The following is a 57671-nucleotide window of genomic DNA, read 5'->3' as shown; positions in this document are numbered from 1 at the left end:
AATTATATTTGCAACGTACTTTAAAAATGTATTACTTAAAGACATAAATCGTATATTGGGGATTATTCGATTATGAAATTATCAAAGCGGCTTTTTTTAAGCCGCTTTTTTTATTTTCTAAATTTTCTAAAACGCTTTAAGTTTTATTTTAAAAACACAAAATAAGAAAGCTCCTAATAATCACTACGGCAGCTATTTTTTAATTTTTAATATACTGATTTACAGTTTTTTATAAACTTAAAAAAATTGAGTTAAATTTAAAAAAAGCATCAAATTGTTAAAAACTCATAGGGGTTTGTGAATAAGTAGGTCTTTATTTTTGACTCATTTTTTACAATCTTTGTAGTTCCCCACAGATGTAAAAAAAAGCAAAAAAAAACATTAAAAAATGGCTACTATAGAACCTATTTTACAAGAAAACAAGGATAGATTTGTAATATTTCCGATTCAACATAATGATTTATGGGAATGGTATAAAAAACAACAAGCATGTTTTTGGACCGCAGAAGAAATTGATTTGCATCAAGACCTGAATGATTGGAATACAAAATTAACAGATGACGAACGCTATTTTATAAAGCATGTTTTAGCATTTTTTGCAGCATCAGACGGAATAGTAAATGAAAATTTAGCAGAGAATTTTGTAAACGAAGTTCAATATTCAGAAGCAAAATTCTTTTACGGTTTTCAAATTATGATGGAGAATATTCATTCTGAAACGTATTCATTATTAATTGATACGTATATTAAAAATGAAGAAGAAAAAAACCGTTTATTTAAAGCTATTGAAGTTTTTCCAGCCATAAAAAAGAAAGCAGATTGGGCATTGAAATGGATTGATTCTGACTCATTTGCAGAAAGACTAATTGCATTTGCTGCTGTTGAAGGAATTTTCTTTTCAGGGTCATTTTGCTCTATATTTTGGTTAAAGAAAAGAGGTTTATTACCAGGGCTAACATTTTCAAATGAATTAATTTCTAGAGATGAAGGAATGCATTGCGATTTTGCAGTTCATTTACACAATAACCACTTAGTAAATAAAGTTCCAAAAGAAAGAATTACAGAAATCATTATTTCTGCTTTAGATATTGAAAGAGAGTTTATTACAGAATCATTACCCGTAAGTTTAATAGGAATGAATGCTAAGTTAATGACTCAATATTTAGAGTTTGTAACCGATCGTTTATTAACAGAGTTTGGTTGTAATAAAGTATACAACGCAACCAATCCGTTTGATTTTATGGAGATGATTTCTTTAGAAGGAAAAACAAATTTCTTTGAAAAAAGAGTGTCTGAATACCAAAAAGCAGGAGTAAAATCTGGAGGAACCGGAGATATTAGCTTTGATGCAGATTTCTAAAAAAAAATTAACTTCCGTTTCTAGGGGAACAAAAAAAGAAGCGGATATTCTATTAATATAAAACCAATTAAATATGTATGTAGTAAAAAGAGACGGCAGAAAAGAGCCTGTGATGTTTGATAAGATCACAGCAAGAGTAAAAAAAATGTGTTATGGTTTAAACACAATAGTTGATCCTGTAAAAGTTGCAATGCGTGTTATTGAAGGGTTATATGACGGAGTAACTACTTCTGAGTTAGATAATCTTGCAGCAGAAGTTGCAGCCACAATGACTACTGCGCACCCAGACTATGCAAAGCTAGCAGCAAGAATTGCCGTATCTAATCTACATAAAAACACTAAAAAATCGTTTTCAGAAACGATGACCGATCTGTATAAATATGTAAATCCGCGTACAGGCAAAAATTCATCATTAATTGCAGATGATGTGTATAAAATCATTATAGATAATGCAGAAAAATTAGACTCTACCATTATTTACAGCCGCGATTTTAACTATGATTATTTTGGTTTTAAAACATTAGAACGTTCTTATTTATTAAAAATAAACGGAAACATTGTTGAGCGTCCACAACAAATGTTAATGCGTGTTTCTATTGGTATTCACAAAGAAGATATTGATGAAGCAATTGCTACATACGAGTTAATGAGTAAAAAGTTTTTTACTCATGCAACCCCAACACTTTTTAACGCAGGTACACCAAAGCCACAAATGTCATCTTGTTTTCTATTACAAATGCAAGATGATAGTATTGATGGTATTTATGATACATTAAAACAAACCGCTAAAATTTCACAATCGGCAGGAGGAATAGGGTTATCTCTTCATAATATTCGTGCTACAGGAAGTTACATTGCTGGTACCAACGGAACAAGTAACGGAATTGTACCTATGTTACGTGTATTTAATGACACGGCTCGTTATGTAGATCAAGGAGGAGGAAAACGTAAAGGTTCTTTTGCAATGTATTTAGAGCCTTGGCATGCTGATATTTTTGATTTCTTAGACTTAAAGAAAAATCATGGGAAAGAAGAAATGCGTGCGCGTGATTTATTCTATGCGATGTGGATTTCTGATTTATTTATGAAACGTGTACAGGAAGATGGTGAATGGACGTTGATGTGTCCTAATGAATGTCCGCATTTATTTGATACCTACGGTGAAGAGTTTGAGCGTTTATACACAGGGTATGAACAAGCAGGTAAAGGAAGAAAAACCATTAAAGCACGTGATTTATGGGAAAAGATCTTAGAATCGCAAATTGAAACCGGTACTCCTTACATGTTATATAAAGATGCAGTTAACCGTAAAACCAATCAGCAAAACTTAGGAGTTATTCGTTCTTCAAACTTATGTACCGAGATCATGGAATATACTGCAGAAGATGAAGTGGCAGTATGTAATTTAGCATCTATTGCAATACCTATGTTTGTTGCAGAAGACGAAAACGGAAACAAATTCTTTGATCATAAAAAATTATTCCAAGTAACTAAAAAAGTAACCAGAAACTTAGATACGGTTATTGATCGTAACTATTATCCGGTTAAAGAAGCAGAAAACTCTAACTTCCGTCACCGTCCGGTAGGATTAGGAATTCAAGGGTTAGCAGATGCATTCATCATGTTACGTTTACCGTTTACATCTGAAGAAGCAAAAAAACTAAACCAAGAAATTTTTGAAACCTTATATTTTGCAGCAGTAACGTCATCTATGGAAATAGCTAAAGCAAAAGAACCATATTCAACCTTTCAAGGTTCACCAATGTCAAAAGGAGAATTCCAATTTAACATGTGGGGTGTTTCAGAAGACGAATTAAGCGGAAGATGGGATTGGGCAAAATTGCGTAAAAATGTAATGAAACATGGAGTTCGTAACTCGTTATTAGTAGCGCCAATGCCAACAGCATCAACCTCACAAATTTTAGGAAACAACGAAGCGTTTGAACCATATACGTCAAACATTTATACTCGTAGAGTATTATCAGGTGAGTTTATTGTGGTAAACAAACATTTATTAGAAGATTTAGTAGAGCTAGGTTTGTGGGATAACAATATGAAAGAAGAAATTATGCGTGCAAACGGATCTATTCAACATATTGAAACAATTCCGCAAGACTTAAAAGAATTATACAAAACGGTTTGGGAAATGAGTATGAAAGATATTATTGATATGGCTCGCCATAGAGGATATTTTATTGATCAATCTCAATCATTAAACCTATTTATGAAAGATCCTGACTATGCCAAATTAACCTCTATGCATTTTTATGCTTGGAAAAGCGGCTTAAAAACAGGTATGTACTATTTACGTACAAAGTCTGCAGTTAACGCAAAACAATTTACGTTAGATGTAGAAAAGAAAGATCAAGACAAACCGATGAGTCCGGAAGAATTTAAAGCAATGGTTGATGCCTCTAAAAATGCTGGACCGGACGATTGTTTAATGTGTGGATCTTAAAAATGTTATTATCAATATTCTTGTATTGAAGGCAAGAAACCAAATTAAAAGTGCAAAAGAGAAGCTGAAAGGCTTCTCTTTTTAAAGAGAAACTTATTAAAAACCTATGCTGAGGTAGAAAAAAGACATAAAAAAAGGGACATTTGAAATATCCCTCTTGATTTTTTAATATTTGGTTTGGAACGCCTAAATATCTTAAAAAAACAGAAAGTTGAGATTACCTCAACTCTGTTTTGTTCTTCAAAAATACAAAACAAAAATCTTTCGGTCAAGTTAAATATTTCTTGAATTATTTTAAGTAGCTATTTTCCCTTTAAAAATAACTAGGGAGCTGCATTAATTTTTTATTAACAGAAATAATAAACTGTTGATAACCTTAAATAAGAAATACAAATGAATAGAATTTTGTTTTTAAAAGCTATTAATAATAAATTGATAGTCAAAGTTACTTTTAACTCTACAAATAAAGGAATTCTAACAAGAAATTGTATTCCTTTTGATCTTGGTCCAAGTAGAAGGTTTAAAGATAAAGCTCAGAGATATCATTTTCTTGTATTAGATGGAATAGAAGGTAGACATAATTTGTCAATTTTACCATCTCAATTATTAAATATAGAGTTAACAGATAAAGAATTCAACCCTGCTAATTTTGTTAAATGGAAACCGAAATGGTTTTTTAAAAGAAATTGGGGTATATATTCTTAATTTATCATTATAAGAGAAGCAGAAATGCTTCTCTTTTTATTAATTTCGCTTATCAAGTTGAACTAATCTCAACTTTTCATGAGTAAGAATATACACTGAAAAATTTTGATAAAATGAACTGGGAACAATTACTTTCTTTAAAACGATTTGGTGATACTACAAAACGTGAACGCGCACAACAAGACGAAACACGTTTAGGTTTTGAAGTAGATTTTGATAGAATTATTTTTTCTTCTGCTTTTAGAAGTTTACAAGATAAAACTCAGGTAATTCCACTATCAAAAACCGACTTTGTGCATACGCGTTTAACCCATAGTTTAGAAGTATCTGTAGTAGGTAGAACTTTAGGAAGAAAAGTAGGAAAAGTTCTTTTAGAACGTCATCCCAAACTTCAAGAATTAGGGTATACGTTTAACGATTTTGGCGCTATTGTTGCCGCAGCATCGGTAATGCATGATATAGGAAATCCGCCTTTTGGTCATTCTGGAGAAAAAGCTATTGGAGAGTATTTTAAAACAGGTAATGGACTTCAATATAAATCTGACTTAACCGAAAAAGAGTACCAAGATCTCACTGACTTTGAAGGAAATGCTAACGGATTTAAAATTGTTACTGAAAATAAAGCAGGAGCAGAAGGAGGTTTGCGTTTAAGTTATGCAACTTTGGGTGCGTTTATGAAGTATCCGAAAGAGAGTTTACCTAAAAAACCAACCAAGCATATTGTTGATAAAAAATACGGGTTCTTTCAAAGTGAAAAAGGTGCTTTTTTAGATGTTGCAGAAGATTTAGGACTGTTACAAAAAGAGTCTAACGGAATTTCATTTTACCGTCATCCACTAGCTTATTTAGTGGAGGCAGCAGATGATATTTGCTACACAATCATTGATTTTGAAGATGGCATTAATCTTGGATTAATAGAAGAAGATTATGCATTGGAATACATGATCAAATTGGTAAAAAATACAATTGATAGTAAAAAATACCATTCCCTTCAATATAAAAAAGACAGAGTGAGTTATTTACGAGCTTTGGCAATTGGAGTGCTAATTAACGAAGCAGTTGACATATTCTTAGCAAATGAAGAAGCTATTTTGAAAGGAGAATTTGATAAATCATTATTAGATAAGTGCAAGTATGAAGCACAAATGAATGATATTATAAACATTAGTGTAGATAAAATTTATAAAAGTAAAGAAGTAATAGAAAAAGAGGTTGCGGGCTATAAAATTATTGCTGATTTGTTAGATGTTTTTGTAACAGCCCTTAATAATAAGTTTAATGCTAAACAGTCTAATTATGACAAATTGGTTTTAAATTTATTACCTAGAGAATATCAACAAGAAAAAGAAAGTTTATACAGTAGAATTATGCAAATATGTAACTACGTTGCTGGTCTTTCTGACGGGTATGCAATTAGACTACATAAAAAATTAACAGGAAATATTATTTAAATACTCGTCAAAATTGTTAGATTTGCAGAATTTAACACATCTTCTTTAACTATTATGAATAAAAAATTACTTTTTTTTGCATTATTTTTATCAGTTGCTATAGCTGGTTATAAATTTTCATTCCAAGAAAATGAAATAAAAAACATAAGAGCTAAGCATGCTAATTATTTAAATAATCATCCATATAATAATGTGATGAAACTTTCAAAAAAAGAGAGAAAGGCTAATGGATTACCTCCGAATAAATTTTTTGAACAACAATATTTAAATGAATTAAGTCCACTAACAGGAAAAACCTATCCAGAAAATGTTCAAAATTTACAAAAGGAATTAATTAGGAATAAATCCATAAGTAGAACACCTGGTGATGGAACTGATAACGAGTGGATTGAAAGAGGGCCAAACAATGTTGGAGGAAGGGTAAGAGCAGCAATGTTTGATCCTAATGACGAAACAAATGAAACAGTATTTGCGGGAGGTGTAAGTGGCGGTTTGTGGAGAAACTCAAAAATATCTAATCCTAATCAAGTATGGGAAAAAGTTAATATCCCAGATAATTTAGCTGTTTCAAGTATTACTTACGATCCTAATAATACTCAGGTTTTTTATATAGGTACTGGAGAATCTTATGTAGGTCATACAACAGGGTCAGCAATAGGTGACGGAGTATGGAAAACCGAGGATGGAGGAACAACATGGAATAGAGTCTTTGGAGGGAGCTCTGGAATTTCTTTTTTTCAAGAAGCATCTAATATTACAATTAATTCTCCAGGATCAATTGCAGGAAATTATTCGTCAGTACCCACTACAAATTTTGGAACCGAAATAACATCAACTATTACTGCAGATATAGTATTAATGGATGATGGTACTTCAACTCCGACTGAAGGATGTAGTCCAGCGATTAATGCAGGAGAATTAAATGGAAAAATAGCTTTGATAAGAAGAGGAAATTGCAACTTCACTGATAAAGTTAAAAATGCGCAAGATGCGGGAGCAGTAGGAGTTATTATGATGAACAATATAGATGGTGATCCAATACCTATGGGAGGTGAAGACGCTACAGTTATTATTCCTGCAGTAATGATAACTAAAGCAGATGGAGACTTAATTGAAGAAGCATTATCATCTGGAGCAGTAAATGGTTCTTTAAACCCAGCAGAAGGAGATTTTTCTGGTGTAGTTGTTCCAGGTCCACAACACATAAATGATGTTAAAACAAGAAATAATGCAGGTGTAACTGAAATCTATGCAGCTGTTTCAGATGCTATTTATGGTTCATCTAATGCAACAACATTAGTAGGTTCTTTTTCTTTTGGATTAGTTAAATCTGTTGATGGTGGAAATACTTGGACAGAAGTTAACTTACCACAACCACTAGGAATTGATAATAAATTAAACCCTAATGATATAGAAGTTGGTGCTGACGGTAAAGTATGGGTTTCTACAACAGATAGTTTTACTTATGGTAATGGAGGAGGTTTAGTTTTTTCTTCAGTTGATGGTAATATTTTTACTCAGCAACATGAAGTTGAAAATGCTTCTAGAACACAAATAGCAGCTTCATCAACTACAGCAGATAAAATTTTTATTCTAGCAGAAGTACCAACAGGAGTTTCAATTATTAAAACAGAAGATGGGTTTTCAACAACAACAGTCTTACCTCTTCCTAACGATGCAGATACTGGTATCTCTGCAGAAGATTTTACAAGGGGTCAAGCATTTTACGATTTGATGTTAGAAGTTGATCCTGCTAATGATAACAATATATATGTTGGAGGAATAGACTTATTTAAATCATTAGATGGAGGAACTACTTGGACTCAATTTTCACATTGGTATGGAGGTTTTGGTTTTCAAGAGGTTCATGCAGACCAACATATAGCTGCTTTTGCTCATAATAATTCAGATAAAATAATTTTTGGTAATGATGGGGGTATCTACTACACAACTAATGCAGGAGAGATAACAGAATCAAGAAATAAGGGATTAAATATTACACAGTTTTATTCTGTTGGTGTTGCTCCTACTTCAGCATTCACTGGTGATTATTTTGTTGCTGGTGCACAAGACAATGGAACACAACTTTTTGAGAATTCAAATTCAGGAGTTGGTGGGTCTGTAGAAACACAAGGAGGTGATGGAGCTTATAGTTTTTTTGATCAGGATGGAACAGATAAATATTACATAGCTAATTATGTTTATAATGACAATATAAATTTGTATAATATTGAACAAGGCACAACAAAAAACATTAATAGTGAAGATTCTCAAAATGGAGATTTTATCAATCAAGAAGAATTAGACTCTAACCTTAATATTCTTTACTCTAACTATTCTAATAGTACTGATGGGGCAAGAATTAGAAGGTACTCTAATTTAACTGGTTTTGTTTTCAAAACAGTTATAACAGATGATTTACTTACTTCTGCACCATCAGCAATGAAAGTATCTCCATATACAACTTCGTCTACTACACTTCTAGTAGGAACAAAGTTAGGTGATTTATTCAAATTAGAAAATGCTAATGCAACTCCAACTTGGTCAGAAATTACAGGACCTAGTTTTGTGGGGTCAATTTCAGATATAGAATATGGACAAAGTGAAAATGAAATATTTGTTACCATGCATAATTATAACGTTGTTAATATTTGGTATACAAATGATGGAGGAGCAAATTGGCAAAATATTGAAGGTAATTTACCAGATATACCTGTAAAATGTATTTTGCAAAACCCATTATTACCTAGCGAAGTTATTATTGGAACTGAATTAGGTGTGTGGAAAACCGATGATTTAAATACAGAGAATGAAATAGAATGGATACATTCCTACAATGGAATGTCTAATGTAAAAGTATTAGATTTGGATTTACGTGATGATAATACTGTTTTTGCGGCGACTCATGGTAGAGGAATTTTCTCTGGACAATTTACTGCTGCAACAGCTTCCGTAGAAGATGTTGCTAAAGGAATTAAAGCTTTTTCAGTATACCCAACAGTATCAAACGGAACGTTTAATATTTTTGCTAAAAACACATTAGGCAGAACAACTATGGCTATTTATAATATTAATGGACAAGAAATATACAATACTTCACTAAACTTTAGTGATAAAGAAAAGCACGAAGTTAATATTAATGCTAGTCCTGGTATGTATGTTGTTAATATAATTGACGAGAATAACAAAAGAAGTTCTCAAAAAATTATAATTAAATAATAAAAAAAGCTCCACATTTGTGGAGCTTTTTTGTTTTATATGTCCCGTCCTAAAATAAGTTGACACAAAACAGACTTATTTTATGAAAGAGTCTATTGAAACCTATAATAACATAAGATCACATTTAGCTCTTAATATGAAAACACCTAACTTTTTACATAACAAAAAACCTGTGAAGTTAACTTCACAGGTTTAAATTTATTTTTATTAAAATCTGTCAACCTATTTCAGGACGACTCAGTTAATTATTTTTTTCAGCCACTTTTTCCAGTTCAGCATACCAATGTTGTCCAAATTTTCTAATAAGGGCTTCTTTTACAAATTTATATATGGGTACTTGAAGCTCTTTACCTAAAGTACACGCATCATCACAAATTTCCCATTTGTGATAGTTAACAGAGGCAAATTCAGAAAAATCTTTTACTCTAACAGGGTATAAATGACATGAAACAGGTTTTTTCCAGTCAACAATTCCTTTGTTGTATGCTTCTTCAATAGCACATAAAGCGGTGCCTTTTTTATCAAAAATAACATAAGCACATTCAGCATCATTAATCAAAGGTGTTTCTAATTCGCCAAAATCACTTTTAATCCAAGTTCCTTGCTGTTCTATTGCTTTGATTCCTTCAGGCCTTAAAAAAGGCTTTACCTTAGAATAAATATCATCTAAAATCTTAGCTTCATTTTCTTCAAGAGGTGCACCTGCATCACCCTCAATACAACAAGCACCTTTGCATGCAGATAAGTTGCAAACAAATTCTTTTTCAATAATATCTTCTGAAACTATGGTTTTTCCTAACTGAAACATGTTGCAAAAATAGTGCTATTTTTACTACTTTTAAACATTAGTTAATCATACTTATACTTTATTAAGTACTTTTGCCCAAAAATTAGATTATGAACTTTAATTTAAATGAAATTTTAACCGCTTTTATGGTGTTATTTGCAGTAATTGATATTGTAGGAAATATTCCTATAGTTATTGATCTACGTAAGAAATTTGGACATATTCAGTCTGAAAAAGCAGCAATTATTGCAGGGTTTATTATGATCTTATTTCTGTTTGTAGGTCAAAGGTTATTAAATTTAATTGGTATAGATGTTCATTCTTTTGCTGTAGCAGGATCTTTTATTTTGTTTTTTATAGCCTTAGAAATGATTTTAGGAATAACATTGTACAAAGAAGAAGAAGCTACATTAAATGCTACTGTCTTTCCTTTAGCATTTCCTTTAATTGCGGGTCCTGGTAGTTTAACAACTCTTCTTTCTTTAAGAGCTGAGTTTTTCTTGCAAAATATTATTGTCGCGGTTTTATTAAACGTAATAGTCATTTATATTGTTTTAAAAACATCTCCAAGAATTGGAAAATTAATAGGAAAAAATGGAATCGCTATTATCAGAAAAATATTTGGAGTTATATTATTGGCTATAGCTGTTAAATTATTTGCTGCAAATATTAAACTGCTCTTAGCCTAATGATTTTTGATGTATTAATAATTGGAGGAGGCGTATCTGGAATGCAATGTGCATTAGTTTTAGGTTCTGCAAAAAATAAACCTTATGCTATTGATAAAAAAATTGGAATCATTCTTCATCAAAGAGCATCACACCTACAAAATGCCCTTTTCAATAACGTTTTGGGATTAACACCTGGAACCCTAGGTAAAGATGTTTTAGAAGAAGGAAAAAAACATTTGTCAGAATTTTATCCAGAAGTTTATCAAATAGAAAAAGAAAAAGTATTAGCCGTTCTAGATGATATTGATGGATATAAAATAGTTACAAATAAAAATGAATATAAATCAAAGGTAGTAGTATTAGCATTAAACTATGCTAAACCTTTTGATATTTCAGGATTAGAGCAATATATAGAGCGTCATACAAGTGCGAATCCAATGAAGGATAGAATACAACTAAGAAATTATAATCATTTAATTAAAGAAAGATTATATGTTTGTGGCACATTAGCAGGTCACAGAAGTCAGTTTGCAATTGCTGCCGGAAGTGGTGCAGCTGTGGCAACAGATATTTTAACTGTCTGGAATGATAACATAGGAGCACAAGTACACGATAAAAAATAACATTAAAGTTTAAATATATAATTAAATTATAAAAATGAAGCATTTATTAACATTAGCATCAGTAGCAATATTATGTATAAGTTGTGGAGGAAGTGAAGATGTAATTAAAGAACCAGTAGACAATGTTGAAGCCAAAAACGATATATACCAAGTAGAAAAAAATAAAACACTTGAAGTTTCTAATTTTTTATCTAATGATATATACACCACAGGAAGTGTACAAGTTAGCGTTCAACAAACCTCTTCAAATAATGCAACAATTACTAAAAGTGGAGATAAGTACACATACACACCTGCCATTGATTTTGTAGGAACAGATACTTTTGAATATACTTTATGCAGTACTATTGCAACCAATAGTTGCTCAACAGCTGTTATAACAATAGAAGTATATGAACCAAGTTCAAATACTTCTAATTATAACATACCTGCTGAACTTTTAGAGTATTACAATGGGGTTAATTTTGAGTTGACCTCAACATCATTAAAAGATGAATTAGCAGCTAAAATTATTGCAACTCACACCACTAACTTATCGTATACTCCTGGTGTTTGGGATGTTTTAAAGCAATCAGATTTAGATCCAACAGACAATAATAAAGTTGTATTAATTTATGGATATAATGATTCAGATGGGAACTACGTAACAGATAGAACCAGAAGTAAAAATGCTAATGGAGGAAATGCAGGAACTGATTGGAATAGAGAACATACATACCCTAAAGCTTTAGGGAATCCTAATTTAGGAACTTCTGGACCAGGTGCTGATGCTCATCATTTAAGACCTTCCGATGTTACATTTAATTCTCAAAGAAGTAATAAAAAGTTTGCTCAAGGTTCTGGTAATGCAGGAGATTCTTCTGGTGGTTGGTATCCAGGAGATGAATGGAAAGGAGATGTAGCAAGAATGATGATGTATATGTATTTACGTTATGGTAATCAATGTTTACCTAAAAATGTAGCCATAGGAACTACTGTTAATTCTGATGATAATATGATTGCTTTATTATTAGAGTGGAATATAGAAGATCCTGTTTCAGAATTTGAAATGACACGAAATACTATTGTTGAAAATGCACAAGGAAATAGAAACCCTTTTATTGACAACCCATATTTAGCTACTGTAATTTGGGGAGGTAATGATGCAGAAAACACATGGGAATAATTAATAAGTATTAACATATATAAAAAGGCGCTCAATTGAGCGCCTTTTTATATATAGAAAAGAATATATTTTTATCCTTTTAAACTTGCTTTTAAGTATTCAGAATTCATACGTGCAATGTTTTCTAATGAAATTCCTTTAGGGCATTCAACTTCACAAGCACCAGTATTGGTACAGTTACCAAAACCTTCTAAATCCATTTGAGCTACCATGTTTAAAACACGGTCTGTAGCTTCAACTTGCCCTTGAGGTAATAAAGCGTATTGAGATACTTTAGCTCCTACAAATAACATTGCAGATGAGTTTTTACACGTAGCTACACAAGCACCACACCCAATACAAGTTGCTGCATCAAACGCCTTATCAGCATTCTCTTTGTTTACGGGAATTGCGTTAGCATCTTGAGTGTTTCCTGAAGTATTTACAGAAACAAACCCTCCAGCTTGTTGAATTCTATCAAAGGCACTTCTATCTACAACTAAATCTTTAATAACAGGGAAAGCTTTAGCTCTAAAAGGTTCAATAAAAATGGTATCACCATCGTTAAACATACGCATGTGTAACTGACAGGTAGTAACACCTCTATCAGGTCCGTGAGCTTCACCATTAATATATAATGAACACATACCACAAATACCCTCACGACAATCGTGATCAAAAGCAACAGGTTCTTCACCTTTAGCTACTAATTGTTCATTTAATACGTCCAACATTTCTAAGAAGGACATATGTTCAGAAATATCGGTCACTTTATATTCGACCATTTTTCCTTTATCACTTGCGTTTTTTTGACGCCAAATTTTAAGTGTTAAATTCATAATCCTTTTTATTTGTATGAACGTTGTTTTAATTCAATATCGTTAAATTCTAATTCTTCTTTATGTAAAACAGCTTCTGAAGGTTCTCCTTTATATTCCCAAGCAGAAACATAGGTAAAGTTAACATCATCACGTTTCGCTTCTCCTTTTTGTGGGCCGTCTAATTCAACAGACTCTTCTCTAAAGTGGCCTCCACAAGATTCTGTTCTGTCAAGTGCATCACGCGCAAATAATTCTCCTAATTCTAAGAAATCTGCTACACGACCTGCTTTTTCTAGCTCAGGATTCATTTCATTTGCCTCACCAGGAACAGTAACATTCTTCCAAAAATCTTCACGCAACTCTTTAATTTCAGCCATAGCTTCTTTTAAACCTTGTTCATTACGAGCCATTCCGCACTTATCCCACATAATTTTACCTAATTTTTTGTGGTAATAATCTACAGAATGATTTCCTTTATTATTGATGAAGAAATCTATACGATCTTTTACTGATTTTTCAGCTTGCTCAAACTCAGGAGAATCTGTAGAGATTTTTCCTGTTCTAATATCATCTGCTAAATAATCTCCAATGGTATAAGGTAAAACAAAATATCCGTCTGCTAAACCTTGCATTAAAGCAGAAGCTCCTAAACGGTTAGCTCCGTGATCAGAGAAATTTGCTTCTCCAATAGCATAACAACCAGGAATGGTAGTCATCAAGTTATAATCCACCCAAATACCACCCATAGTATAGTGAGTTGCTGGGTAAATCATCATTGGTGTTTTGTATGGGTTTTGATCTACGATCTTCTCATACATTTGAAATAAGTTTCCGTATTTATTTTCAACTACTTTTTCACCTTCTGCAATGATTTGTGCATGTGTAGGATTTTCATTTCCGTGTAATTTACACTGTTCTTTTCCATAACGCTCAATAGCCGATTTAAAATCTAAATAAACAGCTTCACCAGTAGCGTTTACACCATAACCAGCATCACAACGCTCTTTAGCAGCACGAGAAGCCACATCACGAGGCACTAAGTTACCGAATGCAGGATACCTTCTTTCTAAGTAGTAATCTCTATCTTCTTCAGCAATTTCAGTAGGTTGTAACTTTCCTTCTCTAATTGCTAAAACATCTTCCATTTTTTTAGGAACCCAAATACGACCATCGTTACGTAAAGACTCAGACATTAATGTTAATTTAGACTGATAGTCTCCCGAACGCGGAATACATGTTGGATGAATTTGTGTAAAACAAGGGTTTGCAAAGAAAGCTCCTTTTTTATGAATTTTCCATGCTGCGGTTGCGTTTGAACCCATTGCATTGGTTGATAAGAAATATACGTTTCCGTATCCACCAGAAGCAATTACAACTGCGTGAGCAGAATGACGCTCAATTTCACCAGTTACTAAATTACGAGCAATAATACCACGAGCTTTACCATCAACAATAACTACATCTAACATTTCATGGCGATTGAACATTTCAATTTTACCACGAGCAATTTGACGGTTCATTGCAGAGTAAGCACCTAATAATAATTGCTGCCCTGTTTGACCTTTAGCGTAGAAAGTACGAGATACTAATACTCCACCAAACGAACGGTTATCTAGTAATCCACCATAATCACGAGCAAAAGGAACACCTTGAGCCACACATTGGTCAATAATATTTGCTGAAACTTCTGCTAAACGATACACGTTAGCTTCACGAGAACGGTAATCTCCTCCTTTTACAGTATCGTAAAATAAACGGTAGGTAGAATCACCATCACCTTGGTAATTTTTTGCTGCATTAATACCTCCTTGTGCCGCAATTGAGTGTGCACGACGTGGAGAATCTTGGTATGCAAATGCTTTTACATTATATCCTAACTCAGCTAAAGTAGCAGCGGCAGAACCTCCTGCTAAACCAGTACCTACTACAATTACGTCAATTAAACGCTTGTTAGCAGGATTCACTAAGTTAATTTTATCTTTATAGGTTGTCCATTTATCTTTTAATGGACCTTTTGGAACTTTTGAATCTAAAATTGCCATAATACTTTGGTATTAGTGTTGATTGAAATAGTGAAATAATGCAATAATGATGAAGCCTACAGGCACTCCAATGGCATAAATTTTACTAAAAGTTTCCAATCCTTTAGTATACTTATTGTTTGCTCCAACCGATTGAAAAGCTGAACTGAATCCGTGTAATAAGTGCAGTGCTAAAAATATAAAAGCAATAACATAAACTGCAACACGAATTGGGTTGGTAAACATTTCTTTTACGTGATGTAAGTAGTCTTTTCCTAGTTGACTGTTACCGTCTACAAACTTGTCTACAATTTCTGGAACCCAAAAATCGTTAAAATGAAAAACCATAAAAGCTAAAATAGCTATACCTGTGTAAATCATATTACGGCTCATCCAAGTTGAGTTGGCAGCACCGTTGTTTTTTGCATAACTTACAACGCGTGCGTTTCTGTTTCTTAGTTCTAATACAAAGCCCATTACAAAGTGAAAAATTACACCGAACAATAAAACAGGTTGTAATAAGTATTGTACTAAAGGATTTGTACCCATAAAGTATGACAAGCTGTTGAAAGTTTCACCGTTGTCTGGGAAAATAGAAGCTAAGTTAATTACAAGGTGTTGAAGTAAGAAAAACATTAGGAAGAATGCCGAAAGTGCCATGGCAAACTTTCTTCCAATAGAAGATTTTAATAATCCGCTCATTATTTTGGTTATTTATTAAATAATAACCACAAATTTAAGCTCTAGGCACAACTTGCACAAACTTTACGAATTGTTTTATTTAATATTTAGAATGGGTTTAAATAGAGGGTTTGTTTGAAAAAGTTGAACTTTCATTTTTATGTATGGAAAGTGGTTTGATTTAAGCAATAAATTATACATGGTTCTGTACCATGTTTATTTCATTTTTGATGTAAATATATTTTTAATTGTATCTAATTCCTTTTTGTATTTTAAATCTGTTCTTGATGCAAAATATAAGGTGTTTTCGGTTTTTACTTTTCCCTCCCAAACTAAATTTATTTCATGTCTTAAAATTTGTTCTTGACATAAGAAATCTGGAACTAACGCAAGCCCGTTTCCATTGTTTAAACATCTAATAATTGAAGTAATATTCGGTAAAATATAGTTTGGTTTAAAAGCAGGTTTCTTATTAAAATTTTCAAACCAAAAACGTCTAAAATGTTCCATTTCGTTTGAAGAACTATACCAAATATTTTGAAGTAGTTCGTCTTCTAACTTATTTAAGTTTTTAGATTTAATGTGTTTTTGTATTCTAGTTATATTCGTTTTATTTCCTGCTATTAAAACGATTCTTTCTTTTGAAAAAGGAATATACTCAACTAATGATTTTTTTTCATTCTGTTTTTTGGGTGTTATTACTAAATCTAAAATTCCATTGTTCAGATCTTTTATTAAATCTGTATGTGCTCCAAATCTAGCTACTAAGTCAAAGTCTAATGTTGGAATTTCTGGTTCAATAATCAGTTGAAACATTTCTGAACACATTCCAATATTTAGCGAAGGATTTTTTTCTTGAGTTGTTTTTTTAAAATGCTGCTCTGCTATTTCTAGTTTTTTTAAAGATTCAATAATATATTCATATAAAAATTTTCCATCTTCTGTTGGAATCATTTTTCTGGAAGTTCGTTCAAATAGTTTTTTTCCAACATAAGCTTCTAATGCATTTAAATGTACACTAACTCCAGGTTGTGAGGCATATAATGCAATAGAAGCTTTTGTTAAAGTTCCGTTTTCATATATTTCTTTAAATGTTCTATACCATTCTAGGTTCACCATAATTATTATAATATTAATACAAAGGTATAATTTGTATTATTTTTACAATAATAAATGTTGCTTTAATTTTGTCTCAAATAGAATAAGATAGAAATGAAAAATATATTTATAATTAATGGAAGTCATCCATTTGCTCATTCTGGTGGAAGATTTAATGAAACACTTTTTAATACCACTATTTCATTTTTTGAAACATTAGAAAATTTTGAAGTAAAATTTACCCAGGTAGGTGATAATTATGATGTAAAGCAAGAAGTTGAAAAATTTAAGTGGGCAGATATAGTGATTTATCATACTCCTATTTGGTGGTTTCAAATTCCTTTCGGATTTAAAAAATATATAGATGAAGTTTTTACAGAAGGTCATCAAAATGGAATTTATGCAAGTGATGGAAGAAGTAGAAAAAATCCAAACATCAATTACGGAACGGGTGGTTTAATGCACGGAAAAAAATATATACTTACTACAAGTTGGAATGCACCTAAAACTGCATTTACTTTAGAAAATGAGTTTTTTGATCAAAAAAGTGTGGATGATGGCGTAATGTTTGGTTTCCATAAAATGAATGCTTTTACAGGAATGGAAATGCTAGCTACACATCATTTTCATGATATGGAAAAAAATGCAGATGTTCCTTTTGAGTTAAATAACTACAATACTTTTTTAAATGATTTAGTGATTAATTTGTAATTGTGCAGTTTTGTTTGTAAGTACAACCATGTTAAAATAAATATCCATTATTTTAATGATAGATAATGGATTATACTGAAACAAATTCAACACTTATAGTAGAGATACTAGCTTAAAGCTTAAGAATCAAACTAAGTTTTACTGCTTTTGATAATTAGACTCTACCAAACATTTAGTATTAATCCATTTTCCTTTTAAAGAATCTTTAGGTATAATGTTTCCTTCACAGGTCACAAAACGTTTGTTTGTGTCTTTTTTTATTACGCGCATTTTTCCTGCTTTTATAGCGTTTATAACTCGGTAAATAAGGCTATTTTTAGGAGTTTTTTCTCCTCTGTGAATTAAATTAAGTCCAACGTCATTATTAAACAAATCCATATCTGAAGATATCTTATCAGGAACTATACCTTCCTCTAATTTACGCTCTTTATACATTAAAAAGTTTTCTTTTTCATGAGCTTTTCCTAAAGAACGTGCAGCAGATTTACCTATTCCTTGACGTAAACAAGCCATCCAAAAAGCATGACGAAATGCATCTACCTGTCCACCTGAAGCATCACCATCTAACAGATTTGTTTTACGTATGCTATCAGATATTTTAGTAACTTCTTTAGAAATTTTTAGTGCTTTTCTTGCTTTAAAAGGATGCCATATTACCCACCATTTTTTGGGCGAAGAAAGATTTTTAAAATTTTCCCAGTTAGATTGAGAATAGCTTTTAGTGGTCAAATTAGCAAACAGTAAAAAAAAGATAAGCTTCTTCATCATGAATTTTTCTTTTTCCTTTTTTGCTTGTAAAATTCCTTAGTAGCGATGTACATTGTTTTTTCTAACTCACAAAATACAGTTTGATTATCATCTGTAATTTGAAGGTTTTTAATCCAATCTAATTCCCCTTTTTGGGTTACTTTTTGTTTTATGTGTTCAATTTCATCCGAAGAAAAAATAAAACTGGCAAAAGCATCCTTTTTTGCAGGGCGACGGTATTTTATTTCTGCCGATTTATCCCATACCACATAATTATCGCCTAAAATATTTAGTAGTTGAATCATGTAAATAGGGTCGGTTGCAGAAAACAAACTTCCACCAAAAATACTACCTACATAATTTTTGTTTTTGTAGCTAATAGGAATTTTAATTTTTACCGTTAATAAATCATTAGAAACAGAAATAACCTTACCAGTAGATCTTCTATACATGGGAGAAAGGTTGAATCCGTATTTAAAAATTTGTGATTTATTAAATATTTTTTCGGCTAATTTTGATAATGTTTTATACATAATTCAAATGTATAAAAAGTATTATTGATTAAGATTTAAATCAAATACATATAGGTTTTACAAATAGACCAAAAAGGTAGCTATACGATCTAATGTGTTCATTAACAGTAAAAAAGAAAATAGTATTAAAATATGGTTAAGCTTCTGATTTTTAATAGCTCTGTTGTTTTTTACCTAATATTAAATCAACGTTAAGTTAATAGGTGTTGTATGGTTTTTACTATTTTATGGTTACTTTTGGGAAGCATTATTTAAAAGAAGCATATGAATACTAATGACATCAAAATTTTACTGGTTGATGATGAGCCCGATATCTTAGAAATAGTAGGTTATAATCTTCGCTCAGAAGGATATCAAGTTTTTACAGCCAACAATGGTGCAGAAGGTGTTAAAGAGGCAAAAAAAGTAAATCCGCATTTAATTTTGTTAGATATTATGATGCCTGAAATGGATGGTATTGAAGCGTGTGAAAAAATTAGAAATATTAAATCTTTAGAGAATGTAATCATTTCATTTTTAACCGCAAGAGGAGAAGATTACTCTCAGGTAGCAGGTTTTGATGCCGGAGCAGATGATTACATAACTAAACCCATTAAACCAAAAGTTTTAGTAAGTAAAGTAAAATCTTTATTACGTAGATTAAAGACAGAAGATTCTGTGGAGGCCACAACAAATATTGGAGATATTGTTATTAATAGAGATGAGTATGTTGTTTTTAAAGCTGGTGAAAGAATTGTTTTACCTAGAAAAGAATTTGAATTATTTTCACTATTAACTTCCAAACCAGGAAAGGTGTTTAAAAGAGAAACCATACTTGATAGTGTTTGGGGAAATGAAGTAGTTGTAGGAGGTAGAACTATAGATGTACATATTAGAAAGCTTAGAGAAAAGTTAGGAGATAAACACTTTAAAACAGTTAAAGGTGTGGGATATAAGTTTGTTTTAGAACAAGCAGAAAAATAAAAAAAATAAATATTATTATTTTTGTGTAGATTGCTCTTTGGGCAATCTACTTTTGTTTACACATGAAAAAAGTAAAAAAAACATATCGATATGCAATGGCATCAGCCTTGTATCTTACACTCTTATCAGTAATAATTGCCTCACTATCTTACCTGTTTTTTTATGATACATTAGGTTTAGTAACTATTATTGTATTTGGTATACTATTATTTACAGTATCATTTTTTATTATTCAATATAGAGCAGAACATTTCATTTATCAAAGAATAAAAAAATTATACGAAGATATTTCAATTCTAGATGTTAGTGACCTTACAAAAGATAATGTTTCTACAGATGTTGAGTCCTTAACAAAAACAGTACAGGAATATGTTGAAGACAAGAAAGAAGAAATTGCTAATTTAACAGAAAGAGACTCTTTTAGGAGGGATTTTTTAGGAAATGTAGCTCACGAGTTAAAAACACCCTTGTTTACTGTACAAGGATATATTTTAACATTACTAGAAGGAGCCGCAAATGATAAAACCATACGAGAAAAATATTTAGAAAGAGCAAGCAAAGGCGTTGAAAGATTGACTTCTATTGTAAAAGATTTAGACATGATTGCTAAATTAGAAACAGAAGGAATGAAAATGAACGTTGAAGTTTTCAACATATTAGAACTCATTCAAAATGTTTTTGATTTGTTTGAAATGAAAGCAAAAAAACGAAGAATTACTCTAAAATTTGATAAACTTTATGAGTTTCCGTTATTAGTTAAAGGGGATGTTGAGAGAATAGAACAAGTATTAATTAATTTAGTTGTAAATTCTATTAAGTATGGTAAAGTAGGAGGTGTAACCACTGTTAGCGTAGAAAATTACAATCAAAATAAATTTATTGTAAAAATTGCTGATAATGGAGAGGGAATAAAACAAGAGCATATTCCTCGGTTGTTTGAGCGTTTTTACCGTGTAGATCAAAGTAGATCCAGAGAACAAGGAGGTTCTGGTTTGGGCTTATCGATTGTAAAGCATATTATTGAAGCTCACAACGAAACAATACTATTAAAAAGTACTTTTGGTGAAGGATCTGAGTTTTCTTTCACCTTAGAAAAGGCCAAATAAAAAAGCGGAGGAAACTCCGCTTTTTGTTTATTTTAAATCGAAACCAATATCTCTTCGATAATTCATTTTATCAAATGATATCTTATCAATGTTTTTATAAGATGTAGCCAAAGCTTCTTCAATTGAATCTCCGAAGGAAGTAATAGCCATTACCCGTCCGCCGCTCGTTACAACCTTATTGTTTTCCAGTTTCGTTCCTGCGTGAAAAACAAGAGAACCTTCAACATTTTCTAATCCAGAAATTTCTTTACCTTTTTCATAAGCTTCAGGATAGCCACCAGAAACCAGCATAACAGTAGTCGTAGTTTTATTAGTTACGTTAAAAGATTTTTCAGCTAAATTTTGATGAGCAACACCTTCAAATAAATCTAATAAATCTGATTCTATTCTAGGTAAAACCACTTCTGTTTCCGGGTCACCCATACGGACATTGTACTCAATCACAAAAGGATTTCCATTTACATTCATTAAACCAATAAAGATGAATCCACGGTAATCAATTCCGTCTTTTTGTAAACCATCAACTGTTGGTTTTACAATACGCTCTTCAACTTTGCTCAAAAAGTCGTTATTAGCAAATGGAACAGGAGAGATAGCCCCCATTCCACCAGTATTTAAGCCTGTATCACCTTCGCCAATTCGTTTGTAATCTTTTGCTGAAGGAAGAATTTTATAGCTTTTACCGTCTGTTAATACAAAAACTGAAAGCTCAATTCCGTCTAAAAACTCTTCTATAACTACGGTAGATGATGCATCACCAAACTTTTGATTGGTAAGCATTTCTTTCAACTCTTTTTTAGCTTCCTCCAAAGAATTTAAAATCAATACGCCTTTACCAGCAGCTAAACCATCTGCTTTTAAAACATAAGGAGCATTAAGTGTTTCTAAAAATTTGAACCCTTCTGTTAAATTATCTTTAGTAAACGATTTATAACGAGCCGTTGGAATATTGTGTTTTTCCATAAACTGCTTCGAAAAATCTTTACTTCCTTCCAATAAAGCACCATCTTTTTTTGGTCCGATTACCGGAATTGATTTCAGTTCTTCATCTGCTAAAAAGAAATCATGAACACCTTCTACCAAAGGAGCTTCAGGACCTACTACAACCATGTCAATTTCATTGGTCAAAACAACATTTTTGACGTCGTTAAAGTTTGTCGGGTTGATATTGATATTAGTAGCGATTTTATCAGTCCCTGCATTGCCAGGAGCCACAAAAAGTTGGTTAATCTTTTTACTTTGAGAAAGTTTATAAGCAAACGCATGTTCGCGCCCACCTGAACCTAAAATAAGAATATTCATTAGTTATGTTGTTGTGTTGTGAGTGCAAATATAGAGCAACAAAACGGGATTTTTAAGAAAATCCCCACTTCAAAAAATATTTTATAGCTGAAGAAAGATGATAGAATAATAATTTGATTTTTTTTGCTGATCCTTTTCTTTTTACATGTTGTACTTTTACCAAAGGATAGTAAAGTTTCTTTTTTTCGAGCTCATCTATTTTTTTACAAATATCTACATCTTCCATGTATAAAAAATAACGCTTATCAAATCCTTTTAGTTGAACAAAATCTTTGGTGTTGAATAACATGAAACATCCATGAATGAAATCAGGATAAAAAGGTTTTGACAAATCTTGTAATTGGTATTCTTGTTCCTTTTTTCTTTTGGAAAAGAAAGGAGTTCTCCTAATTATTAAATCAAAAAAACTCGGATATTTTCTAGCTGTATATTGATGTGACCCATCAAGATAGGTGGCTTTTGGGGCTATCATAGCCAGATCTTTTTCTTTTTCTAACTTAGAGACAAGCTTACTAATGATTTCTGGATTGAAAACAACATCAGGATTTAAAACTAAATGGTATTTTGAGTAACCATCTATTTTTTCAATTATTTGATTATTTGCTTTAGCAAAACCAATATTTTTTGAATTAAAAATATATTCTATATCAGGATGATTGAAGTTTTTATTGTTTTTTGAAGAGTTGTCTACTAAAAATAGCTTTTTCGAAAGAGGGATATTGAGAAATGAATTTATTGTTTTCTCAAGTTCTTGAATTGGTTCGTTGTAAAGAACGATACATGCAGATATTTCTACTTTATAATCCATTAGTAAGCATTTTCGTCCCCTTTAAAAACATTCAATACTGTTTTAATAATAATTTTTATATCTAATAAAAAAGACCAGTTTTCAATATAAAAAATATCTAACCTTACACGGTTTTTAATATCAGACTTCTTTTTTATTTCTCCTCTATAACCACTTACTTGTGCTAATCCAGTTATACCAGGTTTTACAGCGTGACGTTCTATATAATTATCAACATCCTTTTGATATTCAGTAGATAAACTTTCCATATGAGGTCTTGGGCCTACTACACTCATATCTCCTAACAAAACATTTAAAAACTGAGGTAATTCATCAATACTAGTTTTACGAATAAACGCCCCAATCTTTGTTATTCTATAATCATTTTTAGTTGCGTGAATTTCATGAGCTTCTTTGTTTAGTTTCATTGAACGAAATTTATAACACGTGAATTTTTTTCCGTTTAACCCCTCTCTTTTTTGTTTAAAAAATAAAGGGCCTTTAGATTCTAATTTTACTAAAATCCATAGAACAGGAATAAGCCAAGACAAAACAAATAACATTACAAAAAGAGAAAAAACGATATCAAAAATTCTTTTAATAATTCTGTTTTCAACAAAATCAAAAGGTAACTTTTTTACGGATAAAACTTTTAAAGTATCATCGTAAAACTCTTCTTCCAGCTTTTTACTATAAAACTCTTTAGAGTTAGGAATTAATTTTAATTGAATATTATGAAAGCTTGTAAATTTTGTAAGTTTTTTAATTTGATTTTTTGTTAACTGAGATTGTGCAGCGTAAACTTCATCTATATCATTCGAAGTAATGTACTCATACAAATCTTTTTCATCACCTAAGTAGGTATTAGAATTGGAATTTAAGTTAGAAAAATAACCTAAAAAAATATACCCAAGTCCTTTTTTGTTGGTAAATAAAGAGATCATTTTTTTTGAACCAGTATCTTTTTCGAAAAAAACAACTCTTCTATAATTGTTTCCTCTTGCTCTATAAATTTTCAGCGCATAAAAAGAAAATATTTTTCTAGCAGATAAAAACAACGATAGAAATATTATTGTTTTAAATTGTGTATTAACAATAATACCTTCCTTAAAAACACCGAAAAAGGCAAAGAAGCCGAGAGAGAAAACAACAATTTGTAATAGTAATAGCCCTAAAACTCTAAATAAACTTGAATACCTATATACCTTATAATACTCAGTAAAATACGTTGAAATAAACCAAAAAACTGAAAGAAAAACAAAGAAATAAATGCTTTGATGTTGTTTTTCAAACACAAAAAAAACAACAGCGTTGATTAAAAATAAATCAACAATTAATAATAGAGGGTAAATATATTTTGAATACCTATTTTTCAATTTTTGCGTGTGATTTATATGTTTTTTCTATGTACTTAATATTACTTTCTATATGAAACTCACTTTTAAACTTTTGATAAGAAGCCTCACCCATAATATCAATTTTTTTAGGGCTTTTATAAAGATGAATTATTCTTTCGGCAATAACATTAGGCTCGCTTTTAGTCAAAAATCCGTTAACTGTATCATTAACCAAATCCTTATTACCATCTACATTAGTCATAACACAAGGTTTTTTTAACATCAACGCTTCAATTCCTGCATAAGGTAATCCTTCATACCTTGAAGTTGATACAAAAAACTGACTTTTTTGAAGAACAGACAAGCATTCTTCTCTGTTTATAAAATCGATTAATGTTATATTATCAGTTAAGTCGAGTTCTTTAATCAGTAATTTAATTTGCTCTAAAAAAGGAGAATAATAACCAACACCTAATATTACTAAATGAATTGAAGTAATATGCTTTTTTACTTCATAGATAGATTTTATAAGTAATTCTGTATTTTTTTGATAAGAAGGTCTTCCTATTGTGCATATATATTGTTGAGGTAAAGAATCAATTTCAGCATACCGTTTTTTAGGAGAAAACTCCTCAATTGAATTTTTCCAAACCAGTACTTTATTTTTTTCAAACCCTAAATCATTAACAGTTCTGTTGTATTCTGATATCGAACAAGCCAAGGTTTTTGAAGGGAAAAATCTAAAGGTTTTTTCAATGAACTTATAAATGAATTTCTTAAAAGTATTTTCTGCACTTAAATAAGAATAGGCATGAGGTGTATAAAAAACAGGAATATTCAATACTGCACCTGCTATTCTTCCTAAAATACCTGCTTTTGCACTATGGCAGTGTATAATATTTGGTTCAATTTTTTTTAAATGATTAATAATTTTGAACAAACTTTTAAAATCATTAATCAGATTAATTTCTCTTTGAAGGTTAACATGAAACGATTCAATTTGATTGCCATTTTGATCAATCAAGTCTAAATTCTGATCAGAATTATTTAATAGAACGGTATTTTTAAACTCTTTTGAATTTAAATTTTTTGTTAATAATTGTATATAAACTCCAACACCGCCTATAGGTTTTGCTATGTGAACAATTCTAATCATTTAACACTTTTTTATTTACAAACAACAACGAAAAAAAAGTGAAAATCAATATTCCTTTTCCTCTCACTAATACAGATTCTGTTAGCATTACAATTAAGAAAAAAACTAAAAATAATAGGTTGTAATTAGGTGTTTTGGCAAGTTCAATAAGTAAATATAAAAAGTAAATAAATCCAATTATCCCCATTCCTATAAAAAAATGAAGATATTGATTATGGGTATTTATTGGAAAAAAATGAACATATCCATCATCAATAATTTTATTAGAAACATAAGATTTAACATTTTGCATACCTATACCTAATTGCCAATTTTTTTGGATCTCTTGAACGGTATATTTTAGATTTAGATAACGAAGAGGCATGTTTTTCCATGACTCTTCAATTAATGCTTCTTTATCATTAGAAGCCACAATTTCGTAAAGGTATTTAAACTCATCAAAACCTTGTTGAAATCGTGGTGTTTTTGATAGGAATAATACTGTAAAAAAGACTAAAAAGCTAAGAAACCCTAATTTATATATAGGTTTTAGATTTAATTTTTTATAAGTAAAAATAATAAGAGTTATAAAAAAAGCAATCATGGACATTCTTGCACCTATATAGACTAATAAAATAGAATTAAATATGATAATTAAAATATCAATATAAAGATTAATAAAAGTCTCTTTTTTTAAGTAAAAACTAAGAACAATAATATTACAAACACCTATAAAAAGGCCAAAATAAACATGAGTTAAACCTAGTTTGTTAGAAAACAACGGGTTTGTTTTAGAGAATAATGTTGCTTCAAAAAAGTTAATAATAATTAGTAATATAGAAGCAATTAAACAAGAAATAACAAAAGTTTTAAGAGCTTTATGGTAATTGATTTTGAAATAGTTCATTTTTATTCCTGCAAAAAGAAGAGGAATTAACAGAAAATAGATGAAAATTTCTAAACCTTTTAAAATAGGATAAAATATTATAAGGTTAAAAGTTATTAATAAAAATAAGTAAGCAAAAAGCTTTTCATACTTAAAATTATCATTCGTTTTTAATTTATTAATATTCTTTGTTTTGTATTGGCAAAACAAAAATAATAGCAAAATAATTAGAACTACTTTAAAAACTTCACCAAAAAAAACCGATGAAAATATTAGCAAATAAAAATGTATGTTAAAAAACGAGGTTGGAGTTATTTTATTTTTAATAACGTTCCAAAATAAAAAAAGACTAATACCTATAATTCCGGTTAAATTAAAAATAAACCAATCTTCAAAAGAAAATACAACTAAAAAAAATAACAGTATAATTAATAAATGATGATTTTTAACTTCTTTCAATATGTTTAGTTTGTTATTAAAGCTCATTCTTCTTTTTAAATGTATCGTAGTATAAAGCGTAATAAATAATCGGAAATATCCCCATTTTATGTCTAATTGCTGAGCCTAAATCGGGTTCAAAAACACCCTGAACAATAAAAAATGAAAAGAGAATATAAAAAATCCATATTTCAGAATTATCTATTATGCCTTCTTTAAAACATCGTTCATATCGAATAAACAATATAATAAACAAAAGCAATTGCCAAAAAACAAAAGCAATTATTTGAGGAGATAAAATATGCTTAAAGCCATTTATAGGTAGGTTTATTGAAAAGAATCCATAAACAATTCCGAATGACTCACCATACCATGAATCTGTTTTTATTGGTGATGTAATAGCAGAATTATTTGCAACACCATTTTTTCTTGATTCGTTATAGCTTTCACGTGTTTTTTGAGAGATAAACTCTCCTTTTACAACACCATAACTTAACGATACTGAGATAGCAACAAGTAATCCATAAAAGATGGTTGCTATATTTTTATTTTTAATATTGGTTTTACTGATAAGGTAAAAGACTACACTTAAGAAAGCAATTAGTAAGTAGTATTCTCTAAAAAAATATCCGAAAAAAATTAATAAAAGTAATGTAGTTATAACAGTTCTTGATAGGTTGTGTTTGTTTTTTTTAAAGAGTAAAACAATTGTAGCTATATAGACAATATTAATAAACTCTTTTGTAGGCATGCATAAAAAGATGCCTATTAGTATAAAGCTAAGATAACTGATGAGGTTTTTAGCTGTTGTTTTATGGAAGTTTTTAGGAATACCTATTTTAAAAATTAAATAAATAGCAATACTAAATTGAATAAGACCAATTATCGAAAAAGACAAGTGTTTTAGACCTGTTAAATGGTAAAACATAATAGCAAAAGGATAGCTTCCTCTCCATCCAATTTCATTGTATCTGTCAAATAATATGGTAGGAGTATCGAAAAAAAAACGTTCTGGTAAAAAAAACACGCCCAAAATTGCAATTACTAAACCTAAAAAGGAAAAGAATAAAAAAGTCAAAGTGCTTTTATGTGCTTTTAGGCTCATTGTTTTTTATTATTGTTTCTATATTTTTTGCTGTGTTTTTCCATGATAAAACAGCTTTTTTTTGGTGTAGCAATTTAGCTATTTCAAAGTTTTTTTCAGTACTTGAAAACACTTCTTTTATTGAAGCTGATAATTCTTCTTTATTGGGATTACACCAATACCCCTCATTTTTATTAAGTTGTTCAGAGAACCCGCCAACTTTAGTGCAAATCATAGGTAATTCAGCAAAAACCCCCAAAGTAATTACTCCAGATTGAGTTGCTTCGGTATATGGGAGCACCAATGCATTAGCCCAAGACAATAAATCTCCAATTTCTTCGTCAGAAAGATGTTTATCTATAAGTTCTATTTTATAATGATTTTTAATTTTTAACGGATAAAGAGTTTTTCCTGCAATTATCAATTTATCGAAATATGCTTCAGAAGCTATAGCGCTTTCTAATAATAATTCTATTCCTTTATATTTATCAATACGTCCTAAAAAAAGTAAGTTTTTACTCTTCGGATTTCTCTTTTTTAAATCGACATACTCATTTTCAATTATTGGATGTGGAACGATGCTGTTTTTTTTAAAAATTTTTAAGGTGTTGAAAACCTTTTCTTTTACATGTTGAGTTAAGAAAATTAATTCCGTTGCCTTTTTAATTCTGATGTTTGAAAGCGACTGAGTTATAAAATTTCGTTCTCCAATATGTAATATTCCATCGTGTACCGTAAAAATGATTTTTTTATTCATCAATTTAAATAGAAGAATAAAAGGAATATCCCAAAAGTGTTTGTAAGGTAGATACAGTACTGTATAATGATTAACTATTTTTGGTAAAAACTTCAGTAAAAGAAATGGTAAAACAAAGACTGTATTAAAGAGAAAAGAAAACTTGTTATGATAGGTAGTTACTTCGATGCTATTTTTCACTTCTTTTTTTACATTTCTATTTTTAGAAATTAGAATATCAAAATTAACACTTAGGTTTTTTGAAATATTTTCAGCATAGGTTGGTAAGGAACCTGTTCGCCCTAAAGAGAGAATTAACACTTTTTCCATAATTAATGAACTAGCATTATAATCTTGTCTTTTATGTAAACAACAAGTGCAGAAACAACATTCCAAAATAACAGACTACAACTAAAAGCAATTGCAGCACCAGTCATACCATATGGTGGAATCAAATACCAATTCAACAACAAGTTGATAATTACAGCTATAATCAATATATTTTGAAAATATTTTTGCTTACCCGTCATGTTTAAATATACAGCTAAAGACCCAAATAAAGTGCAACCTCCTTGAGTAACGACCATAATAATTAGTGCGTTACTTGAAGTAACATATTCATTACCAAACAAATTAAGTAAGTATTTGTTAAAAAGGATAATAATTAAGGTTATAGGAATTGATGCTAAAACCATTAATCGAGAACTTTGTTTTAAAAGATTTGATAATTCTTTCTTTTTATTAGCGCTATATAATTCGGCAATTTTTGAAGATACATTGATGTTGATAGTATTTATTATTAAAGCAAGAATTAGAACAAATTTTAATGCAACACTATAAAAAGCAACAGTTTCGTTTCCTTTAAACTTTTTTAATAAGACAATATCAAAACTTTGTAATAAAAAAAAAGCCATTCCGCTGATGGCCATGGGGTATGATATTTTAATTACATTTTTTAAGGAATATGTTTTGTTGGTTCTTGAAGTAGAGGTTAATTTTTTAAATTTTAAGAACAAAATTGTGGTAGATATTATAGCTATTAAAACGAACCCCAATAAAAAGACTTTTATAAGTAAATCATGTTGGTTAGTTATATTTAAAATAACAGCTCCAAATAGTAAGGGTAAATACTTTACAATGTTTCTGAAAACTTCTGAAAGTGAAACTAATTTAATAGCTCTTAAAACTTCTGTATTAAGAATAGATATGCTATAAAAAAAGAGAATAGCAGATGAAGATAATAATGTGGAGTAAACATTATCTTCAAAAAAAGTATTGATACTATTTTTTTTGATAATCAAAAAAAATAACAGGACAACTATTGCACCTACAAATAAAATAGAAATCATTTTTTTATAAACTATTTTAATTTCCGACAAATTATTTTCACTTATTAATATACCTGAAAAAAAAAGAATAGAATGTTCAGTTCCGAGTAATGCTAAACTACCAAAAACTAATAAAAAAGTTCTAACAAAATCATATTTACCAACAATATCTACTGAAAAATTATTGGTTATATAAAGTGTAGTGACAAATAACAGCCCTATTCCTAAAAAACGTAATATGAAAACAATCAGTGTTTTTTGAGTAAGATTATTGTCAAGTGAAGGAATATTTTTTTTAAAAAAACTCAAGAGTTACAGATTTAAAAATGGAAGCTTTTTATCTTTTTCAGAAAGCTGAATTTCATCTTCAGTAAGCAACCAATCAATATTTAGGTTAGGGTCATTGTATATAATTCCTCCTTCTGATTCCGGATGATAATAATTGTCACATTTATAGGCAAAAATAGTATTATCCTCCAAAACAGCATATCCATGAGCAAATCCTCTTGGAATAAAGAATTGTTTTTTATTTTCCCCTGAAAGTTCAATGGAGAAATATTTTCCATAGGTCTCAGAATTTGGTCGTATATCTACAGCGACATCTAAAACTTTACCTTTAACTACTCTCACCAACTTTGCTTGTGCAAATTTATCTTTTTGAAAATGTAAACCTCTTAAAACACCTCTGTTAGAAAAAGCCTCGTTATCTTGAACAAAAGAAACATCTAAGCCTGTTCTTTCTTTGAAAGTATTTGCATTAAACGTTTCATAGAAATATCCTCTATGATCTCCAAAAACTTTGGGTTCAATTACAAAGCATCCTTTTAAATATGTTTCTTCAACAATCATTCACAAAAAGAAATTAGCTTTTATAACTTTCTAAGTACTTATTAAGCTTTCGTAAAAGTAAAAACAAAACCATTCCAAGAGCTCCTAAAACAGCCAGCTGAAATGTATAATTTCTTTGAATTTCTTTAATTTGATGACCAACGGGTTGGAAATTTGAAATCACATTTATTATTTCTGATTTTTCAGATAAATCTTCACTAATATCTTTTAAATCCTCACTTAAAGTGGCATTAGTTTTAAAAAGTTCAAGTTCTCGGCTTATCCCTTTTTGACTTCCCATATCAATTTGGGTTCCTGAAGAGGTCTTTTTAGCCTCTTCTAGTAGTACTTTTTTATAAATATTATGTAAGGAATCTGCTTGAGTCAAGTTTTTCAAAAGCAAAGAATTTGTTCTTTCTAAGTTTTCTTGATTTAATTTTTTTAAGTTTTTGAAATATGAATTTTCTGTTATGGAAGAAATTATAGTTTTACTGAGTTTTTGAAAAACATTATTTTGAGTGGCTACAACCCTTATATCATGTACATTATAATCATAATTTGTAAATGAACTTTTAAACTGATCAAAAGAAAAACTTTTTACAGTTAGAGTATCTATAGATAGAATTAATTCATCATAAGCTGTAACAATATCATTATTATTTATTATTGGGTTAATTTCAAACTTTTTTAAAGATCGGGCATCAACTATAGAGATATCAAATGTTTCTACTAATAAAACAGTATCTTTTTGTTTAACCAGATCGTTATAATAGTTAATGTTGTTGTATAGCTGTCTTGAGCTTTTAAAATTGGGTTTAACTAATAAATGAGCTTCATATTTAGCTTCAGAATTAAAGTGGACAAACAAGCCTATTATTCCACCAATTAATGCAGAAGCACCAATTTTTAAGAGATTTGATTTTAAAAATAATAAGACTTGAATGAAGAAATTGAAAATTCCTTTAAAAATTTGACCAATAAAATGAAATAATTTTGAAAAACCTTTACCTATTAAAATAAATAAAGAACCTAAATCTACTTCTTCGTTGTCTTTCTTTTCGTTTGACATTGTTGATGTGAATTATTTCAGATTAAAAAATTTGCTCTAATATTTTTTGTGTAATTGCATAAGTTGGGGTTACACCGCTCATTCCTAGACCTCCTGAAGCTAATGTTGCTCCTGTTTCTAAAGGATTATCTGAAGCATAATAAGCATAACGAACTTTTACATTTTCGTTAATATTACCTCTAATTCGTGAAGCTGATTGTATTGCTTTTTGGTAATGGGCACCTTCCATTTCTAATCCAATTACATTCCAAGTTGAATCATGGAAGAATTTTAATAGATCTTTATTTTGTAATGAAGTTCCTAATACGGTAACCATGGCACCATCAAATACTCTTACGCCAAAGCCTTCTAAATCTTGTTTTGAAAGTTCATTTTTAAAAGGATAATTATCAGCAGTTCCTTCAAAAATATGAGAAGTAGGAATCATAATATCTCCTTTACCGCCTTCTAAAATTCCTGCTTTACCCATAATAGAAACAGACTCTACATTTAAATGAATAGTTTCATCATCTGTTTTGTAAGGTTTGAGCAATTCATCCATGGTTTCATAGGCTTGCTCACCAAAAGCATAATCCATTACAATAATTACAGGCTTTTTATCAGAAGAATTTACTTTTTTAAATTCGGTTTTATCTAAATCAATTTTATCAGTATCAATTACTTGAACATTAATGTTTGTTCCTGATCGATCTTTTATATATACCAATCCGTTTTCTGAAGCATGTTTTTTAACAGCCCCTTGCAAACTCTCACTATTAGGGTTACTTAAAAGCTCAAATAATTTAAACCCACCGTTTTTACCAGCTTCATTTGGTAACGCATTTTTAGCATAAATGGTGTTCATTACGCTATGCATGTTGGCGCTAATAATATGAATTGGACGATTAATTAAATCGTTATCATACAATACTTTTTTGATATCGTTAGCCCAAATTTCACCATAAAAGTGACGGCCAATATCATCAATTAGTACAGAACTGAAATTTATTGATCTTTTTTTGTCTTCAATTTCTTCATTAATGGCTAATTTCCCTAACCAATAAATTAAATGAAAGAATCTATCCGGATTTTTCTGTGTTGAAAAAGTATTGTAAGAATGATACACCTCGTCATATGTTCTTCCTAAAATACTTCCTAAATGGACTACTAAAACATCACGTTCATTATCCGTAAGCTTTTTGTTATAAATTACGGTTTCTTCCAGATTTTTCCATTCTCTTGTGGTGTCTTTCCCGTCATTTATTAATACTCTATCTTTAATTTTATGAGATTCAATAAACAAAAAAGTTAAGTGTGTAAGAATATCATAGATTTCCGATCTACCACGCGTAATTTCAATAATCATTTGATCTTTATCAATACGGTAGCAGTTTCTTCTACGTTTAGGCGGAATAATAGGGGTGAAATTAGCATTTCTATATCCTTCATCAGCAGTTAAGGTAATGAACTGACATTCTTCAATACCTTCTGGCAAACGCTCAATAACATAAGTAAGTCCGTTTAGCTCAGTTTTGTTTTCAGCAATAGAACCATAAATTTCTGGACGTAATAATAATAAAGATTTGCGCAAAGTTTCTCCAGAAACACCCATAGGTTTATAGAAACCACGGGTAAATAAATGGCGCATTGAAATGTATAGTTTTTCAATGGCGTTGGTTGATTCTTGTGCGCGAGTACGTTCTTTTTGAATTGGTCTTGACATAAATATTTTTAAAGGTCAAAGATACAAATTATGACGTTGTCTTTACCTGCCTAAAATTTTATTGTATTGTGAAGAATTATTAAGCAAATCCACAGCTTTTTTTATTGTTGCATCGTTTTTTAAATGGTGTTGAAAAACTCCTTTTTCATAAAAATATTGTTCTAAAATTTCATCTTGGATTTTTGAAATTAAAACATCTTCATTTTTTGAAATTTCAGCTACTTTTTCTGTTCTTAATTTTGTTAAGATTTGATTGTACTCTGATGAAATTTGATTGTTTTTTTCTACCGATTTATATGCATCATGGAATAACTTTTCTTGTTTGGTTACAAAAGAGGTATCCTTGTGTATCAAGAAATTTTTAAACTCATTAAAGTCTGTTGGAGTGAAAGAATAAGCATCAATATTTGTAGTGGGATAATTTCTTACATATTCTGTAGCAAAGTAAAAAATAGCTTTTGAAGAAAGTAGCTCTTCTGTTTCTTCGGTTTTTTCAGAAAAAGGAATTTTTACATCAGGGGTAACTCCACCTCCATCGTAAACTGTTCTTCCATTGGCTGTTTTAAATGAATTAATTACTCCGTCAGAAAATTTAGGAACTTTACCAGTTTTAGCATCTCTGTTTGCATAGTCTAATTCCTGAATACAACGTCCGCTTGGAGTATAATACTTAGAAATAGTAGCTTTCATTTGAGTACCATAATTTAACTCAAAATAACGTTGTACTAATCCTTTTCCAAAAGAACGTTCACCCATAATTACAGCTCTGTCATAATCCTGTAATGCTCCTGAAACAATTTCTGAAGCCGAAGCAGAACGTCCGTCAATCAATACAACAATAGGAATGTCTAAATCTAAACCTTCTTTATTAGTATTGTATGTTCTTGAATTGGCTTGGGTTTTACCACGAGTATCCACCACTTTTTTTCCTTTAGGAATAAAAATATTGGTAATATTTATTGCATCAAATAAAGAACCACCAGGGTTGCTTCTTAAGTCAAAAATTAACTTTTTCATGCCTTTTTCTTTTAAAGAAAAAAAAGCATTTTTAACATCTTCGGTAGATTTACCACTAGTAAATTGGGTCAATACAATATAACCAGTATCTTCATTAACCATGTCAAAAAACGGAACCGGATTCACAATTACCTTGTCTAATTTCAGATTAAAGTCCATTTTTTTTCCAGCTCTATTGATTTGCATGGAAATAGGAGTGTTTGGAATTCCTTTTAATACTTGTGACAGTAAGTCTTTTTCCAGTCCACCTAAATTTTGATTATTTACTTGCGTAATAATGTCTCCTGCCTTTAAACCAGCTTTATCGGCAGTAAAACCTTCCTTAATGGTTGCAATAACAATTCCGTCTTTAGAATAAAATGAAGAAATACCAATACCTCCATATTCACCTTCACGTCTTATACGAGCATCTTCCATTTGTTGCTCATTGTAAAAACGAGTGTAAGGATCAAGGTTTTCTAATGTATTGTTAATTGCTTTTTTGGTAATATCACCAGGATTGATTTCATCAATATAATTCATGTTCAAGGTCTTGAACAGATTGTTATAGATTTCAATTTGTTTGGCTATTTCAAAAAAACGCGATTGAAACGAAAACGAAATTGCAATTAATCCTAGGAAGCCTAAAAGGATAAGTTTATTCTTGTTCATCTTTCAAAATTTCTTCAACAAAAAGGGATAGTAATTTACTCATTTTCTTTTCAATATCAGCATATTTCCATTCCTCTTTTGCAAGATAAGAAATCATGAACACATAAGGTTTGTTTACCGAGTCATAAACGGTAAACTTTTGTTTACGATAAGCCTCACGTAACAAGCGTTTAATACGGTTTCTATCTACCGCTCGTTTAAAATTTCTTTTGGGTACAGAAACGCCTACTTGAGCAGGAAAATCAGAGGTGTGTTCGGTTTGTAAATACACCATCCTTAAAGGAAAAACTTTTACGGTTTTTCCCTCGGTATATAATCTTCCTATAAGCTTTCTGCTTTTTAAACGTTCTTCTTTCCCTAAGGTAAATTTCATCACTACAAACATACGCAAACAGATGGGAAAAACGCTTTTTTTGGCTATTTTTGAGGAAAATCAATTTTAATGAAAACCGACTTATTTCAAGCACCAGATTACTATAATATTGATGATTTATTAACGGATGAACATAAATTAGTACGTAACAGTGCGCGTGATTGGGTGAAGAAAAACCTATCGCCAATTATTGAAGAATATGCTCAACGATCAGAGTTTCCGAAAGTTTTAGTAAATGGTTTGGCAGAAGTTGGAGCTTTTGGAGCATATATTCCTACGGAATATGGTGGAGCAGGATTAGATCAAATTTCCTACGGATTGATCATGCAGGAGTTGGAAAGAGGCGATAGCGGAATCCGATCGACAGCATCGGTACAATCGTCTTTGGTAATGGGGCCAATTTATAACTACGGAAGCGAAGCACAGCGTAAAAAATACTTACCCAAATTAGCTTCAGGAGAATGGATTGGCAGCTTTGGATTGACAGAACCGAACCACGGAAGCAACCCTGGCAGTATGGAAACCAAGTTTAAAGATATGGGTGACCATTATTTGCTAAACGGAGCAAAAATGTGGATTTCTAACTCACCAATTTGTGATGTAGCTGTGGTTTGGGCAAAAAATGAAGAAGGGCGTATTCATGGTTTACTTGTTGAAAGAGGAATGGAAGGTTTTTCTACTCCAGAAACCAAAAATAAATGGTCGTTGCGAGCATCCATTACAGGAGAGTTGATTTTTAATAATGTTAAAGTTCCGAAAGAGAATTTATTACCTGGTAAATCGGGGTTAGGTGCACCATTATTGTGTTTAGATTCTGCGCGCTACGGAATTGCTTGGGGAGCCATTGGAGCTGCTATGGATTGTTACGATACGGCACTTCGTTATGCAAAAGAACGAATACAATTTGGTAAACCGATTGGACAGTTTCAGTTGCAACAGAAAAAACTAGCTGAAATGATCACCGAAATCACTAAAGCACAATTATTAGCATGGAGATTAGGAACATTGAAAAACGAAGGTAAGGCGACCTCAGCACAAATTTCTATGGCGAAAAGAAACAATGTAGCAATGGCTTTGAACACCGCTAGAGAAGCACGTCAAATATTAGGCGCTATGGGAATTTCTGGTGAATATTCTATTATGCGACATGCTATGAACCTTGAAAGTGTAATTACTTATGAAGGAACACATGATGTTCACTTACTAATTACAGGTTTGGATATTACAGGATTGAATGCGTTTAAGTAAACATTATTTTGTTTTAAGTTTTTCTATTTCATACCACTTTTGTAAAAGCTGAGTTTTTTTTAGACGTTTGCTTTTTAATTCATTTGAATATTCAAACTCTCTATTTTTGGAATTAATATTTATTTTATGAATATCAATTAATAGGAAGTCTAAAATTTTTTCTTCTAAGATATCAGCAATTTCTTTTAAATCAGCTTTGATAATCTTACCTAATTCTTTGCAGTTTTCATCAGGAATATCATTTATCCTTTTCTTAACATTCTGAAGATAATCTTGTGCAAAAAAAGCTTCTTTTCTAAGATCTTTTTCAAACCAATGCGAGCGAAAATTCGTTGAGTCATAAAACTTTAATAAAAAATTTTCAAATGTTTCTTTTGAATTTAAAATTAAAGGGTAAGTGATAAAGTAATTATTCTCATCAGTTTCTTGGCTAGAAGTTGTTGTTCTCAAAAGCTTAGGAATTTCGAGAAACTCCTCATGTGCTTTTAATCGTTTATCAAAAATTTTCTCTAAAATTTTTAACCTACTTTCTTTAGACTTTAATTTCCAACTAACAAAATTTGAAATAACAACACCAATAAGAACACCTAAAAGCCCTATAATTGGTGTTATTAGATTATTTAATAATTCTATTCTTTCACTGGATATTGACATAAACATTTGTTAATTTTTAATATTTGTTTCTAACCCATCAATACTGGTTTGGTTTTTATCTTTCCAATATTGTTTAATTCCATTTTTTTCCTTTTTTAGTGCCCATTCGTTGAGGTCTTCTCGTTCTCCTTTGTATTCGTAAAACGGTATAGACATTCCGCAGGAAGTTTGCGCGCTTTCTACCGTTACATCAAAAATTTGTCTAGCTCCGGGAATTTCAGGCAATAACGAAGCTAATTCTTCCCAGTTTTTATCGTTTGGTTTTATTTCTCTAGCTTTTCCGTAAATACGCAAAATATTAGGTGCGCCTTCAAAAGCACACATCATTATGGTTATTCTTTCATTTTGATGTACATGAGCAGCAGTTTCATTTCCACTTCCGGTAACATTTAACCAAATAATTCTATTTTCTTCAATAACACGTAAACTATCCATTCCTTTGGGGGAAAGGTTTATTCTCCCTTCAACAGGAGCAGTTGCTACAAAAAATATTTTTTGAGCTTCAATGAACTTTTGAATTCTAGGGGTTATTTTATTGTAGAATTTAGCCATAGTTTTTAAATTTAATTGTTGTCACATCGAGTGAATTTTACAGTTGCAAACGTAAAATTTGTGTTGAGATGTTTAGTTATGGATACTTTTTCTTCATTCTTAGAAAACACTCGAACTGACAAATGTTTAATCAATCCAATTTTTAGTTCTTTCCACTGCTTTTTGCCATTTTTTATACAAACGTTCTCTTTTTTCAGTAGAAAAAGTAGGACTAAATACCTTATCAATAGCTCTGTCTGTAACAATATCTTCCTGTTTCCATAAACCGACACAAATGCCCGCTAAAAAAGAGGCTCCCATAACGGTGGTTTCTACCACTTTTGGTCGCTCTACATTGGTATTTAAAATATCTGCCTGAAACTGCATTAATAGATTATTAGCACAAGCACCTCCATCAACTTTTAACGAAGTTAATTGTACTTCACTATCTTTTTGCATTACGTCTAACACGTCTTTGGTTTGGTAGGCTAAAGAATCTAATGTGGCTTTTATCAAATGGTTTTTACCGGTGTCACGCGTTAAGCCAAAAATAGCACCACGCGCATACATATCCCAATAAGGAGCGCCTAAACCTGCAAAAGCAGGAACCACATATACTGGGTTTTCTCCTTCTACCATTTTTGCAAACACCTCACTTTCTTTTGAATTGTTGATTATCTGCAATCCATCTCGCAACCACTGAATAGCAGCACCCGCCACAAAAACGCTTCCTTCAAGTGCATAATATACTTTGTTGTTAATCCCCCAAGCAATGGTAGTAAGCAAACCGTTTTTTGAATATTCTAAATTTTCACCGGTATTCATCAGCATAAAACAACCCGTTCCGTAGGTGTTTTTAGCTTCTCCTTTTTTAAAACAAGCTTGCCCGAATAACGCAGCTTGTTGATCACCTGCAATTCCTGCAATCGGAATTTTAATTCCATCCAATTCATAGTCTCCAAAATGATGAGAAGAAGGTTTTACTTCGGGTAACATAGCTTTAGGAATGTTGAGCTCTGCTAACAGTTTTTCATCCCAACATAAATTTTTAATATCAAACAACATAGTACGCGAAGCGTTGCTATAATCAGTAGCATGCACTTTTCCGTTAGTTAAGTTCCAAAGCAACCAAGTATCGATAGTTCCGAAAAGCAAATTTCCTTTTTCAGCTTCCTCTTTAGCCCCATCCACATTGTTTAAAATCCAGTTGATTTTGGTGGCAGAAAAGTACGAGTCAATCACCAGTCCGGTTGTAGTTCTTACATGATCTTCAAGCCCTTTTTGTTTTAAAGATTCACAAATATTTGCGGTACGTTTGTCTTGCCAAACAATAGCGTTATAAATAGGTTTTCCTGTGTTTTTGTTCCACACAACGGTAGTTTCTCGTTGGTTGGTAATTCCGATTCCTGCAATTTGTTGAGGTGTGATGTTTGCTTTGGCAATAACTTCTTTTAAAGTTGCTAACTGGGTTTTTAAAATTTCTGAAGGATTATGTTCTACCCAACCTGAATGTGGAAAAATTTGTTCAAATTCTTGTTGTGCCATAGCAACAATTTCTCCTTTTTCATTAACTATTACTGAACGAGAACTGGTTGTTCCTTGGTCTAAGGCTAGAATATATGTACTCATGTAACCAAATTAAAGAAGACAAGTTACTAAAGTTACGGAAATAAAAAAACCTTCCTGAGAATTTCTCAGGAAGGTTTTACCCCTTGATTGTTTTTGCTAGTGCTTTATAGCATAACCTGCTGCCTTACCACACTCGGTAAGCACAGAAATTAAACCATTTAAAGCAGTGCTAGTTTTTTTAATTAAAATCCCCATAATTTTAAATTTTAAAAAATTAATAATCCCCTTTGTGTTTCATAAACACATAGCAAATTTAAATATTGAATAAGCTTTTAGAAAGGGGAAAACCGTAAGATAAAAAGTAATTTTCCGCAAAGATTATTTAATAAAAAGCAAAAAGAAACCTTCTAGTTTAGAGTAACTAGAAGGTTTTCTATCCCCAAAAATATTTAATCCCCATCGTTATTGAAAACGATAGGTCAAAAGTAGTATAGTCATATAATTTTTGAAAGGAAATATCCGTAATTAAAAATGTGGATTTCCGTAGATTACCCGTTAAAATATCTTATATAAAATAAGAAACCTTCTAGCTAGAAGTAACTAGAAGGTGTTCTATCCCCAAAAATATTTAATCCCCATCGTTATTGAAAACGATAAGTCAAAAGTAATACAGCAAAACGGTTTTGAAAAAGGGATATCCGTAATTAAAAATGTGGATTTCCGCAGAAATGAAAATTTAAGAAGTTGGTAATCAACAACAAAAAAGCCTTTAAACATTGTTTAAAGGCTTTTTGCTTTCTAATTCTTTTAACTTTTTCCCACATGAGTTAGTTAACAACTCGGGTCAAAAGTATGAGTAAGTTTATGATTATAAAATGTAAAAACCGCAAATAAAAATGTGGATTTCCGTAAAAGAATTAATCTAACACACCTAACTCTTTAGCTTTTAGTACCAAATCGGTATTATTATTGGCTTGCAAATCGGTACGAAGCTTAGCTAATTTGTTTTCTATAGAGCGTATTTTAACTAAACTACCATCTTCTTTTTTTATAATTCCTTCTAAATTACCAATTTTTGGGTGTTTAGGTAATTCTTTTAAAATTTGAATAGCCACTTCATCCATTTGGATTTCAACCAATGCTCTTTTTAAAAGTTTTTGATGAATATCATGCGTATAATACACTTCACTAGCTAACATTTTTTGAATAGCAAAATTTAACTCAGTTGTATTACAATTTCCTTTTAATAAATAAGCAGAAGGATTTAAATTATGAATTACATTAAAAACCCTGTTAGTTTCTGAATGACCTGTAATTACCCCAATTTTAACATCAATATTTTCTTCTTGTAAGGCTTTTATTAAGGCTTCTCCACCATCTAGTTTCGAATTAGACGTAGCATTATCAAAACTTAAATCGGTAAAAAGTATTTGAAAAGGATTGTCTTGAACACTAGTTTTTATCTTGCTAAAAGCGTCATCGCAAGAATTGGTAGTTTCAATATCTAAACCGTCAATGCTTTTAAGTGCAGATAAAATTCCTTCAATTATTAATTGATGATCATCTACCAACAATATTTTAATTTTTTCAGCCATTTAAAGGGATTTGAATTTGTGTTTTGGTTCCATTACCCACTTCACTCATTATAAAAAACTTTCCTTTTAATTGCTCTACACGCTCTTGAATGTTATGTAGACCAATCCCTTGTTTTTTAACAGAAGTGTCAAAACCAACTCCGTTATCAGTTATCTCCAAAAATACAGATTTTTTATGTACTGAAAAATTTATAGTTATTTGAGTGGCTTGCGCATGTTTTTGACTGTTTTGAATGCTTTCTCTTACACTTAAAAACAGTAATCTTTTTATAGAATTATTAATTTCTGACCATTCTATACCTTTTAGGCCAGTTACTTTAATTTTAAGGTTTGGAGAAAAATAATCACTTACCAAGTTGATGATTTGATCATTAAAAGAAACCTTATCAAAACTGATGCTACTTAATTGATGTGATAAATTACGTACATTATCTTTTACATTTTCTAGTTTTTGAGCCTCTTCAAATAATTGCGATTTCTCTAACCGTTGATGTAATAAACGCAAATCTCCGGCAACCTCATCGTGTAGTGATTTTGCTATTTGTTGTCTTTCATTTTCTCTAGCCTCTTCTTTTTGTAACTGAGCATTATACACTAATTTTCTACGTCTTAATATAAAGAAAGAGATACTTAACCCCAACGCCAATAAACTAGCAATAGCAAATAACCAACCAATAGTAGTTTGTTGTTTATGAAACGATATTTCAGCTTGTTTTTTTTCGTTTTCGGTTTTTAATAAAGTATTTTCTTTTTCTTTTTTATCGGTCTCATACCTAATTTTAGCAAACTGATTTTTTAAACTACGTTCGTGTTGCACTAAGCTATCGTTTAATTGAATATATTCCTGTAAGTATTGATTGGATTCTTTTCCTGTTGTTAGCCATGAAAGTAATTCTAGAGCACCTAGCCAACGTTTGTTGTTATGGGTTTGCTTAGCGTATTGTAAAGCTTCTTTAGCATGAAATAATGCTTTTTTATTTTGGTTTAAATCTTTGTAGTAATTAGAAATATTAATATGTGTTGTACTAACCCCTTTTAAATCATTTAAGGATTTTTTTATATCTAAAACTTTATTGTACTGCTGTATGATTTTTGTGGTATTATCCAATGAGAATTTACTAAAAACTAGATTTTCCAATAGTAAAGCATATTGATCAGAATATTTTTCTTGGATGTTATCAAAAGCTAATCCCTTTTCAAAATAATCTATTGCCTTGTTATGTTCAATTTTTTTCTGGTATAACAAACCTAAATTGTTGATTGCAAATAAAAAATTACGTTGATCTTTTGTTATTTTATTAATGTTAAGGGTCTTATTATAATATTTAATAGCGTCATTTTCTTGGTTTAATTCTTCAGAAATAAGCCCTAAATTATTATATACTCTTTCTAGATATACAGTTGTATTTATAGGCTCTAAATATTCTAAGGCTTCTATAAAACTAATTTCACTTCCCAAATAATCTTTAGCTTCACGTTGTAAAATACCAAGGCTTAACAATCTCCTGCCTACAGCTAGAGAATCATCTAATTTTTTAGAAATATTTTTGGATAAATGATAATAATAAAAAGCACTATCATTGGTATAAGTTAGTTTAGCTTGTAAAGCTTTAAAATGATAGTATTTGGCTAATAAAATTGAATCTTTTGTTTTTTTATGCAAAGAATCAACTTTGGTAGTAATGTGTTGTAATGTGACTAAATCTTTTGCAAAATAAGCTTGCCTACCAGATTCTATCAGCTCTTTTTTAAATATATTAAGAGGTAAGTCTTTTTTTTGAGAAAAAAGAATAGTAGAATAAAAAAGGAACAAAAAAAATAGTTTAGACATTTTTATTGTATAAAAAAACCATCACTTTTCAAAAGTAATGGTTTTAATTATTAGTTTGTATAGAAGCTGCTAGTTTTTATCACCACCATCAGTACCTCCATCACCACCACCAGATCCACCAGTGTTGTCATCTACCCCGTCAGGGCTTAAAACCATTGCTAATTCTTCAAATGTGTATGTATTTTCCATTTTCACAAAATTTAGGATTAATAAATTATATTTTTCCTAAAAGTACGTTTTTACTTGGTAACACAAAATATTTTAACATTACTTTTTAAATTTTGTGATGGTATTTAATAATACTAGCCATTGCGAATGAAATGAAGCAATCTTTAGATTTGGGGTTTTTAATAAAGAGATTACTTCGTCGTTTCACTCCTCGTAAAGACGATTATTTAGAGTGTTTTTATTTTTCAAGAATTATATTTTTTTTACGTCATTGCGAGCATAGCGAAGCAATCTGCTTTTTATAAGTTTTCAATAAAGAGATTACTTCGTTTGTTCCTCTCTCTTGTAATGACAATTTTTTATTTTCTCATTTTAGCAAACAAATCCCATAATACCACACCACAACTCACGGAAATATTTAAGGAATGTTTGGTGCCTAATTGCGGTATTTCAATACAGCTATCCGAAGCAGAAACCACGGATTGTTGCACACCTTTAACTTCATTACCAAAAACCACAGCGTATGTTTGGTTTTCTTTAGGCTCAAACTCATTTAGCATTGTTGAATTTTCAGCCTGCTCAATAGAAAGTACTTTTACGTTCTCTTTTTTTAGTTTTTCAACCAAAGTCAACGTGTCTTCAACATATTCCCAATCCACCGATTCGGTAGCGCCTAAAGCGGTTTTATGAATTTCTTTATTGGGGGGAGTAGCGGTAATTCCGCAGAGATAAATTTTTTCAATTAAAAAAGCATCTGAAGTTCTAAAAACCGAGCCTACATTGTTTAAGCTTCGTACATTATCTAACACCACAAGTAACGGTGTTTTTTCGGTTTGCTTAAACTCATCAACACTTAATCTTCCTAATTCGCTGTTTTTTAGTTTTCTCATGTTTGAGTAGTCTTTAAATAATTATGGTAAGATTACTTCGTCATACTTCCTCGTAATGACTAATTTTTCACGTCATTGCGACTAAAAGGAAGCAATCTGTTCATCAAATAATTAAATGAATTATTTAACAACCATAACACTTTTCATATCTTCGCAAAACTAACTTAAAAAATCCATAAACTTGGCAAAAACAAAGGCAAAAAAGGTAACTCCACTGATGCAACAATACAACGGAATCAAAGCAAAATATCCTGATGCGATGTTGCTGTTTCGAGTGGGTGATTTTTACGAAACCTTTGGTGAAGATGCTATTAAAGCAGCCGATGTTTTAGGAATTGTGTTAACTAAAAGGGGCAATGGTAGTGAAAGCGAAACTGCGTTGGCTGGTTTTCCGCATCACTCGTTAAATACGTACTTACCTAAGTTAGTAAAAGCGGGGCATCGAGTAGCAATTTGTGATCAGCTGGAAGATCCGAAAATGACTAAAACCATTGTAAAACGTGGTGTTACAGAATTGGTTACGCCCGGGGTGGCTTTGAATGATGAGGTGCTGAACTCAAAGTCTAATAACTTTTTAGCGGCCGTTCATTTTGGTAAAAAAGCACTCGGAATTTCATTTTTAGATGTTTCTACCGGAGAGTTTTTAGTGGCTCAGGGAAATGAAGAATACATAGATAAGCTCTTGCAAAACTTTGCGCCGAGTGAAGTGTTGGTAGAGAAAAAATACAAACAGCAGTTTTTAGAGCTGTTTACCAATCGTTTCCACACTTTTTATTTAGACGATTGGGTTTTTCAAAAAGATTATGGTTATGAAAACCTTATCAACCATTTTAAAGTAAAAAACCTAAAAGGTTTTGGAGTTGAAGAATTAGAACACGGTATTGTAGCGGGTGGTGCAGTGCTGTATTATCTGTCGGAAACTCAGCATAACAAATTGGAACACATCCAACAAATTAGCAGAATTGCTGAAGATAATTATGTGTGGATGGATCGATTTACGGTAAAGAATTTGGAGCTGTATGGAGGAAATTCGGTAAACTCAGTTTCGTTGTTAGATGTCATTGACAAAACCATTTCGCCAATGGGAGGGCGTTTGTTAAAACGTTGGTTGGCTTTGCCGTTAAAAGATATTGAGCAAATTCAGCAACGACATGAATTGGTAAAGTTTTTAATTGATAATGAAGATTTTTTCGAAACAGTTTCATATCAGTTAAAACAAGTTTCTGACATTGAACGTTTGATTTCAAAAGTTGCTACCGGAAAAGTTTCTCCGCGTGAAGTGGTGCTATTAAAAAACTCACTAAAAGCAATTTTACCCATAAAAACTTCCGCAGAAAAAAGTAAAAATGCTGCCGTTAAAGAATTAGGAAATCAAATTCATACCTGTGAGGTTTTAATTGAGAAAATCAACCAAACGTTATTTGAGGATGCTCCGGTAAACATAAATAAAGGAAATGCGATTGCTGATGGAGTTTCAGTTGAATTGGATGAATTGAGAAGCATTGCTAATTCCGGAAAGGAATATTTAGATAATATGTTGGCTCGAGAAACCGAAAGAACCGGAATTCCGAGTTTAAAAATAGCCTTTAACAACGTTTTTGGATACTATATTGAAGTACGAAACACGCATAAAGATAAAGTTCCGGAAGAGTGGATTCGCAAGCAGACGTTGGTCAATGCAGAACGATATATTACTGAAGAATTAAAAGAATACGAAACCAAAATTTTAGGCGCTGAAGAGAAAATTCAGGTATTAGAAGTGGAGGTTTTTGGCAAATTGGTTCAGTATATCATTGGTTTTGTACACCAAGTGCAACAAAATGCTCAAATTATTGCTAAGGTTGATTGTTTATTGTCATTTGCGGAATTGGCTATGGCACATGATTATGTGCGTCCAATAATTGATAAAAGCACCGATCTTGAAATTAAAAATGGACGTCACCCTGTAATTGAAAAGCAACTTCCGATAGGAGAAGAATATATTGCCAATGATGTTGTGTTGAATAATAATCAGCAACAAATAATCATGATTACGGGTCCGAATATGTCGGGTAAATCGGCCATTTTGCGTCAAACTGCTTTAATAGTTTTGTTAGCACAAATGGGAAGTTATGTTCCTGCTCAAAACGCTCGCATTGGTATTGTTGATAAGATTTTTACGCGTGTTGGTGCTAGTGACAATATTTCGATGGGAGAATCTACGTTTATGGTAGAAATGAATGAAACAGCTTCTATTTTGAATAATATTTCTGACAGAAGTTTAGTGTTGCTAGATGAAATCGGACGCGGAACTTCTACCTATGACGGAATTTCCATCGCTTGGGCTATTGCAGAATATTTACACGAACACCCAGCAAAAGCAAAAACCTTATTTGCTACGCATTACCATGAGTTGAATGAAATGACCTCAACCTTTGAACGTATTAAAAACTTCAACGTTTCGGTAAAAGAGTTGGACGATAGTATTATTTTCTTGAGAAAATTAGTCAGTGGTGGTAGTAATCATAGCTTCGGAATTCATGTGGCTAAATTAGCAGGAATGCCAAGTATGGTAATTCATAGAGCTAATAAAATTTTGAAGGAGTTAGAAGCATCGCATTCGCATAAAGAAGTGAAAGAAGTTTTGAAAGACACACAGCATCAAGAAATGCAAATGAGCTTTTTTCAGTTAGATGACCCGTTATTAGAAGATATTCGAGAAGAGATTTTATCTACCAATATTGATACACTAACACCTATTGAAGCATTGATGAAATTGAATGAAATTAAACGAATGTTGGTGAAGAAGTAGTGTAAAATTAATTTATAAACCGAATAAAGTATGAATCCAGAAGTTTGGGGTTTTATAGGGGCAATTTTAGGAGCATCAACTAGTATTTTGACCACATTTATAAATAATAAAAATTCAAATAGGATTCAGTCTAATTTGGAATTAAATAGAAGGAGAGAACTTTTTCGAGAGTTTCAGAGAGATAATCTTTTAAAAATTCAAGAAAAAATCTCTAAAAACATGAGGTTAATTGGTAAAGCACATATTGAAGATTTAAGTTATTTTAAAGAGACTAATAAGTGGAATCATGCAGATTTAAGTACAGAGTTAGATAATAGTTTAGCTGACTCATTTCGTGAATTGTCATTTATGATTGAAAGGGTTGATAATAATGAATTAAGAGAGAAATTAAAGAAGTTGATTGAACAAATGGCTAAGTGTTTATTTTCTCAAAATTTAACTGAAAGTAAAGAAGAAATAAAAAAAATGACATTTGAGTTGGATAATTTAATGGAGGATTTAGGAGTTGTTCTCAGAAGTTATTATTGAAAATAGTGGACAAATAAAATGTTAATTCTACTAAACTTGACGAAACTTGTTAAATGAACAGGATATTAATAAACTAACTAGAAACAATTTTATAAATGTCTTTATCAGGGGTTAAAGAAACGCCTGTAACACCTTTTTCATCATAATCAAAAAGATTTAAAACGTAACGCATAGCTTCTAAACGAGCACTTTTTTTATGATTTCCTTCAATAACAATCCAAGGAGCTTTTTTTGTTCCGGTAACGCTAAACATCTTTTTTTTATATTGGGTATATTCTTCCCATTTTGCTTGTGCTTTTAAGTCAACCGGACTTATCTTCCAGCTTGTAAGAAGACTTGAGCTACGTTCATCTAAACGCTCTTTTTGTTCTTCTTTATCTATAGTAAACCAAAATTTTATAATATGAATACCGTCATCAACTAACATTTTTTCAACATCATTAACTTGATTCATAAAAAGATGATATTGCTCATCTGTACAAAAACCCATAACAGGCTCTACTAAAGCACGATTATACCAACTCCTGTCAAAAAGAGTAATTTCTCCAGCATCTGGTAAGTGATGTAAGTAACGTTGAAAATACCATTGTTTTTGTTCAACATCGGTAGGTTTTTCTAATGCTATTACTTTGTAATGTTTTGGATTTATATATTGAGTAAACCTTTTTACGGTACCTGTTTTTCCGGCACTATCTCTACCTTCAAAAATAAGTAGTAAACGTTTATCATTTTTAATAATCCACTTTTGTAATAAAACTAATTCCTTTTGTAAGTCTAAATATTCTTGATCGTTTTCTATCTCAGAAATGATGTCTTCCATACTTAATAAAAATTTACAATTTTTTTTATAGAATGAGGGATTAAAAAAACACCCAAAAATACTATGATTATTTTAATTTCTTATTAAATAAAAGTTAATAAGAATGATTAGGCTAGGTTTGGTAAAATTAGCAAATTTGCTAACTATATGGATATTAGTTTTAAACATATTAACAAGTTGGCAATTCCTGCGTTAATTTCTGGGGTTGCAGAACCACTACTTTCCACAACCGATTTAGCTATTGTGGGGAATATCGATCAAAATGCTACTGAAAGTTTAGGAGCAATTGGTATTGTTGGTGCATTTTTATCGATGTTAATTTGGGTATTTGGGCAAACTCGTAGCGGAATATCAGCAATTGTTTCGCAATATTTAGGAGCAGGAAAATTAGAAGAAGTTAAAAATTTACCCGCACAAGCAATTCTAATTATTGTTTCTGCCAGTTTTATCATTTTAGGGTTAACCTATCCGTTTGCTAAAGCAATTTTTCAATTGTATAATGCTGAAGGATTGATTTTAGAATATTCAGTAGTGTATTATAAAATTAGAGCTTTTGGTTTTCCGTTTACATTATTCACCATTGCAGTTTTTGGAACGTTTAGAGGTTTGCAAAACACGTTTTACCCTATGATTATAGCCATTATAGGAACGTTTATCAATATAATTTTTGATGTTATTCTAGTTTATGGAGTTGAAGGTTTTATTCCTGCAATGAATATTGAAGGAGCGGCGTATGCAAGTGTTATTGCGCAGGTAGTTATGGCTTTAATTGCTGTGTATTTACTGCTTAGGAAAACAGCCATTTCTCTTAAATTTCAATTGCCATTTAATAAGGAAATTCCGCGTTTTGTGAGCATGGTGTTAAATCTGTTTATAAGAACTCTAGCTTTGAATTCAGCCTTGTACTTTGCTACATCATACGCAACTTCCTATGGAAAAGAATATATAGCGGCCTATACCATTGGTATAAACTTATGGTTGATAGGTGCTTTTATGATTGATGGATATTCTTCCGCAGGAAATATCTTAGCAGGTAAATTTTTAGGAGGAAAAGAGTATAGCACTTTGTTAAAACTTGGAAACCAACTTATAATTTATGGAATAGTGATGGGTGTTTTTATGGCTCTGGTTGGATTTGTGTTTTATGAAGCTATTGGAAGAATTTTTACACAAGAAACCGAAGTGTTACAAGCCTTTGATCAAGTTTTTTGGATTATCCTTCTTATGCAACCTTTTTGTGCTGTCTCTTTTATTTATGATGGAATTTTCAAAGGGTTAGGAGAAATGAAATTTTTAAGAAACTTGTTGTTAATAGCAACTTTTGTGGTCTTTATCCCGGTTTTGTTATTGTTTGATACATTAGGGTATCAACTCTCCGCTATATGGATTGCTTTTTTTGCATGGATCATTATAAGAGGAATTCCGTTGATCTTTAAATTCCGAAGAAAGTTTTTACCGCTTGCTCAAAAAACGTAATTTTGATAAAAACCCAATTTCATGACTACAACCAGACCTAACGGAAGCTTATATACTCAATTTGAAAACAACATAGCAACGATAGAATTTGGTCATCCGGCAAGTAATTCGTTTCCAAGTGAATTGTTAGATCGATTAGCTAAAGAGTTTGATAAACTTTCAGTGAACGATGCGGTTTCTGTAATAGTTCTAAAATCAGAAGGTGAGCGTGCATTTTGTGCTGGAGCTTCTTTTGATGAATTGGTAGCTATTGATAATTTAGAAGACGGAAAAGCATTCTTTTCAGGGTTTGCCAATGTGATTAACGCTATGCGTAGATGCTCTAAACTGATCATTGGGCGTGTGCAAGGAAAAATAGTAGGTGGAGGTGTTGGATTAGCAGCGGCTTGCGATTATGTGTTAGCAACCGAAGCAGCTTCCATTAAGTTGTCAGAATTAACCATTGGTATTGGTCCGTTTGTAATTGCACCTGCTGTTGAGCGTAAAGTTGGAGTGAGTGGTTTAGCAGAATTAACCTTAGATGCTACCAGTTGGAAAAATGCGTATTGGGCAAAAGAAAAAGGATTGTATGCACGAGTTTTTGAAAATATTACAGAACTAGATAAGGAAGTTGAAATTTTAGCCGAGAAATTAGCTTCATACAACCCTGAAGCATTGCATGAAATGAAAAAAGCATTGTGGTTAGGAACGGAACATTGGGAAAAACTATTAATTGAAAGAGCTGAAACTTCAGGAAAATTAGTGCTTTCTGAATTTACCAAAAACGCATTAGAAAAATTTAAATAGTGATACAATTAATCCGAACAAATTCTAATAACAAAGATTTTGTAACATTGGTGAAGAAGTTAGACCAATTTCTTGCTGTTTCTGATGGAGAAGATCATGCTTTTTATGATCAGTTCAATAAACTTGATACAATCAAACATGTAATTGTTGCCTATCTTGATGATAAACCTGTTGGTTGTGGTGCTATTAAACAATACGATGGATTTACAGTTGAGGTAAAACGAATGTTTACTACAATAGAAGCCAGAGGAAAAGGAATAGCTTCTTTAATATTGGCAGAATTAGAAAAATGGGCGATAGAATTGTCGTATAAAAGAGCTGTTTTAGAAACGGGGATTCGACAAGTAGAAGCTATCGGGCTTTACAAAAAGAATGATTATAAAGTTATAGAAAATTATGGGCAATACACAGGAGTTAAAGATAGTGTATGCTTTGAAAAATTATTATGAAAATGTTATTAGTACAAAATATAGAAGATTCAAAGGCTTACAAAGCAGGTTTTGAAACAGGAATATGGATAGCCCACAATCCTATAATTTCTGGAGTTTTAGCAATCTTTTTTTTGTTGTTGTTAGTTAGGGGAGTTACTAAAGTTCTCAAACAAATTCGTACTTTCGGCGAATAATTAAAAAGTTAATAAAATGGGAAATTCTTTTTTCGCTGTTTTAGCGTTATTAGTAGCAGTTATTTATTTTTTTAATAAATATAGAAACAATAAGAAGTTTAAAAGATAATGAGTAAAATACGCATCACAAAACAATTCAATTTTGAAACTGGTCATGCACTTTACGGTTACGACGGTAAGTGTAAAAATGTACACGGACACAGTTACAAACTATCGGTAACTGTGATTGGACAGCCTATTTCTGATACTTCAAACGTGAAGTATGGAATGGTAATTGATTTTGGTGATTTAAAGAAGATAGTAAAAGAAGAAATAGTTGATGTATTTGACCACGCTACGGTGTTCAATAAAAATACACCTCATATTGAGTTAGCCAAAGAATTGAAAGATAGAGGACATCATGTAATTCTGGTTGATTATCAACCTACCAGTGAGATGATGGTGATTGATTTTGCTGAAAAAATTAAAAACCGTTTACCACAACATATCCAATTACACTCCATCAAACTTCAAGAAACCGATACCAGTTTTGCAGAGTGGTATGCTTCAGATAATTAATATGTAACAAATTTATCTTTTAGGCTACTAATAAGTATCAAAATATTTATTAATGAGAAAATTAAAAGAAAGAATTTGTGAGTTTTATCGTTGTGAATTAAGAAGTTTTAATAAAATTCTTGGAATAAAATAGAAGTAACTTTACTTCCCGTTAAATTCATTCATGGTGTTTGCTAAACCTGCATTGATAAAAGATTCAATGGCTTTAACAGAGGTAGGAACGCGTTCAATTAGTGCGCTTTCTTCTTCTTTATCCCATTCACCCAACACAAAATCTACCTGAGCACCTTTTCGATAATCTGATCCCACGCCGAAACGAAATCTTGGGTAGGTGCCTGAATTCAATTTTTCTTGAATGTCTTTTAATCCGTTGTGTCCACCAGCACTTCCTTTTGATTTGATTCTGATCGTTCCAAAATCTATATTCAAATCATCTGTAATAATTAAAGTGTTTTCCACAGCAATATTTTCTTTTTGCATCCAATACTTAACCGCTTTACCACTTAAATTCATGTACGTATTAGGCTTTAAAACAACCACTGTTTTTCCTTTTACTTTTAATTTAGCAATATCTCCTAATTTTTCGGTTTCAAAGCTCTCGTTATATTCTTTAACCAAAGCATCAACAATTTTAAAACCTATATTATGTCGGGTGTTACTATATTTTTCACCAATATTTCCTAAACCTACAATTAAGAATTTTTTCATTAGTTCTTGTTGCGTTTCTGTTTTTTTTCTAAAAAGTTGTTTTAAAAAGAAGAGGTAATCCATCTTTCAAAAATAAAAAAAGCGTTACACAGGGTAACGCTTTTGAAGTATTTATTTTGTATAATTACTTTTCAGCATCAGCAGCCGCTTTTGCAGCATTACGAGACATACGTACTTGAGCAACCACAGTGTTATCTGGGTGTAAGATTGTATATTCATCATTCTGTAAAGCAGTAACGTATAGTTTGTTACCAATTTCTAACTCAGTAATATCTGCATTGATAAAATCTGGTAATTTAGCGGGTAATGCTTTAACCTTAAGTTTACGTAAGTTGTGACGTAAAGCACCACCAATAGCAACCCCTTTAGATTTTCCTACTAATTTAACAGGAATTTCCATAGTAATTGCTTTGTCTTCAAATAATTGATAAAAATCTACGTGTAAAATTTTATCACTTACTGGGTGAAATTGAATGTCTTGTAAAACAGCATTGTATGTTGTTCCTTCAACGTCAATCTTTGCAGTATATACATTTGGAGTATACACTAATTTCTTGAACGCTAATTCTTCAGCTGAAAAGTGTACAGGTTTATCTCCTCCGTATAATACGCAAGGAACCTTTCCAGCATTACGTAAGGCTTTTGTTGACTTTTTGCCCACGCTTTCTCTTTGAGATCCTTTGATTGTAATTGATTTCATTACTTTTTTATTAATTAAAATATTATCTCAACCAACCACTTTGGTAGTTGAGTCGTAGCCGAAACTACATTAAAAACTGATCGCTAATTGATGTATTTGACTGAACTTTATGCATCACATCAGCGAATAAAGCGGCGCAAGATACAACTTTTATTTTAGATATTTGCTTTTTTAAAGGAATTGTGTCTGAAACAATTAGCTCTGTTAATTTAGAATTTTCAATTTTTTCATACGCATCACCAGATAAAATAGGGTGAGTACAAATTGCTCTAACGGATAACGCTCCGCGTTCCATCATTAAATCTGCAGCTTTGGTTAACGTTCCTCCAGTATCGATCATATCATCTACCAAAATCACGTTTTTACCTTTTACATCACCAATCAATTCCATATGGTCAATTACATTGGCTTTTTTGCGTTGCTTGTAACAAATTACTACTTCACTTTCTAAATATTTTGAATAAGCATACGCTCTTTTTGAACCTCCCATATCTGGAGAAGCTACTGTTAAATTATCTAAATTCAACTCTTTTACATATGGTAAAAATATGGTTGAAGCGAATAAATGATCTACCGGTTTTTCAAAGAAACCTTGAATTTGATCCGCATGTAAATCCATGGTCATGATTCTGGTAGCACCAGCAGCTTGTAATAAGTTGGCTACTAATTTTGCGCCAATAGCAACTCTTGGTTTGTCTTTTCTATCTTGACGCGCCCAACCAAAATAAGGCATAACCGCTGTAATATGGCGCGCAGAGGCACGTTTAGCTGCATCACACATTAATAACATTTCCATTAAATTATCTGAAGAAGGAAAGGTAGAACCAATAATAAAAACGCGTCTTCCTCTTACAGATTCTTCAAAAGCAGGTTGAAATTCGCCATCGCTAAAGTGTGTAGTTTTAACGTTTCCAAGTTTAACGCCGTATTTTTCTGCTATTTTTTCTGCAAGCTCTGTGCTTTGTGAGCAAGCAAAGATCTTGGGTGATAATGTTTTAGTAGACATTAAAAAGTAAATTTAGATTGTGTTGTTGTTAACAGCAAAAGTATGATTATTTTAATGAGTATTAAAGTGATTTTTTAAGAGAATTAAAAGAAAAATTATTTAGATTTGCATCTCCAATAAAAATGCCAAAGTGGTGGAATTGGTAGACACGTCGGATTCAAAATCCGATGTTCGCAAGAACGTGTGGGTTCGAGTCCCACCTTTGGTACTAAATGTGTTTAAACAACACAAACACAGCTTTTTATGGGTTTGTACTGTGAAAAGCTGTGTCAAAATTGAGTCATTTAATTATTGCCTTTCAATTCGTTGAAATTGATGGGAAATAAAAAAAATGTCTAAACTTAAAAATTCTACTTCCGCGTTAATATTTGTAGACTACAAACCTGCGGAACTACGCCAAAACAAAGACTGGATTATTGTTTATTACGCTAAAGTCCCTGCAAAGGATGAGTTTAAGCGTTTTAGAATGCGCGTACCACAAATCAATAGTAAAACAGAAAGATTACGCTATGCCAAAAAAATGGTGGTAGCTATTAACAGCAAGTTAGAAAGCGGTTGGCCTCCATTTTATGAAGAAAAAAATGTTCAATACAAATCCTTTGAAGAATGTGTGGAAAACTTTTTACTTGTTCAAGAGAAAGAAGTTAAGGATGGAATAAAACGTCAAGTTAGTTTAAACGGATATAGATCATATCTTAAAAAACTGAATGAGTTTATAAAAGAAAAAAAACTAACTGTAAAATTTATATTAGAAATTGATAACACCTTTGTTCATGCTTTTTTAGATTATTTATACTTAGAAAAAAAATACAGTCCAAGAACTTATAATAACTATCTTCAATTTATAAATACTTTCTTTATTTGGTGTAGAGCAAAGGGTTATATAAAACAAAACCCTGCTGAATTGATTAAACCAAAACCGCAACAGCAAAAATTGCGTGAAGTATTGCGTGATAAAGAAAAAGAGAAGTTAAAAGAATTGAAACGCGCAAACTTCCATTATTATGTATTGTGTATGTGCACTTATTATTGTTTTATCAGAAGAACAGAATTGACAAAACTAAAAGTAAGCGATGTTAATTTAAAAGAAGGGTTTATTACTATTTCTGGTGAAAATTCAAAAAATAAGAAAACTGATAATGTTACAATTCCTAACGCATTACTTCCTTTGCTTCAAAAACATTTAGAAAACGCAAAACAGAATGATTATTTATTCTCTAGAAATAATTTTGAAGCAGGAGAAACAAAATTGCCTCCGAAAAAAATTTCTGATGAATGGACAAAATTTAGAAATATTTATAAAGTGCAAAAAAAATATCAATGGTATTCTTTAAAAGATACAGGAATTACTGATTTATTAAATAGTGGTGTTCCATCTATTAAAGTTCGTAATCAAGCAAGACACCATGATTTAAAAATGACTGAAACATATACGCAAAGAAACGCAACTTTTGACGCAACAGTAAAAAATGCAGATTTCTACTTTTAGTTTTGTTACGAATATCTTTTTGAGAAAAATCGTACTTTTTGTACTCAAGCTCAAAAAAATAAAATAACAAATTGATATTATGGCAGTTAAGGTGAGTAGAACTAGTGAGTATAAAAATTTAGAGAGGGTTATAAAATGTACTCTGAGTATATTTTTTGTACTCATTTAAATATAAAAACACTCAAAAAACGATGAAACATAAAAATATTTGTCAAAATAAAAGTTGATTACACATAAATTACTACGCAAAAAAATGCAATTTTAACGCAACAGTAAAAATGTAGATTTCTACTTTTGGTTTTGTTACGAATATCTTTTTGGAAAAAATTATACTCTTTGTACTCAAGTATAAAAAACGATATAATAAATTGATTTAATGGTAATTAAACTGAGTATGGCAAGTGAATACAAAAAAATAGAAGAGTCAAAAAATGTACTCTGAGTATGTTTTTATACTCAAAATAAGTAAAAATAGAATAAAATAAAGCAACAAAATATAATTTAGAAAAAAGATAACCAGCGCAAAACGCAATTGCATTTTAAGCATTATATTTGCATTGTCCTTTATTTGTCTGACTTACCGCAATTGGAGCGGATAGTAACGAAATAAGGGATTTTCTTTTTTAAAGTCTGAAAAGAGAAATTCTTGTTCACAAAAAAACGTCTTAAACTACGCAAGAGCCAATAGTCACCTTGCAAGTCGATGTAGTTCAAGGCTTTTGTTACACAAAGGCATAGAAACAAAATAGGTAATAATATTTATTTTTATAATTTTTTTAATTGAAGTATTGACCAGATACACAGCAGCGGTATAAACAATCGCGGAGAAGCTTCACGAGGTCAATACTTTTTTAATTGATTGATTTCAAATTGTATTTTTACGTGAGCAATCGCAACTAGCTAACATTTGTTGATTTTGACTCAACAGTTGTGAATTGATTTCAAATTGTATTTTTACGTGAGCAATCGCAACACTCTGCTAATACCCTCATAATGTTTTTTAGTTGTGAATTGATTTCAAATTGTATTTTTACGTGAGCAATCGCAACTTTTCATTGTTATTGTTTTTTAATTACATAGTTGTGAATTGATTTCAAATTGTATTTTTACGTGAGCAATCGCAACCATCTGTGTTAAAAAAAACGGCTTCTCTAAGTTGTGAATTGATTTCAAATTGTATTTTTACGTGAGCAATCGCAACCCTTTATAAGAATACCAAGCTCCTGACTTCGTTGTGAATTGATTTCAAATTGTATTTTTACGTGAGCAATCGCAACTTCCCATAATCCGAAATTAAATCATAATTAGTTGTGAATTGATTTCAAATTGTATTTTTACGTGAGCAATCGCAACTTAGAGAAAATGAAAGAAGATGATGCGAGAGTTGTGAATTGATTTCAAATTGTATTTTTACGTGAGCAATCGCAACCCTTCTTCTTCGCTTTAGCGATTCCTGTCCGTTGTGAATTGATTTCAAATTGTATTTTTACGTGAGCAATCGCAACATGTTGAACCAAAAATGGATGTGTGTTGGAGTTGTGAATTGATTTCAAATTGTATTTTTACGTGAGCAATCGCAACTTGTTTAACCATCTTTTTCATGAAGAAGGCGTTGTGAATTGATTTCAAATTGTATTTTTACGTGAGCAATCGCAACAACCAAGACGCATTTATTGCTATTTAGCACGTTGTGAATTGATTTCAAATTGTATTTTTACGTGAGCAATCGCAACATTATTTTTTTCTTTTTTCACGTAAGTACTGTTGTGAATTGATTTCAAATTGTATTTTTACGTGAGCAATCGCAACCAGTCGGTAAATTGTCCTTATCAAAAACTAGTTGTGAATTGATTTCAAATTGTATTTTTACGTGAGCAATCGCAACAAACGAGCGCATAACCATACAAAACCATGTGTTGTGAATTG

At 31.1% G+C, this 57671-nt stretch carries 50 protein-coding genes, 1 tRNA gene and 1 CRISPR repeat array (1 of these 52 only partly in view); of the genes, 21 read left to right on the top strand and 30 right to left on the bottom strand.

The genetic code is table 11. The features are described from left to right. The first annotated feature begins 388 nt into the window (after positions 1-388). From SLH33_RS06410 to SLH33_RS06390, 5 genes are all read left to right on the top strand, one after another. On the top strand, positions 389-1360 hold the full coding sequence (locus tag SLH33_RS06410; protein ID WP_320418255.1) for a ribonucleotide-diphosphate reductase subunit beta: 972 nt from the start codon (positions 389-391) through the stop codon (positions 1358-1360). Between the two features lie 73 nt (positions 1361-1433). After that, a complete protein-coding gene (locus SLH33_RS06405; RefSeq protein WP_320418254.1) occupies positions 1434-3818 on the top strand; it encodes a ribonucleoside-diphosphate reductase subunit alpha in 2385 nt (794 codons plus the stop codon). Between the two features lie 393 nt (positions 3819-4211). Beyond that, positions 4212-4523, top strand: coding sequence for a hypothetical protein (locus SLH33_RS06400; protein ID WP_320418253.1), 312 nt, complete (start codon positions 4212-4214; stop codon positions 4521-4523). A gap of 113 nt (positions 4524-4636) precedes the next feature. Next, entirely contained in the window at positions 4637-5974 is a 1338-nt protein-coding gene (locus tag SLH33_RS06395; protein ID WP_320418252.1) for a deoxyguanosinetriphosphate triphosphohydrolase, read from the top strand. Positions 5975-6028: 54 nt separating this feature from the next. Next, positions 6029-9193, top strand: a complete 3165-nt coding sequence (locus tag SLH33_RS06390) for a PA domain-containing protein (protein WP_320418251.1) — start codon at positions 6029-6031, stop codon at positions 9191-9193. A gap of 241 nt (positions 9194-9434) precedes the next feature. Here the strand turns inward: SLH33_RS06390 and SLH33_RS06385 are convergent, their stop codons facing one another. Beyond that, positions 9435-10001, bottom strand: coding sequence for a DUF3109 family protein (locus tag SLH33_RS06385; RefSeq protein ID WP_320418250.1), 567 nt, complete (start codon positions 9999-10001; stop codon positions 9435-9437). An 89-nt stretch (positions 10002-10090) separates the two neighbouring features. On the opposite strand from SLH33_RS06385, the gene SLH33_RS06380 reads away from it, so the two are divergent. From SLH33_RS06380 to SLH33_RS06370, 3 genes are read left to right on the top strand one after another with little or no spacing between them, the layout of a single operon-like run. Beyond that, complete coding sequence (locus tag SLH33_RS06380) at positions 10091-10669, top strand: MarC family protein (protein WP_320418249.1); 579 nt, start codon at positions 10091-10093, stop codon at positions 10667-10669. Continuing rightward, the gene (locus SLH33_RS06375; RefSeq protein ID WP_320418248.1) at positions 10669-11274 is read left to right on the top strand and encodes an FAD-dependent oxidoreductase; all 606 of its coding nucleotides are present in this window, start codon (positions 10669-10671) and stop codon (positions 11272-11274) included. Before SLH33_RS06380 ends, SLH33_RS06375 begins: the two co-directional genes overlap by 1 nt. A 34-nt stretch (positions 11275-11308) precedes the next feature. After that, complete coding sequence (locus SLH33_RS06370; protein ID WP_320418247.1) at positions 11309-12439, top strand: endonuclease; 1131 nt, start codon at positions 11309-11311, stop codon at positions 12437-12439. A gap of 71 nt (positions 12440-12510) precedes the next feature. Here SLH33_RS06370 and SLH33_RS06365 read toward each other — a convergent pair whose 3' ends face one another. The 4 genes from SLH33_RS06365 to SLH33_RS06350 all read right to left on the bottom strand — a co-directional run bounded on the left by SLH33_RS06365 (position 12511) and on the right by SLH33_RS06350 (position 17060). After that, the gene (locus SLH33_RS06365) at positions 12511-13257 is read right to left on the bottom strand and encodes a succinate dehydrogenase/fumarate reductase iron-sulfur subunit (protein ID WP_320418246.1); all 747 of its coding nucleotides are present in this window, start codon (positions 13255-13257) and stop codon (positions 12511-12513) included. Positions 13258-13265: 8 nt separating this feature from the next. Then, positions 13266-15281, bottom strand: coding sequence for a fumarate reductase/succinate dehydrogenase flavoprotein subunit (locus SLH33_RS06360; RefSeq protein WP_320418245.1), 2016 nt, complete (start codon positions 15279-15281; stop codon positions 13266-13268). 12 nt (positions 15282-15293) lie between these two features. Further along, a complete protein-coding gene (locus SLH33_RS06355; protein WP_320418244.1) occupies positions 15294-15962 on the bottom strand; it encodes a succinate dehydrogenase cytochrome b subunit in 669 nt (222 codons plus the stop codon). A gap of 195 nt (positions 15963-16157) precedes the next feature. Next, positions 16158-17060, bottom strand: coding sequence for a LysR family transcriptional regulator (locus tag SLH33_RS06350; RefSeq protein WP_320418243.1), 903 nt, complete (start codon positions 17058-17060; stop codon positions 16158-16160). Between the two features lie 93 nt (positions 17061-17153). On the opposite strand from SLH33_RS06350, the gene SLH33_RS06345 reads away from it, so the two are divergent. Next, the gene (locus tag SLH33_RS06345) at positions 17154-17750 is read left to right on the top strand and encodes an NAD(P)H-dependent oxidoreductase (protein ID WP_320418242.1); all 597 of its coding nucleotides are present in this window, start codon (positions 17154-17156) and stop codon (positions 17748-17750) included. Positions 17751-17888: 138 nt separating this feature from the next. On the opposite strand, the gene SLH33_RS06340 is transcribed toward SLH33_RS06345, so the two are convergent. Then, positions 17889-18518, bottom strand: a complete 630-nt coding sequence (locus SLH33_RS06340; RefSeq protein ID WP_320418241.1) for a DUF6973 domain-containing protein — start codon at positions 18516-18518, stop codon at positions 17889-17891. Beyond that, positions 18515-19030 (bottom strand): DUF4442 domain-containing protein, encoded by a 516-nt coding sequence (locus tag SLH33_RS06335; RefSeq protein WP_320418240.1) that lies wholly within the window; start codon positions 19028-19030, stop codon positions 18515-18517. The genes SLH33_RS06340 and SLH33_RS06335 overlap by 4 nt, the downstream gene beginning before the upstream one ends. A gap of 264 nt (positions 19031-19294) precedes the next feature. Between SLH33_RS06335 and SLH33_RS06330 the strand changes: the two genes are divergently transcribed. Together SLH33_RS06330 and SLH33_RS06325 are read left to right on the top strand one after the other, a co-directional pair. Continuing rightward, positions 19295-19993 carry a response regulator transcription factor gene (locus SLH33_RS06330; protein ID WP_320418239.1) on the top strand — a complete coding sequence of 233 codons (699 nt, stop codon included), beginning with the start codon at positions 19295-19297 and terminating at the stop codon, positions 19991-19993. A gap of 62 nt (positions 19994-20055) precedes the next feature. Beyond that, complete coding sequence (locus SLH33_RS06325) at positions 20056-21099, top strand: sensor histidine kinase (protein ID WP_320418238.1); 1044 nt, start codon at positions 20056-20058, stop codon at positions 21097-21099. 27 nt (positions 21100-21126) lie between these two features. Here SLH33_RS06325 and purD read toward each other — a convergent pair whose 3' ends face one another. From purD to rnpA, 13 genes are all read right to left on the bottom strand, one after another. Next, entirely contained in the window at positions 21127-22401 is a 1275-nt protein-coding gene (gene purD, locus SLH33_RS06320; RefSeq protein WP_320418237.1) for a phosphoribosylamine--glycine ligase, read from the bottom strand. A gap of 52 nt (positions 22402-22453) precedes the next feature. Next, a complete protein-coding gene (locus SLH33_RS06315) occupies positions 22454-23209 on the bottom strand; it encodes a glycosyltransferase (protein ID WP_320418236.1) in 756 nt (251 codons plus the stop codon). Next, positions 23209-24564, bottom strand: a complete 1356-nt coding sequence (locus SLH33_RS06310) for an undecaprenyl-phosphate glucose phosphotransferase (RefSeq protein ID WP_413818258.1) — start codon at positions 24562-24564, stop codon at positions 23209-23211. Before SLH33_RS06310 ends, SLH33_RS06315 begins: the two co-directional genes overlap by 1 nt. Next, on the bottom strand, positions 24554-25681 hold the full coding sequence (locus SLH33_RS06305; RefSeq protein WP_320418235.1) for a glycosyltransferase: 1128 nt from the start codon (positions 25679-25681) through the stop codon (positions 24554-24556). Before SLH33_RS06305 ends, SLH33_RS06310 begins: the two co-directional genes overlap by 11 nt. Beyond that, positions 25674-26567, bottom strand: coding sequence for an O-antigen ligase family protein (locus tag SLH33_RS06300; protein ID WP_320418234.1), 894 nt, complete (start codon positions 26565-26567; stop codon positions 25674-25676). The genes SLH33_RS06305 and SLH33_RS06300 overlap by 8 nt, the downstream gene beginning before the upstream one ends. Positions 26568-27021: 454 nt before the next feature. Beyond that, positions 27022-28089: a hypothetical protein gene (locus tag SLH33_RS06295; protein WP_320418233.1), complete on the bottom strand. Its 1068-nt coding sequence runs from the start codon at positions 28087-28089 to the stop codon at positions 27022-27024. Next, a complete protein-coding gene (locus SLH33_RS06290; RefSeq protein WP_320418232.1) occupies positions 28070-29134 on the bottom strand; it encodes a glycosyltransferase in 1065 nt (354 codons plus the stop codon). Before SLH33_RS06290 ends, SLH33_RS06295 begins: the two co-directional genes overlap by 20 nt. 2 nt (positions 29135-29136) lie before the next feature. Next, positions 29137-30441 (bottom strand): MATE family efflux transporter, encoded by a 1305-nt coding sequence (locus SLH33_RS06285; RefSeq protein WP_320418231.1) that lies wholly within the window; start codon positions 30439-30441, stop codon positions 29137-29139. Positions 30442-30444: 3 nt separating this feature from the next. Next, on the bottom strand, positions 30445-30981 hold the full coding sequence (gene rfbC / locus SLH33_RS06280; RefSeq protein ID WP_320418230.1) for a dTDP-4-dehydrorhamnose 3,5-epimerase: 537 nt from the start codon (positions 30979-30981) through the stop codon (positions 30445-30447). A 13-nt stretch (positions 30982-30994) separates the two neighbouring features. Continuing rightward, positions 30995-32029 carry a hypothetical protein gene (locus SLH33_RS06275; RefSeq protein ID WP_320418229.1) on the bottom strand — a complete coding sequence of 345 codons (1035 nt, stop codon included), beginning with the start codon at positions 32027-32029 and terminating at the stop codon, positions 30995-30997. Between the two features lie 22 nt (positions 32030-32051). Next, on the bottom strand, positions 32052-33731 hold the full coding sequence (locus SLH33_RS06270) for a DUF6909 family protein (RefSeq protein ID WP_320418228.1): 1680 nt from the start codon (positions 33729-33731) through the stop codon (positions 32052-32054). A gap of 42 nt (positions 33732-33773) precedes the next feature. Beyond that, positions 33774-35399 carry a S41 family peptidase gene (locus SLH33_RS06265; RefSeq protein ID WP_320418227.1) on the bottom strand — a complete coding sequence of 542 codons (1626 nt, stop codon included), beginning with the start codon at positions 35397-35399 and terminating at the stop codon, positions 33774-33776. Next, positions 35386-35772, bottom strand: a complete 387-nt coding sequence (gene rnpA, locus SLH33_RS06260; RefSeq protein WP_320418226.1) for a ribonuclease P protein component — start codon at positions 35770-35772, stop codon at positions 35386-35388. Before rnpA ends, SLH33_RS06265 begins: the two co-directional genes overlap by 14 nt. A gap of 69 nt (positions 35773-35841) precedes the next feature. Here rnpA and SLH33_RS06255 point away from each other — a divergent pair, with 69 nt between their 5' ends. Continuing rightward, a complete protein-coding gene (locus SLH33_RS06255) occupies positions 35842-37020 on the top strand; it encodes an acyl-CoA dehydrogenase family protein (RefSeq protein ID WP_320418225.1) in 1179 nt (392 codons plus the stop codon). A 3-nt stretch (positions 37021-37023) separates the two neighbouring features. On the opposite strand, the gene SLH33_RS06250 is transcribed toward SLH33_RS06255, so the two are convergent. From SLH33_RS06250 to SLH33_RS06225, 6 genes are all read right to left on the bottom strand, one after another. Continuing rightward, positions 37024-37674 carry a hypothetical protein gene (locus SLH33_RS06250; protein ID WP_320418224.1) on the bottom strand — a complete coding sequence of 217 codons (651 nt, stop codon included), beginning with the start codon at positions 37672-37674 and terminating at the stop codon, positions 37024-37026. 9 nt (positions 37675-37683) lie between these two features. Beyond that, positions 37684-38226 carry a pyridoxamine 5'-phosphate oxidase family protein gene (locus SLH33_RS06245; RefSeq protein ID WP_320418223.1) on the bottom strand — a complete coding sequence of 181 codons (543 nt, stop codon included), beginning with the start codon at positions 38224-38226 and terminating at the stop codon, positions 37684-37686. A 126-nt stretch (positions 38227-38352) separates the two neighbouring features. Next, positions 38353-39834: a glycerol kinase GlpK gene (gene glpK / locus SLH33_RS06240; protein WP_320418222.1), complete on the bottom strand. Its 1482-nt coding sequence runs from the start codon at positions 39832-39834 to the stop codon at positions 38353-38355. Positions 39835-40691: 857 nt separating this feature from the next. Continuing rightward, positions 40692-41369 (bottom strand): response regulator, encoded by a 678-nt coding sequence (locus SLH33_RS06235; protein ID WP_320418221.1) that lies wholly within the window; start codon positions 41367-41369, stop codon positions 40692-40694. Further along, complete coding sequence (locus SLH33_RS06230) at positions 41362-43200, bottom strand: ATP-binding protein (protein ID WP_320418220.1); 1839 nt, start codon at positions 43198-43200, stop codon at positions 41362-41364. Before SLH33_RS06230 ends, SLH33_RS06235 begins: the two co-directional genes overlap by 8 nt. Before the next feature lie 527 nt (positions 43201-43727). Next, complete coding sequence (locus SLH33_RS06225; RefSeq protein ID WP_320418219.1) at positions 43728-44258, bottom strand: RNA methyltransferase; 531 nt, start codon at positions 44256-44258, stop codon at positions 43728-43730. A gap of 181 nt (positions 44259-44439) precedes the next feature. Between SLH33_RS06225 and mutS the strand changes: the two genes are divergently transcribed. Next, positions 44440-47049 (top strand): DNA mismatch repair protein MutS, encoded by a 2610-nt coding sequence (gene mutS, locus SLH33_RS06220; RefSeq protein ID WP_320418218.1) that lies wholly within the window; start codon positions 44440-44442, stop codon positions 47047-47049. 30 nt (positions 47050-47079) lie between these two features. Further along, positions 47080-47577 (top strand): hypothetical protein, encoded by a 498-nt coding sequence (locus SLH33_RS06215; protein WP_320418217.1) that lies wholly within the window; start codon positions 47080-47082, stop codon positions 47575-47577. 73 nt (positions 47578-47650) lie between these two features. On the opposite strand, the gene ppk2 is transcribed toward SLH33_RS06215, so the two are convergent. Further along, on the bottom strand, positions 47651-48397 hold the full coding sequence (gene ppk2, locus SLH33_RS06210; protein ID WP_320418216.1) for a polyphosphate kinase 2: 747 nt from the start codon (positions 48395-48397) through the stop codon (positions 47651-47653). 147 nt (positions 48398-48544) lie between these two features. On the opposite strand from ppk2, the gene SLH33_RS06205 reads away from it, so the two are divergent. The 5 genes from SLH33_RS06205 (at position 48545) to SLH33_RS06185 (ending at position 51842) form a co-directional block, all read left to right on the top strand. Next, entirely contained in the window at positions 48545-49873 is a 1329-nt protein-coding gene (locus SLH33_RS06205) for an MATE family efflux transporter (protein ID WP_320418215.1), read from the top strand. Positions 49874-49894: 21 nt separating this feature from the next. Next, positions 49895-50659 (top strand): enoyl-CoA hydratase/isomerase family protein, encoded by a 765-nt coding sequence (locus SLH33_RS06200; RefSeq protein ID WP_320418214.1) that lies wholly within the window; start codon positions 49895-49897, stop codon positions 50657-50659. After that, entirely contained in the window at positions 50659-51108 is a 450-nt protein-coding gene (locus tag SLH33_RS06195) for a GNAT family N-acetyltransferase (RefSeq protein ID WP_320418213.1), read from the top strand. Before SLH33_RS06200 ends, SLH33_RS06195 begins: the two co-directional genes overlap by 1 nt. Positions 51109-51110: 2 nt before the next feature. Then, positions 51111-51284 carry a hypothetical protein gene (locus SLH33_RS06190; protein ID WP_320418212.1) on the top strand — a complete coding sequence of 58 codons (174 nt, stop codon included), beginning with the start codon at positions 51111-51113 and terminating at the stop codon, positions 51282-51284. Positions 51285-51392: 108 nt separating this feature from the next. Next, the gene (locus SLH33_RS06185; protein ID WP_320418211.1) at positions 51393-51842 is read left to right on the top strand and encodes a 6-carboxytetrahydropterin synthase; all 450 of its coding nucleotides are present in this window, start codon (positions 51393-51395) and stop codon (positions 51840-51842) included. A 141-nt stretch (positions 51843-51983) separates the two neighbouring features. On the opposite strand, the gene pth is transcribed toward SLH33_RS06185, so the two are convergent. The 3 genes from pth to SLH33_RS06170 form a co-directional block, all read right to left on the bottom strand. Continuing rightward, positions 51984-52550, bottom strand: coding sequence for an aminoacyl-tRNA hydrolase (gene pth / locus SLH33_RS06180; protein ID WP_320418210.1), 567 nt, complete (start codon positions 52548-52550; stop codon positions 51984-51986). 124 nt (positions 52551-52674) lie between these two features. After that, on the bottom strand, positions 52675-53250 hold the full coding sequence (locus SLH33_RS06175) for a 50S ribosomal protein L25/general stress protein Ctc (RefSeq protein ID WP_320418209.1): 576 nt from the start codon (positions 53248-53250) through the stop codon (positions 52675-52677). A 64-nt stretch (positions 53251-53314) separates the two neighbouring features. Continuing rightward, complete coding sequence (locus SLH33_RS06170) at positions 53315-54256, bottom strand: ribose-phosphate pyrophosphokinase (RefSeq protein ID WP_320418208.1); 942 nt, start codon at positions 54254-54256, stop codon at positions 53315-53317. Between the two features lie 124 nt (positions 54257-54380). On the opposite strand from SLH33_RS06170, the gene SLH33_RS06165 reads away from it, so the two are divergent. Both SLH33_RS06165 and SLH33_RS06160 read left to right on the top strand, forming a co-directional pair. Continuing rightward, a tRNA-Leu gene (locus SLH33_RS06165) sits at positions 54381-54464 on the top strand. Between the two features lie 123 nt (positions 54465-54587). Continuing rightward, positions 54588-55745, top strand: coding sequence for a tyrosine-type recombinase/integrase (locus SLH33_RS06160; protein ID WP_320418207.1), 1158 nt, complete (start codon positions 54588-54590; stop codon positions 55743-55745). Between the two features lie 851 nt (positions 55746-56596). After that, a CRISPR array of direct repeats spans positions 56597-57671; the repeat unit is 46 nt; unit sequence GTTGTGAATTGATTTCAAATTGTATTTTTACGTGAGCAATCGCAAC (it continues 491 nt past the right edge of the window).

It is taken from the genome of Tenacibaculum sp. IB213877, assembly GCF_034043975.1.
GTDB lineage: Bacteria > Bacteroidota > Bacteroidia > Flavobacteriales > Flavobacteriaceae > Polaribacter.
The sequence above is the reverse complement of the archived record's forward strand: the minus strand, read 5'-3'. Positions and strand labels throughout refer to the sequence as shown.

Excerpts from the sequence above, each read along its gene's own strand:
- SLH33_RS06410 (WP_320418255.1), top strand. The coding sequence starts at position 389 with ATGGCTACTATAGAACCTATTTTACAAGAAAACAAGGATAGATTTGTA.
- SLH33_RS06405 (WP_320418254.1), top strand. The coding sequence starts at position 1,434 with ATGTATGTAGTAAAAAGAGACGGCAGAAAAGAGCCTGTGATGTTTGAT.
- SLH33_RS06400 (WP_320418253.1), top strand. The coding sequence starts at position 4,212 with ATGAATAGAATTTTGTTTTTAAAAGCTATTAATAATAAATTGATAGTC.
- SLH33_RS06395 (WP_320418252.1), top strand. The coding sequence starts at position 4,637 with ATGAACTGGGAACAATTACTTTCTTTAAAACGATTTGGTGATACTACA.
- SLH33_RS06390 (WP_320418251.1), top strand. The coding sequence starts at position 6,029 with ATGAATAAAAAATTACTTTTTTTTGCATTATTTTTATCAGTTGCTATA.
- SLH33_RS06385 (WP_320418250.1), bottom strand. The coding sequence starts at position 10,001 with ATGTTTCAGTTAGGAAAAACCATAGTTTCAGAAGATATTATTGAAAAA.
- SLH33_RS06380 (WP_320418249.1), top strand. The coding sequence starts at position 10,091 with ATGAACTTTAATTTAAATGAAATTTTAACCGCTTTTATGGTGTTATTT.
- SLH33_RS06375 (WP_320418248.1), top strand. The coding sequence starts at position 10,669 with ATGATTTTTGATGTATTAATAATTGGAGGAGGCGTATCTGGAATGCAA.
- SLH33_RS06370 (WP_320418247.1), top strand. The coding sequence starts at position 11,309 with ATGAAGCATTTATTAACATTAGCATCAGTAGCAATATTATGTATAAGT.
- SLH33_RS06365 (WP_320418246.1), bottom strand. The coding sequence starts at position 13,257 with ATGAATTTAACACTTAAAATTTGGCGTCAAAAAAACGCAAGTGATAAA.
- SLH33_RS06360 (WP_320418245.1), bottom strand. The coding sequence starts at position 15,281 with ATGGCAATTTTAGATTCAAAAGTTCCAAAAGGTCCATTAAAAGATAAA.
- SLH33_RS06355 (WP_320418244.1), bottom strand. The coding sequence starts at position 15,962 with ATGAGCGGATTATTAAAATCTTCTATTGGAAGAAAGTTTGCCATGGCA.
- SLH33_RS06350 (WP_320418243.1), bottom strand. The coding sequence starts at position 17,060 with ATGGTGAACCTAGAATGGTATAGAACATTTAAAGAAATATATGAAAAC.
- SLH33_RS06345 (WP_320418242.1), top strand. The coding sequence starts at position 17,154 with ATGAAAAATATATTTATAATTAATGGAAGTCATCCATTTGCTCATTCT.
- SLH33_RS06340 (WP_320418241.1), bottom strand. The coding sequence starts at position 18,518 with ATGATGAAGAAGCTTATCTTTTTTTTACTGTTTGCTAATTTGACCACT.
- SLH33_RS06335 (WP_320418240.1), bottom strand. The coding sequence starts at position 19,030 with ATGTATAAAACATTATCAAAATTAGCCGAAAAAATATTTAATAAATCA.
- SLH33_RS06330 (WP_320418239.1), top strand. The coding sequence starts at position 19,295 with ATGAATACTAATGACATCAAAATTTTACTGGTTGATGATGAGCCCGAT.
- SLH33_RS06325 (WP_320418238.1), top strand. The coding sequence starts at position 20,056 with ATGAAAAAAGTAAAAAAAACATATCGATATGCAATGGCATCAGCCTTG.
- purD (WP_320418237.1), bottom strand. The coding sequence starts at position 22,401 with ATGAATATTCTTATTTTAGGTTCAGGTGGGCGCGAACATGCGTTTGCT.
- SLH33_RS06315 (WP_320418236.1), bottom strand. The coding sequence starts at position 23,209 with ATGGATTATAAAGTAGAAATATCTGCATGTATCGTTCTTTACAACGAA.
- SLH33_RS06305 (WP_320418235.1), bottom strand. The coding sequence starts at position 25,681 with ATGATTAGAATTGTTCACATAGCAAAACCTATAGGCGGTGTTGGAGTT.
- SLH33_RS06300 (WP_320418234.1), bottom strand. The coding sequence starts at position 26,567 with ATGAACTATTTCAAAATCAATTACCATAAAGCTCTTAAAACTTTTGTT.
- SLH33_RS06295 (WP_320418233.1), bottom strand. The coding sequence starts at position 28,089 with ATGAGCCTAAAAGCACATAAAAGCACTTTGACTTTTTTATTCTTTTCC.
- SLH33_RS06290 (WP_320418232.1), bottom strand. The coding sequence starts at position 29,134 with ATGGAAAAAGTGTTAATTCTCTCTTTAGGGCGAACAGGTTCCTTACCA.
- rfbC (WP_320418230.1), bottom strand. The coding sequence starts at position 30,981 with ATGATTGTTGAAGAAACATATTTAAAAGGATGCTTTGTAATTGAACCC.
- SLH33_RS06275 (WP_320418229.1), bottom strand. The coding sequence starts at position 32,029 with ATGTCAAACGAAAAGAAAGACAACGAAGAAGTAGATTTAGGTTCTTTA.
- SLH33_RS06270 (WP_320418228.1), bottom strand. The coding sequence starts at position 33,731 with ATGTCAAGACCAATTCAAAAAGAACGTACTCGCGCACAAGAATCAACC.
- SLH33_RS06265 (WP_320418227.1), bottom strand. The coding sequence starts at position 35,399 with ATGAACAAGAATAAACTTATCCTTTTAGGCTTCCTAGGATTAATTGCA.
- rnpA (WP_320418226.1), bottom strand. The coding sequence starts at position 35,772 with ATGAAATTTACCTTAGGGAAAGAAGAACGTTTAAAAAGCAGAAAGCTT.
- SLH33_RS06255 (WP_320418225.1), top strand. The coding sequence starts at position 35,842 with ATGAAAACCGACTTATTTCAAGCACCAGATTACTATAATATTGATGAT.
- SLH33_RS06250 (WP_320418224.1), bottom strand. The coding sequence starts at position 37,674 with ATGTCAATATCCAGTGAAAGAATAGAATTATTAAATAATCTAATAACA.
- SLH33_RS06245 (WP_320418223.1), bottom strand. The coding sequence starts at position 38,226 with ATGGCTAAATTCTACAATAAAATAACCCCTAGAATTCAAAAGTTCATT.
- glpK (WP_320418222.1), bottom strand. The coding sequence starts at position 39,834 with ATGAGTACATATATTCTAGCCTTAGACCAAGGAACAACCAGTTCTCGT.
- SLH33_RS06235 (WP_320418221.1), bottom strand. The coding sequence starts at position 41,369 with ATGGCTGAAAAAATTAAAATATTGTTGGTAGATGATCATCAATTAATA.
- SLH33_RS06230 (WP_320418220.1), bottom strand. The coding sequence starts at position 43,200 with ATGTCTAAACTATTTTTTTTGTTCCTTTTTTATTCTACTATTCTTTTT.
- SLH33_RS06225 (WP_320418219.1), bottom strand. The coding sequence starts at position 44,258 with ATGAGAAAACTAAAAAACAGCGAATTAGGAAGATTAAGTGTTGATGAG.
- SLH33_RS06215 (WP_320418217.1), top strand. The coding sequence starts at position 47,080 with ATGAATCCAGAAGTTTGGGGTTTTATAGGGGCAATTTTAGGAGCATCA.
- ppk2 (WP_320418216.1), bottom strand. The coding sequence starts at position 48,397 with ATGGAAGACATCATTTCTGAGATAGAAAACGATCAAGAATATTTAGAC.
- SLH33_RS06205 (WP_320418215.1), top strand. The coding sequence starts at position 48,545 with ATGGATATTAGTTTTAAACATATTAACAAGTTGGCAATTCCTGCGTTA.
- SLH33_RS06200 (WP_320418214.1), top strand. The coding sequence starts at position 49,895 with ATGACTACAACCAGACCTAACGGAAGCTTATATACTCAATTTGAAAAC.
- SLH33_RS06190 (WP_320418212.1), top strand. The coding sequence starts at position 51,111 with ATGTTATTAGTACAAAATATAGAAGATTCAAAGGCTTACAAAGCAGGT.
- SLH33_RS06185 (WP_320418211.1), top strand. The coding sequence starts at position 51,393 with ATGAGTAAAATACGCATCACAAAACAATTCAATTTTGAAACTGGTCAT.
- pth (WP_320418210.1), bottom strand. The coding sequence starts at position 52,550 with ATGAAAAAATTCTTAATTGTAGGTTTAGGAAATATTGGTGAAAAATAT.
- SLH33_RS06175 (WP_320418209.1), bottom strand. The coding sequence starts at position 53,250 with ATGAAATCAATTACAATCAAAGGATCTCAAAGAGAAAGCGTGGGCAAA.
- SLH33_RS06170 (WP_320418208.1), bottom strand. The coding sequence starts at position 54,256 with ATGTCTACTAAAACATTATCACCCAAGATCTTTGCTTGCTCACAAAGC.
- SLH33_RS06160 (WP_320418207.1), top strand. The coding sequence starts at position 54,588 with ATGTCTAAACTTAAAAATTCTACTTCCGCGTTAATATTTGTAGACTAC.